General features: G+C 50.2%; 55 protein-coding genes, 5 tRNA genes and 4 pseudogenes (2 of these 64 only partly in view). 50 read left to right on the top strand and 14 right to left on the bottom strand.

The window, feature by feature from the left end; genetic code table 11:
- Both nagD and asnB read left to right on the top strand, forming a co-directional pair.
- A protein-coding gene (gene nagD / locus A1WG_RS06010; RefSeq protein WP_000153129.1) for a ribonucleotide monophosphatase NagD crosses the window boundary here: on the top strand, positions 1 to 432 show its 3' portion. The gene continues 321 nt to the left of window position 1, outside the view; the window shows 432 of its 753 coding nt (coding positions 322–753); the start codon falls outside the window, past its left edge; it ends in the stop codon at positions 430 to 432.
- Positions 433 to 837: 405 nt separating this feature from the next.
- Entirely contained in the window at positions 838 to 2,502 is a 1,665-nt protein-coding gene (asnB, locus tag A1WG_RS06015; RefSeq protein ID WP_000337102.1) for an asparagine synthase B, read from the top strand.
- Between the two features lie 41 nt (positions 2,503 to 2,543).
- On the opposite strand, the gene A1WG_RS06020 is transcribed toward asnB, so the two are convergent.
- The gene (locus A1WG_RS06020) at positions 2,544 to 2,981 is read right to left on the bottom strand and encodes a hypothetical protein (protein WP_000943492.1); all 438 of its coding nucleotides are present in this window, start codon (positions 2,979 to 2,981) and stop codon (positions 2,544 to 2,546) included.
- Positions 2,982 to 3,313: 332 nt separating this feature from the next.
- Between A1WG_RS06020 and A1WG_RS06025 the strand changes: the two genes are divergently transcribed.
- The 5 genes from A1WG_RS06025 (at position 3,314) to A1WG_RS06045 (ending at position 3,795) form a co-directional block, all read left to right on the top strand.
- Positions 3,314 to 3,390: transfer RNA gene (locus A1WG_RS06025), tRNA-Met, on the top strand.
- A gap of 9 nt (positions 3,391 to 3,399) precedes the next feature.
- Positions 3,400 to 3,484, top strand: a tRNA-Leu gene (locus A1WG_RS06030).
- Between the two features lie 23 nt (positions 3,485 to 3,507).
- Positions 3,508 to 3,582: transfer RNA gene (locus A1WG_RS06035), tRNA-Gln, on the top strand.
- A gap of 15 nt (positions 3,583 to 3,597) precedes the next feature.
- Positions 3,598 to 3,674 (top strand) — tRNA-Met (locus tag A1WG_RS06040).
- Between the two features lie 46 nt (positions 3,675 to 3,720).
- Positions 3,721 to 3,795: transfer RNA gene (locus tag A1WG_RS06045), tRNA-Gln, on the top strand.
- Between the two features lie 153 nt (positions 3,796 to 3,948).
- Here A1WG_RS06045 and ubiF read toward each other — a convergent pair.
- Positions 3,949 to 5,124 carry a 3-demethoxyubiquinol 3-hydroxylase gene (gene ubiF, locus A1WG_RS06050; protein ID WP_000184597.1) on the bottom strand — a complete coding sequence of 392 codons (1,176 nt, stop codon included), beginning with the start codon at positions 5,122 to 5,124 and terminating at the stop codon, positions 3,949 to 3,951.
- A 145-nt stretch (positions 5,125 to 5,269) separates the two neighbouring features.
- Here ubiF and miaB point away from each other — a divergent pair, with 145 nt between their 5' ends.
- The 11 genes from miaB to hscC all read left to right on the top strand — a co-directional run bounded on the left by miaB (position 5,270) and on the right by hscC (position 17,303).
- Positions 5,270 to 6,694: a tRNA (N6-isopentenyl adenosine(37)-C2)-methylthiotransferase MiaB gene (miaB, locus tag A1WG_RS06055; protein ID WP_001515972.1), complete on the top strand. Its 1,425-nt coding sequence runs from the start codon at positions 5,270 to 5,272 to the stop codon at positions 6,692 to 6,694.
- A gap of 152 nt (positions 6,695 to 6,846) precedes the next feature.
- Positions 6,847 to 7,887: a PhoH family protein gene (locus A1WG_RS06060; RefSeq protein WP_024191850.1), complete on the top strand. Its 1,041-nt coding sequence runs from the start codon at positions 6,847 to 6,849 to the stop codon at positions 7,885 to 7,887.
- Positions 7,884 to 8,351, top strand: coding sequence for an rRNA maturation RNase YbeY (gene ybeY, locus A1WG_RS06065; RefSeq protein ID WP_000084457.1), 468 nt, complete (start codon positions 7,884 to 7,886; stop codon positions 8,349 to 8,351). The genes A1WG_RS06060 and ybeY overlap by 4 nt, the downstream gene beginning before the upstream one ends.
- An 89-nt stretch (positions 8,352 to 8,440) precedes the next feature.
- Positions 8,441 to 9,319, top strand: a complete 879-nt coding sequence (gene corC / locus A1WG_RS06070) for a CNNM family magnesium/cobalt transport protein CorC (protein WP_001278605.1) — start codon at positions 8,441 to 8,443, stop codon at positions 9,317 to 9,319.
- A gap of 24 nt (positions 9,320 to 9,343) precedes the next feature.
- Positions 9,344 to 10,882: an apolipoprotein N-acyltransferase gene (lnt, locus tag A1WG_RS06075; RefSeq protein ID WP_001515971.1), complete on the top strand. Its 1,539-nt coding sequence runs from the start codon at positions 9,344 to 9,346 to the stop codon at positions 10,880 to 10,882.
- Positions 10,883 to 11,278: 396 nt separating this feature from the next.
- Positions 11,279 to 12,187: a glutamate/aspartate ABC transporter substrate-binding protein GltI gene (gltI, locus tag A1WG_RS06080; RefSeq protein WP_001515970.1), complete on the top strand. Its 909-nt coding sequence runs from the start codon at positions 11,279 to 11,281 to the stop codon at positions 12,185 to 12,187.
- Between the two features lie 169 nt (positions 12,188 to 12,356).
- The gene (gene gltJ, locus A1WG_RS06085) at positions 12,357 to 13,097 is read left to right on the top strand and encodes a glutamate/aspartate ABC transporter permease GltJ (RefSeq protein ID WP_000020950.1); all 741 of its coding nucleotides are present in this window, start codon (positions 12,357 to 12,359) and stop codon (positions 13,095 to 13,097) included.
- Positions 13,097 to 13,771, top strand: coding sequence for a glutamate/aspartate ABC transporter permease GltK (gltK, locus tag A1WG_RS06090; RefSeq protein WP_000272808.1), 675 nt, complete (start codon positions 13,097 to 13,099; stop codon positions 13,769 to 13,771). Before gltJ ends, gltK begins: the two co-directional genes overlap by 1 nt.
- Positions 13,771 to 14,496, top strand: a complete 726-nt coding sequence (gene gltL / locus A1WG_RS06095) for a glutamate/aspartate ABC transporter ATP-binding protein GltL (protein ID WP_000631384.1) — start codon at positions 13,771 to 13,773, stop codon at positions 14,494 to 14,496. Before gltK ends, gltL begins: the two co-directional genes overlap by 1 nt.
- A gap of 117 nt (positions 14,497 to 14,613) precedes the next feature.
- Positions 14,614 to 15,549: a pyrimidine-specific ribonucleoside hydrolase RihA gene (gene rihA, locus A1WG_RS06100; protein WP_001515969.1), complete on the top strand. Its 936-nt coding sequence runs from the start codon at positions 14,614 to 14,616 to the stop codon at positions 15,547 to 15,549.
- A gap of 83 nt (positions 15,550 to 15,632) precedes the next feature.
- The gene (gene hscC, locus A1WG_RS06105; protein WP_016242606.1) at positions 15,633 to 17,303 is read left to right on the top strand and encodes a molecular chaperone HscC; all 1,671 of its coding nucleotides are present in this window, start codon (positions 15,633 to 15,635) and stop codon (positions 17,301 to 17,303) included.
- Between the two features lie 110 nt (positions 17,304 to 17,413).
- Here hscC and A1WG_RS06110 read toward each other — a convergent pair whose 3' ends face one another.
- Positions 17,414 to 18,865 (bottom strand): hypothetical protein, encoded by a 1,452-nt coding sequence (locus A1WG_RS06110; protein ID WP_001515968.1) that lies wholly within the window; start codon positions 18,863 to 18,865, stop codon positions 17,414 to 17,416.
- On the bottom strand, positions 18,862 to 19,569 hold the full coding sequence (locus tag A1WG_RS06115) for a DUF1266 domain-containing protein (protein WP_001515967.1): 708 nt from the start codon (positions 19,567 to 19,569) through the stop codon (positions 18,862 to 18,864). The genes A1WG_RS06110 and A1WG_RS06115 overlap by 4 nt, the downstream gene beginning before the upstream one ends.
- Before the next feature lie 101 nt (positions 19,570 to 19,670).
- On the opposite strand from A1WG_RS06115, the gene A1WG_RS06120 reads away from it, so the two are divergent.
- Positions 19,671 to 20,225 carry a tetratricopeptide repeat protein gene (locus A1WG_RS06120; protein ID WP_001035173.1) on the top strand — a complete coding sequence of 185 codons (555 nt, stop codon included), beginning with the start codon at positions 19,671 to 19,673 and terminating at the stop codon, positions 20,223 to 20,225.
- Positions 20,226 to 20,253: 28 nt separating this feature from the next.
- Here the strand turns inward: A1WG_RS06120 and A1WG_RS24890 are convergent.
- A pseudogene (locus tag A1WG_RS24890) lies at positions 20,254 to 20,586 on the bottom strand (J domain-containing protein); the annotation flags it as partial.
- A 91-nt stretch (positions 20,587 to 20,677) separates the two neighbouring features.
- Between A1WG_RS24890 and A1WG_RS25150 the strand changes: the two are divergent.
- A pseudogene (locus A1WG_RS25150) lies at positions 20,678 to 20,782 on the top strand (hypothetical protein); the annotation flags it as partial.
- A 74-nt stretch (positions 20,783 to 20,856) separates the two neighbouring features.
- On the opposite strand, the gene A1WG_RS06130 reads toward A1WG_RS25150, so the two are convergent.
- The gene (locus A1WG_RS06130; RefSeq protein WP_001044880.1) at positions 20,857 to 21,339 is read right to left on the bottom strand and encodes a zinc ribbon-containing protein; all 483 of its coding nucleotides are present in this window, start codon (positions 21,337 to 21,339) and stop codon (positions 20,857 to 20,859) included.
- 234 nt (positions 21,340 to 21,573) lie between these two features.
- Between A1WG_RS06130 and leuS the strand changes: the two genes are divergently transcribed.
- From leuS to lipA, 15 genes and pseudogenes are all read left to right on the top strand, one after another.
- Positions 21,574 to 24,156: a leucine--tRNA ligase gene (leuS, locus tag A1WG_RS06135; protein WP_001366479.1), complete on the top strand. Its 2,583-nt coding sequence runs from the start codon at positions 21,574 to 21,576 to the stop codon at positions 24,154 to 24,156.
- Between the two features lie 14 nt (positions 24,157 to 24,170).
- Positions 24,171 to 24,749, top strand: coding sequence for an LPS assembly lipoprotein LptE (gene lptE, locus A1WG_RS06140; protein ID WP_001269683.1), 579 nt, complete (start codon positions 24,171 to 24,173; stop codon positions 24,747 to 24,749).
- The gene (holA, locus tag A1WG_RS06145; RefSeq protein ID WP_000620521.1) at positions 24,749 to 25,780 is read left to right on the top strand and encodes a DNA polymerase III subunit delta; all 1,032 of its coding nucleotides are present in this window, start codon (positions 24,749 to 24,751) and stop codon (positions 25,778 to 25,780) included. Before lptE ends, holA begins: the two co-directional genes overlap by 1 nt.
- A 1-nt stretch (position 25,781) precedes the next feature.
- Positions 25,782 to 26,423 (top strand): nicotinate-nucleotide adenylyltransferase, encoded by a 642-nt coding sequence (gene nadD, locus A1WG_RS06150; protein ID WP_024191849.1) that lies wholly within the window; start codon positions 25,782 to 25,784, stop codon positions 26,421 to 26,423.
- Between the two features lie 23 nt (positions 26,424 to 26,446).
- A complete protein-coding gene (locus A1WG_RS06155) occupies positions 26,447 to 27,058 on the top strand; it encodes an adenosylcobalamin/alpha-ribazole phosphatase (protein WP_001515965.1) in 612 nt (203 codons plus the stop codon).
- Positions 27,059 to 27,317: 259 nt separating this feature from the next.
- On the top strand, positions 27,318 to 27,635 hold the full coding sequence (gene rsfS, locus A1WG_RS06160; protein ID WP_001161664.1) for a ribosome silencing factor: 318 nt from the start codon (positions 27,318 to 27,320) through the stop codon (positions 27,633 to 27,635).
- A 3-nt stretch (positions 27,636 to 27,638) separates the two neighbouring features.
- A complete protein-coding gene (gene rlmH / locus A1WG_RS06165; protein ID WP_000776104.1) occupies positions 27,639 to 28,106 on the top strand; it encodes a 23S rRNA (pseudouridine(1915)-N(3))-methyltransferase RlmH in 468 nt (155 codons plus the stop codon).
- A 30-nt stretch (positions 28,107 to 28,136) separates the two neighbouring features.
- Positions 28,137 to 30,038, top strand: coding sequence for a peptidoglycan DD-transpeptidase MrdA (mrdA, locus tag A1WG_RS06170; protein ID WP_001515964.1), 1,902 nt, complete (start codon positions 28,137 to 28,139; stop codon positions 30,036 to 30,038).
- Between the two features lie 2 nt (positions 30,039 to 30,040).
- Entirely contained in the window at positions 30,041 to 31,153 is a 1,113-nt protein-coding gene (gene mrdB, locus A1WG_RS06175) for a peptidoglycan glycosyltransferase MrdB (RefSeq protein WP_000131717.1), read from the top strand.
- A 10-nt stretch (positions 31,154 to 31,163) separates the two neighbouring features.
- On the top strand, positions 31,164 to 32,240 hold the full coding sequence (rlpA, locus tag A1WG_RS06180) for an endolytic peptidoglycan transglycosylase RlpA (protein ID WP_001231396.1): 1,077 nt from the start codon (positions 31,164 to 31,166) through the stop codon (positions 32,238 to 32,240).
- A gap of 138 nt (positions 32,241 to 32,378) precedes the next feature.
- Positions 32,379 to 33,590, top strand: coding sequence for a D-alanyl-D-alanine carboxypeptidase DacA (gene dacA, locus A1WG_RS06185; protein WP_010380725.1), 1,212 nt, complete (start codon positions 32,379 to 32,381; stop codon positions 33,588 to 33,590).
- 108 nt (positions 33,591 to 33,698) lie between these two features.
- Complete coding sequence (gene ybeD, locus A1WG_RS06190; RefSeq protein ID WP_000850550.1) at positions 33,699 to 33,962, top strand: DUF493 family protein YbeD; 264 nt, start codon at positions 33,699 to 33,701, stop codon at positions 33,960 to 33,962.
- 99 nt (positions 33,963 to 34,061) lie between these two features.
- Positions 34,062 to 34,703: a lipoyl(octanoyl) transferase LipB gene (gene lipB, locus A1WG_RS06195; protein ID WP_000284037.1), complete on the top strand. Its 642-nt coding sequence runs from the start codon at positions 34,062 to 34,064 to the stop codon at positions 34,701 to 34,703.
- A gap of 42 nt (positions 34,704 to 34,745) precedes the next feature.
- Positions 34,746 to 34,910 (top strand): annotated as a pseudogene (locus A1WG_RS25145) (LysR family transcriptional regulator); the annotation flags it as partial.
- Positions 34,911 to 35,119: 209 nt separating this feature from the next.
- Positions 35,120 to 36,085, top strand: coding sequence for a lipoyl synthase (lipA, locus tag A1WG_RS06200; RefSeq protein ID WP_000042625.1), 966 nt, complete (start codon positions 35,120 to 35,122; stop codon positions 36,083 to 36,085).
- Between the two features lie 99 nt (positions 36,086 to 36,184).
- On the opposite strand, the gene tatE is transcribed toward lipA, so the two are convergent.
- Positions 36,185 to 36,388: a twin-arginine translocase subunit TatE gene (tatE, locus tag A1WG_RS06205; protein ID WP_000503933.1), complete on the bottom strand. Its 204-nt coding sequence runs from the start codon at positions 36,386 to 36,388 to the stop codon at positions 36,185 to 36,187.
- A 128-nt stretch (positions 36,389 to 36,516) separates the two neighbouring features.
- Positions 36,517 to 37,305, bottom strand: a complete 789-nt coding sequence (locus A1WG_RS06210; RefSeq protein WP_000959110.1) for a deaminated glutathione amidase — start codon at positions 37,303 to 37,305, stop codon at positions 36,517 to 36,519.
- Positions 37,306 to 37,397: 92 nt separating this feature from the next.
- Between A1WG_RS06210 and crcB the strand changes: the two genes are divergently transcribed.
- Complete coding sequence (crcB, locus tag A1WG_RS06215; protein WP_000939738.1) at positions 37,398 to 37,781, top strand: fluoride efflux transporter CrcB; 384 nt, start codon at positions 37,398 to 37,400, stop codon at positions 37,779 to 37,781.
- 52 nt (positions 37,782 to 37,833) lie between these two features.
- Here crcB and cspE read toward each other — a convergent pair whose 3' ends face one another.
- On the bottom strand, positions 37,834 to 38,043 hold the full coding sequence (gene cspE, locus A1WG_RS06220) for a transcription antiterminator/RNA stability regulator CspE (protein WP_000034825.1): 210 nt from the start codon (positions 38,041 to 38,043) through the stop codon (positions 37,834 to 37,836).
- A gap of 174 nt (positions 38,044 to 38,217) precedes the next feature.
- A pseudogene (gene pagP, locus A1WG_RS24640) lies at positions 38,218 to 38,648 on the bottom strand (lipid IV(A) palmitoyltransferase PagP).
- Between the two features lie 573 nt (positions 38,649 to 39,221).
- Between pagP and dcuC the strand changes: the two are divergent.
- Positions 39,222 to 40,607, top strand: coding sequence for an anaerobic C4-dicarboxylate transporter DcuC (dcuC, locus tag A1WG_RS06225; protein ID WP_000958609.1), 1,386 nt, complete (start codon positions 39,222 to 39,224; stop codon positions 40,605 to 40,607).
- Positions 40,608 to 40,644: 37 nt separating this feature from the next.
- On the opposite strand, the gene dpiA is transcribed toward dcuC, so the two are convergent.
- The gene (dpiA, locus tag A1WG_RS06230; RefSeq protein WP_000126491.1) at positions 40,645 to 41,325 is read right to left on the bottom strand and encodes a two-component response regulator DpiA; all 681 of its coding nucleotides are present in this window, start codon (positions 41,323 to 41,325) and stop codon (positions 40,645 to 40,647) included.
- Positions 41,294 to 42,952, bottom strand: coding sequence for a sensor histidine kinase DpiB (dpiB, locus tag A1WG_RS06235; RefSeq protein WP_000938914.1), 1,659 nt, complete (start codon positions 42,950 to 42,952; stop codon positions 41,294 to 41,296). Before dpiB ends, dpiA begins: the two co-directional genes overlap by 32 nt.
- 367 nt (positions 42,953 to 43,319) lie before the next feature.
- Here dpiB and citC point away from each other — a divergent pair, with 367 nt between their 5' ends.
- From citC to uspG, 11 genes are all read left to right on the top strand, one after another.
- Positions 43,320 to 44,378: a [citrate (pro-3S)-lyase] ligase gene (gene citC, locus A1WG_RS06240; RefSeq protein ID WP_001515963.1), complete on the top strand. Its 1,059-nt coding sequence runs from the start codon at positions 43,320 to 43,322 to the stop codon at positions 44,376 to 44,378.
- 14 nt (positions 44,379 to 44,392) lie between these two features.
- Positions 44,393 to 44,689 (top strand): citrate lyase acyl carrier protein, encoded by a 297-nt coding sequence (citD, locus tag A1WG_RS06245; RefSeq protein WP_000700699.1) that lies wholly within the window; start codon positions 44,393 to 44,395, stop codon positions 44,687 to 44,689.
- The gene (citE, locus tag A1WG_RS06250) at positions 44,686 to 45,594 is read left to right on the top strand and encodes a citrate (pro-3S)-lyase subunit beta (RefSeq protein WP_000622357.1); all 909 of its coding nucleotides are present in this window, start codon (positions 44,686 to 44,688) and stop codon (positions 45,592 to 45,594) included. Before citD ends, citE begins: the two co-directional genes overlap by 4 nt.
- A 10-nt stretch (positions 45,595 to 45,604) precedes the next feature.
- Positions 45,605 to 47,137, top strand: a complete 1,533-nt coding sequence (gene citF, locus A1WG_RS06255) for a citrate lyase subunit alpha (protein ID WP_000149038.1) — start codon at positions 45,605 to 45,607, stop codon at positions 47,135 to 47,137.
- 3 nt (positions 47,138 to 47,140) lie between these two features.
- Positions 47,141 to 47,692, top strand: coding sequence for a citrate lyase holo-[acyl-carrier protein] synthase (gene citX / locus A1WG_RS06260; RefSeq protein ID WP_001515962.1), 552 nt, complete (start codon positions 47,141 to 47,143; stop codon positions 47,690 to 47,692).
- Positions 47,667 to 48,545, top strand: coding sequence for a triphosphoribosyl-dephospho-CoA synthase CitG (gene citG, locus A1WG_RS06265; protein ID WP_000062439.1), 879 nt, complete (start codon positions 47,667 to 47,669; stop codon positions 48,543 to 48,545). Before citX ends, citG begins: the two co-directional genes overlap by 26 nt.
- A 50-nt stretch (positions 48,546 to 48,595) precedes the next feature.
- The gene (gene citT, locus A1WG_RS06270) at positions 48,596 to 50,059 is read left to right on the top strand and encodes a citrate/succinate antiporter CitT (RefSeq protein ID WP_001515961.1); all 1,464 of its coding nucleotides are present in this window, start codon (positions 48,596 to 48,598) and stop codon (positions 50,057 to 50,059) included.
- A 113-nt stretch (positions 50,060 to 50,172) separates the two neighbouring features.
- Entirely contained in the window at positions 50,173 to 50,982 is an 810-nt protein-coding gene (rna, locus tag A1WG_RS06275) for a ribonuclease I (RefSeq protein WP_001515960.1), read from the top strand.
- Between the two features lie 227 nt (positions 50,983 to 51,209).
- Positions 51,210 to 51,620, top strand: coding sequence for a nucleoside diphosphate kinase regulator (gene rnk / locus A1WG_RS06280; RefSeq protein ID WP_000089740.1), 411 nt, complete (start codon positions 51,210 to 51,212; stop codon positions 51,618 to 51,620).
- Positions 51,621 to 51,762: 142 nt separating this feature from the next.
- Positions 51,763 to 51,852: a small membrane protein YldA gene (yldA, locus tag A1WG_RS25375; protein WP_353889723.1), complete on the top strand. Its 90-nt coding sequence runs from the start codon at positions 51,763 to 51,765 to the stop codon at positions 51,850 to 51,852.
- A gap of 123 nt (positions 51,853 to 51,975) precedes the next feature.
- Positions 51,976 to 52,404: a universal stress protein UspG gene (gene uspG / locus A1WG_RS06285; RefSeq protein ID WP_001515959.1), complete on the top strand. Its 429-nt coding sequence runs from the start codon at positions 51,976 to 51,978 to the stop codon at positions 52,402 to 52,404.
- Between the two features lie 120 nt (positions 52,405 to 52,524).
- Here the strand turns inward: uspG and ahpF are convergent, their stop codons facing one another.
- Together ahpF and ahpC are read right to left on the bottom strand one after the other, a co-directional pair.
- Complete coding sequence (gene ahpF / locus A1WG_RS06290; protein ID WP_032159383.1) at positions 52,525 to 54,090, bottom strand: alkyl hydroperoxide reductase subunit F; 1,566 nt, start codon at positions 54,088 to 54,090, stop codon at positions 52,525 to 52,527.
- A 243-nt stretch (positions 54,091 to 54,333) separates the two neighbouring features.
- On the bottom strand, positions 54,334 to 54,897 hold the full coding sequence (ahpC, locus tag A1WG_RS06295; RefSeq protein ID WP_000052796.1) for an alkyl hydroperoxide reductase subunit C: 564 nt from the start codon (positions 54,895 to 54,897) through the stop codon (positions 54,334 to 54,336).
- 373 nt (positions 54,898 to 55,270) lie between these two features.
- Between ahpC and dsbG the strand changes: the two genes are divergently transcribed.
- Both dsbG and citR read left to right on the top strand, forming a co-directional pair.
- The gene (gene dsbG, locus A1WG_RS06300; protein ID WP_000913734.1) at positions 55,271 to 56,017 is read left to right on the top strand and encodes a thiol:disulfide interchange protein DsbG; all 747 of its coding nucleotides are present in this window, start codon (positions 55,271 to 55,273) and stop codon (positions 56,015 to 56,017) included.
- A gap of 208 nt (positions 56,018 to 56,225) precedes the next feature.
- A protein-coding gene (gene citR, locus A1WG_RS06305; protein WP_000002459.1) for a DNA-binding transcriptional repressor CitR crosses the window boundary here: on the top strand, positions 56,226 to 56,892 show its 5' portion. It continues 239 nt past the right edge of the window; only the first 667 of its 906 coding nucleotides appear in the window; the start codon lies at positions 56,226 to 56,228; the stop codon falls past the right edge of the window.

Genomic DNA, 56,892 nt, shown 5'->3' with positions numbered 1-56,892 from the left:
GATGTTAATCCTGACTTTGTGATTGTTGGCGAAACGCGCTCATACAACTGGGACATGATGCATAAAGCGGCATATTTCGTCGCCAACGGCGCACGTTTTATCGCCACCAACCCGGATACTCACGGACGTGGTTTCTATCCGGCCTGTGGCGCATTGTGCGCGGGGATCGAGAAAATCTCCGGACGTAAACCGTTCTATGTTGGTAAACCCAGCCCGTGGATCATCCGTGCAGCATTAAACAAAATGCAGGCGCACTCGGAAGAAACGGTGATTGTTGGCGATAACCTGCGTACCGACATTCTGGCTGGCTTCCAGGCGGGTCTGGAGACGATTCTGGTGCTCTCTGGTGTTTCGTCGCTCGACGATATCGACAGTATGCCGTTCCGCCCTAGCTGGATTTACCCATCAGTCGCTGAAATCGACGTTATCTGAAAATCAACCACGTCTCAGGACGTGGTTGATTTTGATGACAAACGCCAAACTGCCTGAGGCGCTACGCTTATCAGGCCTACGCAGCTCCTGCAATATATTGAATTTTCATAATTTTGTAGGCCGGATAAGGCGTTTACGCCGCATCCGGCATGAACAAATCTCACTTTGTAAGCGATTTGGTTTCTGATCCCCCTGCAAAATATATCCATTCAATAAAATCTGCCAAAAATTATCGATCCATCAATAAACAGGTCACTGCACCCCACTCTTTTTCACTATTCATCAATCACCATTACGTTTTTTATTTTTTCACCGCCAAATCTCTTGCGCACATTGCTGCTTTGCGGCATTTTTTTAAACAAGCAAACACAACAAGCAGCAAACACCAGGTTAACGGAGAAGGTTATGTGTTCAATTTTTGGCGTATTCGATATCAAAACAGACGCAGTTGAGCTGCGGAAGAAAGCACTCGAGCTGTCACGCCTGATGCGTCATCGTGGCCCGGACTGGTCCGGTATTTATGCCAGCGATAATGCAATTCTCGCCCACGAACGTCTGTCAATTGTTGATGTTAACGCGGGTGCGCAGCCTCTCTACAATCAATCAAAAACCCACGTACTGGCAGTGAACGGGGAAATCTACAACCACCAGGCGCTGCGTGCTGAGTATGGCGATCGTTACCAGTTCCAGACTGGATCTGACTGCGAAGTGATCCTCGCGTTGTATCAGGAAAAAGGGGCGGAATTTCTCGACGATTTGCAGGGCATGTTTGCCTTTGCCCTGTACGACAGCGAAAAAGATGCATATCTGATTGGTCGCGACCATCTGGGGATCATCCCTCTGTATATGGGTTATGACGAACACGGCCAGCTATATGTGGCCTCAGAAATGAAAGCCCTGGTGCCGGTTTGCCGCACCATTAAAGAGTTCCCGGCAGGGAGCTATCTGTGGAGTCAGGACGGCGAAATCCGTTCTTATTATCACCGCGACTGGTTCGACTACGATGCGGTGAAAGATAACGTGACCGACAAAAACGAGCTGCGTCAGGCACTGGAAGATTCCGTTAAAAGCCACCTGATGTCTGACGTGCCTTACGGCGTGCTGCTCTCCGGTGGTCTGGATTCCTCAATTATTTCGGCTATCACCAAAAAATACGCCGCCCGCCGCGTGGAAGATCAGGAACGTTCAGAAGCCTGGTGGCCGCAATTGCACTCTTTTGCCGTGGGTCTGCCTGGTTCACCGGATCTGAAAGCGGCCCAGGAAGTGGCAAATCATCTGGGCACTGTGCATCACGAAATTCACTTCACCGTACAGGAAGGTCTCGATGCCATCCGCGACGTGATTTATCACATTGAAACGTATGATGTGACCACGATTCGCGCTTCAACGCCGATGTATTTAATGTCGCGTAAGATCAAGGCGATGGGCATTAAGATGGTACTGTCCGGTGAAGGTTCTGACGAAGTGTTTGGCGGTTATCTCTATTTCCACAAAGCGCCGAACGCCAAAGAGTTGCATGAAGAGACGGTGCGTAAGCTGCTGGCCCTGCATATGTATGACTGCGCACGCGCCAACAAAGCGATGTCGGCCTGGGGCGTGGAAGCACGCGTGCCGTTCCTTGACAAGAAATTCCTTGATGTAGCGATGCGCATTAATCCGCAGGACAAAATGTGCGGCAACGGCAAGATGGAAAAACACATCCTGCGTGAATGTTTTGAAGCGTATCTGCCCGCAAGTGTGGCCTGGCGGCAGAAAGAGCAGTTCTCAGATGGCGTCGGTTATAGCTGGATCGACACTCTGAAAGAAGTGGCGGCGCAGCAGGTTTCTGATCAACAGTTGGAAACGGCCCGCTTCCGCTTCCCATACAATACGCCGACCTCAAAAGAAGCGTATCTGTATCGCGAAATCTTTGAAGAACTGTTCCCGCTCCCAAGTGCCGCAGAGTGCGTACCAGGGGGGCCGTCCGTTGCCTGTTCTTCTGCCAAAGCGATTGAGTGGGATGAAGCGTTCAAGAAAATGGACGATCCATCGGGTCGTGCAGTCGGTGTTCACCAGTCGGCGTATAAATAAGACGTGTAATAATGCCCCGGAGAAATCCGGGGCAATTTCAGTTACTGGGGAACTTGTTGATTCTGATAGGCTGTGAGGAAATGTTCCGGATTTGCTACATCGCTGTCAGATAACTCATTACTGTAGGCGACTGACCAGGCTGCCGATTCATCCGGGATATGCAGGCTTCCATTTCCCTCTTTCAGGCGTAATAACTCAAAAGATTCGCCCTTGATTACAGCGGTATACGATTTCTCACCTTCCTGTAATGCTTTTACTTTACAGCGAAAAATCTGACCATCGATGTCATTATCAACATGAGATACCTGAACAAGGGCTTCATTTTCCGCTTTCGGCCCAATTCGCATCATCCAGACCACTGCTCCTTCCTGACCACGATAACCAAAGACATACTTACCAATTTCCGGTCGGGCTGTATCGGCAAACGCCGATTGCATAAGTAATAAAGCACTGACCAGCACCGTCATAAAACGCAACATATTATTCCCTCAATAAATCGCCTGAAGTGGTAGCAGAGATGCAGGCGTAGCGATCCCTGTTCTGTCCTGTTGCAACGGGTCAGTATTTCATAGATTAATTTCCCGCCGCTATTGTTGAATTCTGAATTTCACCCCGTATGACAAAAGAATGGCTGCAGGCTGTAGAAAAAACACAAAGTAAACAATAATTGACGAATATAGCGCCACGCTGTTCGCAACCTAACCAAACAGTCAATTTCAAGCAATTTTCCTTGAAAAAGAGGTTGACGCTGCATGGCTCTATACGCATAATGCGCCCCGCAACGCCGATAAGGTATCGCGAAAAAAAAGATGGCTACGTAGCTCAGTTGGTTAGAGCACATCACTCATAATGATGGGGTCACAGGTTCGAATCCCGTCGTAGCCACCATCTTTTTTTGCGGGAGTGGCGAAATTGGTAGACGCACCAGATTTAGGTTCTGGCGCCGCAAGGTGTGCGAGTTCAAGTCTCGCCTCCCGCACCATTCACCAGAAAGCGTTGTACGGATGGGGTATCGCCAAGCGGTAAGGCACCGGTTTTTGATACCGGCATTCCCTGGTTCGAATCCAGGTACCCCAGCCATCGAAGAAATAATCTGGCTACGTAGCTCAGTTGGTTAGAGCACATCACTCATAATGATGGGGTCACAGGTTCGAATCCCGTCGTAGCCACCAAATTCTGAATGTGTCGAACAGGTTCGGCAAGTTCAAAAAAATTTGTTGGGGTATCGCCAAGCGGTAAGGCACCGGATTCTGATTCCGGCATTCCGAGGTTCGAATCCTCGTACCCCAGCCACATTAAAAAAGCTCGCTTCGGCGGGCTTTTTGCTTTTCTGCGTTTATTCAATATCGAATGCGATGTTGGCACGCCTTACCCTACGAAGTCGGATGCGACGCTGCCGCGTCTTATCCGACCTACGGTTAGCATGCATCCGGCAATGTTGTGAGGCTACAACCCTAACGCATATTTCAGCGCCTGACGTTTCAAGACGCCAGCACGTTCCGCCGCCATCAAACCAAGATTACGTACAAAACGCAGTGGCGGCAGATTATTGCTGAATCCGGCATAAAACAGATCCATACCGCTTTGCATAATGAAGTTATCCGCCATGCGACGCATCTGGTAACGCTTGAGGATTGGATAACTGGCCCACGCTTCGCCATGACTGCGCGCGCTCACCAGAACGTCAATCAGAGCATCAACATCGCGATAACCAAGATTCACGCCCTGCCCCGCCAGCGGATGAATGGTGTGCGCCGCATCGCCCACCAGTGCCAGACCTGGCTGAACATATTGCAATGCATGACGACGCGTCAGTGGAAACGCCCCCGCAGCAAGCGGCGTCACATAACCGAGACGCGACGGGAAATGTTTCGCGATTTCCGCCTGTAACTGCGCCATATTCATATTCTGTAACTGGCGAATGCGCGCCGGAGAGTCATACCACACCAGCGACGCCCAGTGATCAAACAACGGCAGGAAAGCACGCGGCCCGTCAGGTGTAAACTGCTGCCAGGTGCTGTCGCCAGGATCATTCTCGCACCGCACGCTAATCAACATACACGACTGCGCATACTGCCAGGCATGAACGCCAATTCCCGCCATCTGCCGCACCTGTGAATTTGCCCCATCGGCACCAATCACCAGCTTCGCGCGGATCACTTCTCCGCCCTTCAGCTCCAGCTCCTGAAGATCATTATCACGATGCAACGCAATCAGCGAGGCCGGTACACGTAGCGTCACGTTCGGATGCGTCTCCAGTGCCTGCCACAACGCCTGTTGCAGAACGGTGTTTTCCACCATATAGCCAAGCAACGGTAGCTTAAGTTCAGCGGCGTCAAACACCACATGCGCCGTTTCCCACTCCCACGTTTCCAGTCTGCGATAAGGATGGCAACGCATAGCCTGTACCGCATCCCAGACACCTGAACCTTTAAGCAATGATACCGACGCAGCGCTAATCGCTGAAATACGCACGTCAGGCTGGCTGTCCTCTACAAACGGCGCAGGTTCAGCGTGTTCAATAACCGTTACCGAAAATCCGTGCTGCGCCAGTCCCAGCGCCAGTGCGCCGCCGACCATTCCTCCGCCGACAATGGCAATTTCCGTTGGTTGATTTGTCATGGTCAATCATCCTGTTAGCAATATGCTTTAAGTTTACAGGATTTTTACCCCCAAGGGCTGATAACGCTCATACTGGTCACAACGGCAGCAAAGCATTACACTATGCGCCCTGCATTCCTGGCTACTATTTCGCAAGAGCAAGTCGATGACCAAAAAACTCCATATTAAAACCTGGGGCTGTCAGATGAACGAATACGATTCATCGAAGATGGCCGATCTGCTGGATGCCACCCACGGCTATCAACTGACCGACGTGGCGGAAGAAGCGGATGTGCTGCTGCTGAACACCTGCTCAATCCGCGAGAAGGCTCAGGAAAAAGTCTTCCATCAGTTGGGTCGCTGGAAACTGTTAAAAGAGAAGAATCCGGACCTGATTATCGGTGTTGGCGGCTGCGTGGCTTCGCAGGAAGGCGACCACATTCGTCAACGCGCCCACTACGTCGATATTATTTTTGGGCCGCAAACGCTGCACCGTCTGCCGGAGATGATCAACTCCGTGCGCGGAAACCGCAGCCCGGTCGTAGATATCAGCTTCCCGGAAATCGAGAAGTTTGACCGTCTGCCAGAACCGCGCGCCGAAGGACCAACCGCGTTTGTCTCCATCATGGAAGGTTGCAATAAATATTGCACCTACTGCGTGGTGCCTTACACCCGTGGTGAAGAGGTAAGCCGTCCATCCGACGATATTCTGTTTGAGATTGCCCAGCTTGCCGCTCAGGGCGTGCGTGAAGTCAATCTGCTCGGTCAGAACGTGAACGCCTGGCGCGGTGAGAACTACGACGGCACCACCGGCTCGTTTGCCGATCTGCTGCGTCTGGTTGCCGCTATCGACGGGATCGATCGTATTCGCTTTACCACCAGCCATCCGATCGAATTTACCGACGATATCATCGAGGTTTATCGCGATACGCCAGAACTGGTGAGCTTCCTGCACCTGCCGGTACAGAGCGGTTCCGATCGCATCCTCAACCTGATGGGCCGTACCCACACGGCGCTGGAATACAAGGCGATCATCCGTAAATTGCGTGCGGCGCGTCCGGATATTCAGATCAGTTCTGACTTCATCGTTGGCTTCCCTGGCGAAACCACCGAAGACTTTGAGAAAACCATGAAGCTGATTGCCGACGTCAATTTCGACATGAGCTATAGCTTCATCTTCTCCGCACGTCCGGGTACGCCAGCCGCCGATATGGTTGATGATGTTCCGGAAGAAGAGAAGAAGCAGCGTCTGTATATTCTGCAAGAACGTATCAATCAGCAAGCGATGGCATGGAGCCGCCGGATGCTCGGCACCACCCAGCGTATTCTGGTGGAAGGTACTTCGCGTAAGAACATCATGGAACTTTCCGGGCGTACCGAAAATAACCGCGTGGTCAATTTCGAAGGCACGCCGGATATGATCGGTAAATTCGTCGATGTGGAAATTACCGACGTTTACCCGAACTCCCTGCGCGGTAAAGTGGTACGTACCGAAGAGGAAATGGGTCTGCGCGTGGCAGAGGCTCCGGAATCAGTGATTGCCCGTACCCGCAAAGAAAACGACCTTGGCGTGGGTTATTATCAGCCGTAATTCTCAGGCCCGCCGTTCCGGTGGGCCTTGTTTTTTCTCTCTTTATCCCCATTTTTATCGCAATGCTTGCGCCTTTTTCCTGTGGCGTGAATAATTTCCTTATAGGCCGGTGAATGTTCAGCTTCCGGCGGCATACAAATAAGAGGAACGGTTTGAACATAGACACTCGCGAAATCACCCTGGAGCCAGCAGACAACGCGCGTCTGTTGAGCCTGTGCGGCCCGTTTGATGACAACATCAAGCAACTCGAACGCCGTCTCGGCATCGAAATCAATCGCCGCGATAACCACTTTAAACTGACCGGTCGTCCGATTTGCGTCACTGCCGCGGCAGACATTCTGCGCAGCCTGTATGTCGATACTGCCCCAATGCGCGGTCAGATCCAGGATATCGAACCGGAGCAGATCCACCTTGCGATTAAAGAAGCGCGAGTGCTGGAACAAAGTGCGGAGAGCGTGCCGGAGTACGGCAAAGCGGTCAATATCAAGACCAAACGCGGGGTCATTAAACCACGCACACCGAACCAGGCGCAGTACATCGCCCATATTCTTGACCATGACATCACCTTCGGCGTGGGTCCGGCGGGTACGGGTAAAACCTACCTGGCAGTGGCTGCGGCGGTTGATGCGCTGGAACGTCAGGAAATCCGTCGTATTCTGCTGACCCGTCCGGCAGTAGAAGCTGGTGAAAAATTAGGTTTTCTGCCCGGCGATTTAAGCCAGAAAGTAGACCCGTATCTGCGCCCGCTATACGACGCGCTGTTCGAAATGCTTGGCTTTGAAAAAGTCGAGAAACTGATTGAGCGCAACGTTATTGAAGTCGCGCCGCTGGCCTATATGCGTGGTCGAACACTGAACGACGCATTTATCATTCTTGATGAGAGCCAGAACACCACCATCGAACAGATGAAGATGTTCCTGACCCGTATCGGTTTTAACTCAAAAGCGGTTATCACCGGCGACGTCACGCAGATCGACCTGCCGCGTAATACCAAATCGGGTCTGCGCCACGCCATCGAAGTGCTGGCCGATGTCGAAGAGATCAGCTTTAACTTCTTCCACAGCGAAGACGTTGTTCGTCACCCGGTAGTGGCGCGTATCGTTAACGCCTATGAAGCCTGGGAAGAAGCCGAACAAAAACGTAAAGCGGCGCTGGCGGCAGAGCGCAAGCGTGAAGAACAGGAACAAAAATGAGTCAGGTGATCCTCGATTTACAACTGGCCTGTGAAGATAATTCCGGGCTACCGGAAGAGAGCCAGTTTCAGACATGGCTGAATGCGGTGATCCCGCAGTTTCAGGAAGAATCAGAAGTGACTATTCGCCTGGTCGATACCGCCGAAAGCCACAGTCTGAATCTGACCTATCGCGGTAAAGATAAGCCGACCAACGTGCTTTCCTTCCCATTTGAAGTGCCGCCTGGCATGGAGATGTCGCTGCTGGGCGATCTGGTTATCTGCCGTCAGGTGGTTGAGAAAGAAGCGCAGGAACAAGGTAAACCACTGGAGGCGCACTGGGCGCATATGGTGGTGCACGGCAGTCTGCATTTGTTAGGTTACGATCACATCGAAGATGACGAAGCAGAAGAGATGGAAGCCCTCGAAACAGAGATTATGCTTGCTCTGGGCTATGAGGATCCGTACATTGCCGAGAAAGAATAATTTGCCGGGCATTTGACTGGCAGACGTCCCCGCCGTTGGTAAGTAACGACGGTGTTTTGATTAACTAACATGAGAACCCATACGACGCCATGAGCGACGACAATTCACACAGTAGTGACACGATAAGCAACAAGAAGGGATTTTTCTCCCTGTTACTCAGCCAACTTTTCCACGGTGAACCGAAAAACCGTGACGAACTGCTGGCGCTGATCCGTGATTCCGGGCAGAACGACCTTATCGACGAAGATACGCGCGATATGCTCGAAGGGGTAATGGACATCGCAGACCAACGCGTTCGCGACATCATGATCCCGCGCTCCCAGATGATTACTCTGAAACGCAACCAGACGCTGGATGAATGCCTTGATGTCATCATCGAGTCTGCCCACTCGCGTTTCCCGGTGATCAGCGAGGATAAAGATCACATTGAAGGGATTCTGATGGCGAAAGACTTGCTGCCGTTTATGCGCAGCGATGCTGAAGCCTTCAGCATGGACAAAGTGTTACGTCAGGCGGTTGTCGTTCCTGAAAGTAAGCGCGTAGACCGGATGCTGAAAGAGTTTCGCTCTCAGCGATACCACATGGCGATCGTCATTGACGAATTCGGCGGTGTTTCCGGTCTGGTGACCATTGAAGACATCCTGGAACTGATTGTTGGTGAGATTGAAGACGAGTATGACGAAGAAGATGATATCGACTTCCGTCAACTTAGCCGTCACACCTGGACCGTGCGTGCGCTGGCTTCCATCGAAGATTTCAACGAAGCGTTCGGCACCCACTTTAGCGATGAAGAGGTCGATACCATCGGTGGTCTGGTGATGCAGGCGTTTGGGCATCTTCCGGCGCGTGGCGAAACCATCGACATCGACGGTTACCAGTTCAAAGTGGCGATGGCCGACAGTCGGCGTATTATTCAGGTTCATGTCAAAATCCCGGATGACTCACCCCAGCCGAAGCTGGATGAATAAAACCGAAACTGGATAGATAACTACATGGCTTTTGCCTCATTACTTGAACGCCAGCGCATTCGCCTGCTGCTGGCGTTATTATTCGGTGCCTGCGGAACGCTGGCCTTCTCCCCTTATAACGTCTGGCCTGCGGCGATTGTTTCGCTGATGGGGCTTCAGGCTCTGACCTTTAACCGCCGCCCACTTCAGTCTGCCGCTATCGGCTTCTGCTGGGGATTTGGCCTGTTTGGCACCGGTATTAACTGGGTATATGTCAGCATCGCGACCTTTGGCGGGATGCCAGGCCCGGTAAACATCTTCCTGGTGCTGCTGCTGGCGGCGTATCTTTCGCTGTATACCGGGCTGTTTGCTGGTGTTCTGGCGCGGCTGTGGCCGAAAACCACCTGGCTGCGCGTGACGATTGCCGCCCCTGCCCTCTGGCAAGTCACCGAGTTTCTGCGCGGTTGGGTGCTAACTGGCTTTCCGTGGTTGCAGTTCGGCTATAGCCAGATTGACGGGCCGTTAAAAGGGCTGGCACCGATAATGGGCGTGGAAGCCATTAACTTCCTGCTGATGATGGTTAGTGGCCTGCTGGCGCTGGCGCTGGTCAAACGCAACTGGCGTCCGCTGGTGGTGGCCGTTGTGCTGTTTGCACTCCCCTTCCCTCTGCGTTACATCCAGTGGTTTACCCCGCAACCGGAGAAAACCATTCAGATTTCAATGGTTCAGGGTGATATTCCACAATCACTGAAGTGGGATGAAAGCCAGCTTCTTAATACGCTGAAGATTTACTACAACGCGACAGCACCGCTGATGGGTAAATCGTCGTTGATTATCTGGCCAGAGTCAGCAATTACCGATCTGGAAATGAATCAGCAACCATTCCTCAAAGAGCTGGATGGCGTGCTGCGTGAAAAAGGTAGCTCGCTGATCACCGGGATTGTCGACGCGCGCCTCAATAAGCAGAACCGCTACGATACCTACAACACCATCATCACGCTGGGTAAAGGTGCACCTTACAGCTATGAATCGACCAATCGCTATAACAAAAACCATCTGGTGCCGTTTGGCGAGTTTGTCCCGCTGGAGTCGATTCTGCGTCCGTTAGCGCCGTTCTTTGATCTGCCGATGTCGTCATTCAGCCGCGGGCCTTATATCCAGCCGCCGCTGTCCGTGAATGGTATTCAGCTTACCGCAGCCATTTGCTACGAGATCATCCTTGGCGAGCAAGTGCGCGATAACTTCCGTCCGGATACCGACTATCTGCTGACTATCTCCAACGATGCATGGTTTGGTAAGTCTATTGGCCCGTGGCAGCACTTCCAGATGGCGCGAATGCGTGCGCTGGAACTGGCGCGCCCGCTGCTGCGTAGCACCAACAACGGCATTACGGCGGTGATTGGCCCACAGGGTGAGGTTCAGGCGATGATCCCGCAATTCACCCGCGAAGTATTAACCACTAACGTGACGCCGACTACCGGACTCACACCGTACGCACGTACCGGCAACTGGCCGCTGTGGGTGCTGACGGCACTGTTTGGTTTTGCCTCTGTGTTGATGAGTCTCCGTCAGCGACGTAAATAATCCCTTCTAATTGTGCCGGAATACATTACGTATTTCGGCACGCTCACCGGATGCGGCGTCAATGCGTTATCCGGATGACAAAATTCCCCTATCCAACTTTGGCACATCTATTGCTTTGTTATACAAGGCAAACCTTGAACCGGTGTCGGTACAACCAGGTTGCACCATAGCAATCCACCGATAGCACCAAAAGAGTGCATTTTGAGAATTTTGCTTCGGAATGGTGCGGTGTATCTCGCAAAAACAAACAATAAAACATCAATATCTTTACATTTACACAAACTAAATGTTACCTAACAAACACAACACTGCACAATAAAGTTGCAGATGATAACAACACAAACACTCACAACGGGTATCCATGCGTTCTTAACGCAGAAGATAAAGGAGTTGGATATGCAATTACGTAAATCTGCCACAGCAATCCTGGCCCTGGCGCTTTCCGCAGGTCTGGCACAGGCAGAAGACACTGCCCCGACTGCAGGCAGTACGCTGGACAAAATCGCCAAAAACGGCGTGATTGTCGTCGGTCACCGCGAATCTTCGGTGCCTTTCTCTTATTACGACAACCAGCAAAAAGTGGTGGGTTACTCTCAGGATTATTCCAACGCCATTGTCGAGGCAGTGAAAAAGAAACTCAACAAACCGGATCTGCAGGTGAAACTGATCCCGATCACCTCACAAAACCGTATTCCGCTGCTGCAAAACGGCACTTTCGATTTTGAATGTGGTTCTACCACCAACAACCTCGAACGCCAGAAACAGGCGGCTTTCTCCGACACCATTTTCGTGGTCGGTACGCGCCTGCTGACCAAAAAAGACGGCGATGTTAAAGATTTTGCTGATCTGAAAGACAAAGCCGTAGTAGTCACTTCCGGCACCACTTCTGAAGTTCTGCTCAACAAACTGAATGAAGATCAGAAGATGAATATGCGCATCATCAGCGCCAAAGACCATGGTGACTCTTTCCGCACGCTGGAAAGCGGTCGTGCCGTTGCCTTTATGATGGATGACGCCCTGCTGGCCGGTGAACGTGCGAAAGCGAAGAAGCCTGATAACTGGGAAATCGTCGGCAAACCGCAGTCTCAGGAAGCTTACGGCTGCATGCTGCGCAAAGATGATCCGCAATTCAAAAAGCTGATGGATGACACCATCGCCCAGGTGCAGACCTCCGGTGAAGCGGAAAAATGGTTTGATAAGTGGTTCAAAAACCCCATTCCACCGAAAAACCTGAACATGAATTTCGAGTTGTCGGACGAAATGAAAGCACTGTTCAAAGAACCTAATGACAAAGCACTGAACTAATTACAAGAACCAGGGGCGGAAAGTTCAGCCCTCTCGATTGTTACGTAGCACGGACAGACTATACGCCTGATGGTCGTTCCCCATCGGGCCTGAAAACCGCAATACGCTGGGTAACAATCTTCGAGGGTAGCAGTTAACGCTGCTACCCTTTTTTTTCTGGAGTAGATTTATGTCTATAGACTGGAACTGGGGTATTTTTTTACAACAAGCCCCGTTCGGCAACACCACCTATCTCGGCTGGATCTGGAGCGGCTTTCAGGTCACTATCGCTCTGTCGATCTGCGCCTGGATTATCGCTTTCCTCGTCGGCTCGTTATTCGGCATTTTACGTACCGTTCCAAACCGTTTTCTCTCCGGTCTGGGCACGTTGTATGTCGAACTGTTCCGCAACGTGCCACTGATTGTGCAATTCTTTACCTGGTATCTGGTGATCCCAGAACTACTGCCGGAAAAAATCGGCATGTGGTTTAAGGCGGAGCTGGATCCCAATATTCAGTTTTTCCTTTCTTCCATGCTCTGCCTGGGGCTGTTTACTGCCGCTCGTGTTTGCGAACAGGTACGCGCCGCGATCCAGTCGCTGCCACGAGGGCAGAAGAATGCCGCACTGGCGATGGGGCTGACGCTGCCGCAAGCCTACCGCTATGTTCTGTTACCTAACGCCTATCGTGTTATCGTCCCACCGATGACCTCTGAGATGATGAACCTGGTGAAAAACTCCGCCATCGCCTCAACCATTGGTCTGGTAGATATGGCAGCACAGGCCGGAAAATTGCTCGATTACTCCGCCCACGCCTGGGAATCGTTTACCGCCATCACGCTGGCGTATGTGCTGATTAACGCCGTTATTATGCTGGTGATGACGCTGGTCGAACGTAAAGTTCGCCTGCCCGGCAACATGGGAGGCAAATAATGTACGAGTTTGACTGGAGTTCAATCGTTCCTTCCCTGCCGTATCTGCTGGATGGGCTGGTGATCACCCTGAAAATCACCATCACGGCAGTCGTGATTGGTATTTTGTGGGGCACGATGCTGGCGGTAATGCGCCTGTCCAGCTTTGCACCCGTGGCGTGGTTTGCCAAAGCCTACGTCAACGTGTTCCGTTCAATACCGTTAGTGATGGTTCTGTTGTGGTTTTACCTGATCGTGCCGGGTTTTCTGCAAAACGTGCTGGGATTATCACCCAAAACCGATATCCGCTTAATTTCTGCAATGGTGGCATTTTCGATGTTTGAAGCGGCCTACTATTCCGAGATTATCCGCGCCGGTATTCAAAGTATTTCTCGTGGTCAGTCGAGCGCTGCGCTGGCGTTAGGAATGACCCACTGGCAGTCGATGAAACTGATTATTCTGCCGCAGGCGTTCCGTGCGATGGTGCCGCTGCTGCTCACTCAGGGCATCGTCCTGTTTCAGGATACCTCGCTGGTGTATGTGTTATCTCTGGCCGATTTCTTCCGTACCGCCTCAACCATTGGTGAACGTGATGGTACGCAGGTGGAGATGATCCTGTTTGCCGGATTTGTTTATTTCATCATTAGCCTTAGCGCATCGTTGTTGGTCAGCTACTTGAAAAGAAGGACAGCATAATGATTACCCTGAAAAATGTTTCAAAATGGTATGGTCACTTTCAGGTGCTGACCGACTGCTCAACCGAAGTAAAAAAAGGCGAAGTGGTGGTGGTTTGCGGCCCGTCCGGCTCCGGTAAATCGACACTGATTAAAACCGTCAACGGCCTCGAACCGGTGCAGCAAGGTGAAATCACCGTTGATGGCATCGTGGTTAACGATAAGAAAACCGATCTGGCAAAACTGCGTTCCCGCGTCGGAATGGTGTTCCAGCATTTTGAGTTGTTTCCCCATCTGTCGATTATCGAAAACCTGACCCTGGCGCAGGTAAAAGTGCTTAAACGCGATAAAGCGCCCGCCCGCGAAAAGGCCCTGAAACTGCTGGAACGCGTGGGACTTTCTGCGCATGCCAATAAGTTTCCGGCGCAGCTTTCCGGTGGTCAGCAGCAGCGTGTAGCGATTGCCCGCGCATTATGTATGGATCCTATTGCGATGCTGTTCGACGAACCGACATCGGCACTGGATCCGGAGATGATCAACGAAGTGCTGGATGTGATGGTGGAGCTGGCGAATGAAGGAATGACTATGATGGTGGTCACCCACGAAATGGGCTTTGCCCGTAAAGTAGCAAATCGGGTGATCTTTATGGATGAAGGTAAAATTGTCGAAGACTCGCCAAAAGACGCGTTCTTTGATGATCCGAAATCAGACCGCGCAAAAGACTTCCTCGCGAAAATACTGCACTAATAAGTCAGGCGCGCATACTCAAGTGCGCGCCATCTCACGCTTTATCGTTTCGCCTCTCGTATCTGTTACATCCCGGCGTTACCCTTGTCGCAAAGAAGCACACAACAAGGAGCAACAATGGCACTGCCAATTCTGTTAGATTGCGACCCAGGTCATGATGACGCTATCGCAATAGTTCTCGCCCTCGCCTCACCAGAGCTTGATGTCAAAGCCATCACATCCTCCGCCGGAAACCAGACGCCCGATAAAACATTACGTAATGTTCTGCGTATGCTGACCCTACTTAATCGCACCGATATTCCGGTGGCTGGTGGCGCAGTAAAACCGTTAATGCGTGACTTGATTATCGCGGACAATGTGCACGGCGAAAGCGGCCTGGACGGCCCGGCATTGCCGGAACCGGCGTTTGCGCCGCAAAATTGCACGGCGGTGGAGCTGATGGCGAAAACGCTGCGCGAAAGTGCTGAACCCGTCACGATAGTTTCCACCGGACCACAAACTAACGTTGCGTTGTTGCTCAACAGCCACCCGGAGCTGCATAACAAAATCGCTCAAATTGTGATTATGGGCGGCGCGATGGGACTCGGTAACTGGACGCCAGCGGCAGAATTTAATATTTACGTTGACCCGGAAGCGGCGGAAATTGTCTTCCAGTCAGGGATTCCGGTGGTGATGGCTGGTCTGGATGTCACCCACAAAGCGCAAATTCACGTTGAGGATACCGAGCGTTTCCGCGCTATTGGTAACCCTGTTTCAACCATCGTTGCCGAACTGCTGGATTTCTTCCTCGAATATCACAAAGACGAAAAATGGGGCTTTGTCGGCGCACCGTTGCATGATCCATGCACCATCGCCTGGCTGCTAAAACCTGAACTGTTTACCACCGTTGAACGCTGGGTTGGTGTCGAAACACAAGGGAAATATACTCAGGGTATGACGGTTGTTGATTATTACTATCTCACTGGTAATAAACCAAATACCACCATAATGGTCGATGTGGATCGTCAGGGCTTTGTTGATTTACTGGCCGATCGTCTGAAATTTTACGCTTAATACACGTCATTGATTAAGATCACCACGTGAAAATGGGGTGATCTTACTCTGACTCTCTCTTTTTCCTTCAAGATATAAATGCAATGGATAATGCAGAACTCGCCATTGGTATCGATCTCGGTACTACCAATAGTTTAATTGCCGTCTGGAAAGGCGGTACCGCACAATTAATTCCAAATAAATTCGGTGAATATTTAACACCATCCATAATTAGCATGGATGAAAATAATCATATTCTGGTCGGAAAACCGGCTGTATCACGGCGCACTTCGCATCCGGATAAAACCGCAGCGTTATTTAAACGCGCAATGGGCAGTAATACCAACTGGCGGTTAGGCAGCGACACATTTAACGCGCCAGAACTATCCTCTTTGGTATTACGCTCATTAAAAGAAGATGCCGAAGAATTTCTGCAACGTCCGATTAAAGATGTGGTGATCTCCGTTCCGGCTTATTTCAGCGATGAACAACGCAAGCATACCCGTTTAGCAGCGGAGTTAGCCGGGTTAAATGCAGTACGCTTAATTAATGAACCCACAGCAGCCGCGATGGCGTATGGCCTGCATACGCAACAAAACACCCGCTCGCTGGTTTTTAATCTCGGAGGCGGCACGTTTGACGTCACGGTGCTCGAATACGCCACGCCGGTGATTGAAGTTCACGCCTCCGCTGGCGACAACTTCCTTGGTGGCGAAGATTTTACTCATATGCTGGTGGATGAAGTGTTAAAACGCGCCGCAGTGGCTAAAAACACGCTCAACGAAAGTGAACTGGCGGCGCTGTATGTCTGTGTAGAAGCGGCAAAATGTGGCAATCAATTACCGCTGCACATTCACTGGCAGTACCAGGAAGAAACGCGGGAGTGCGAATTTTACGAGAACGAACTGGAAGATTTGTGGTTACCGCTACTCAACCGCTTGCGTGTGCCTATCGAACAGGCATTGCGCGATGCACGTTTGAAACCGAGTCAAATCGACAGTCTGGTGCTGGTTGGTGGCGCTTCGCAAATGCCATTAGTACAGCGAATTGCGGTACGTCTGTTTGGCAAGTTGCCGTATCAAAGCTACGATCCGAGCACCATTGTCGCATTGGGCGCAGCAATCCAGGCCGCCTGCCGCTTACGCAGTGAAGATATTGAAGAAGTGATCCTCACCGATATCTGCCCTTACTCTTTGGGCGTAGAAGTAAACCGTCAGGGGGTTTCCGGCATTTTCTCACCGATTATTGAACGAAACACGACTGTACCTGTATCGCGTGTAGAAACTTACTCGACCATGCACCCGGAGCAGGATTCAATTACGGTTAATGTCTACCAGGGGGAAAACCACAAAGTTAAGAACAATATTCTGGTGGAGTCCTTCGATGTGCCGCTGAAAAAAACCGGCGCTTACCAGTCTATCGATATTCGTTTTAGCTATGATATCAACGGATTGCTTGAAGTTGACGTGCTTCTGGAAGATGGTAACGTTAAGTCCAGAGTGATTAATCACAGCCCGGTGACGTTAAATGCGCAGCAAATAGAAGAGAGTCGGGCGCGGTTATCGGCATTAAAAATTTATCCGCGCGATATGCTTATTAACCGAACTTTTAAAGCCAAACTGGAAGAGTTATGGGCACGAGCGCTGGGCGATGAAAGAGAAGAGATTGGCCGGGTGATTGCCGATTTTGATGCGGCATTGCAGTCAAACGACATAGCGCGCGTCGATGAAGTTCGTCGGCGGGCGAGCGATTATCTGGCCATTGAGATCCCTTAAGCACGGCTGCCGGATGCGGCGTAAACGCCTTATCCGGCCTACCCGTAGGTCGAATAAGATGCGTTAGCATCGCATCCGACATTGAAGGATAGGATGCGTTAGCCTCACATCTAACTGAACAACATCGCAATTTTGCCGAGTGCATAACCTATCACCAGCACCGTTAAGCTGATTTTGATAATGCTGATAATGCTCTGTGGTTTTTCAATCTCATCATTCTTCTCTTCATGTTTTTCAGGTATTGGCTCATCGACATCTTCATCCACCGGCTCCAGCTTCACTTTCGTCAACAGCATACGAGTGATAATCGCTTCTAACGGATGTGCTTCTCCGCATTCCAGCCGCGCCTTCAGGCGGGCCAGCTTCTCTTGTTTCGGAAACGCTTCCAGCACAACCTGTTCCGCTACCTGATACAGATTCAGTAACGGTGAATCTTGCTCTGTCTCGCTACCGACTTTTGATTTCCACCACGCCCATGCTTTGCGCTTATAAAACAGCGATTCAATAAATGATTGCCCTAAAGAGGATAATTTACCGCTATGTAATATTTGCGCCCACAAAAGCCGTGTTCGGGCGCTCTCGCCTGGAACATATTTCAGCGGCTTACCTTGTGCATCAACCATGCTCTGCGCTTCGATAACCATCACTAACAGCGCGAAATAATCCGGGCAATGTTGCGCACTCCACTGCAACAACAAATTATCCGCTTGCGTCGATGAATGACTCTCCCAGTATGCACAGAGATCGGCAAGCAGGCTTTCCCCCTCGCCGCAGTACAACCGTTGTGCACACTGGTAATAACGGGCATCTTCGCTTTCTGGTTCTTCCGCTTGCCACTGTTGGGCTACAGGAATGAGTTCCGCCATACCTGTTTGCACCGAGCTGTACCAGCGCAACAGTTTGCGATGTAACTTCGCATCATCAGGAATGAACCACGGACCCTCCATCGCTAAAAACGCAGTAACATAGTCAGGATGGTAACGACAGCAGCGTTCCAGCGTGAAGTAATACTCAATAGTCTGGTTTTGTAACGCGACGGGGTATTCCAGAAGGCTAAGAAAATCGAAACAATCCCCAGCCTGAATAGCTTCAAGAAAAGCCTCCCGCTCTTCTTCATCCATTCCTTCGCTGTCACTAAATGAATGCCAGTTCAAACGCCCGGCCAGCAAAGAAGCGCAATTTAATGAAAGGTATCGCGCTTCTATGGCGATTGCACACAGCGACCAGCGTAATTGATCCACCTCTTCCATATTGTAGTTATTTAATTGCTGAATAAATTTCTGCCAGGCGGAGGGCTGAAAACGTTCACTTTCTGAATTCAGTAATGCTCTGAATGCACTCAGTGCTTCATGTTCAACTGCGGCGTTGCTCTTTTCATCAACTGATTCTTCTACAGGATTTACCGCCAGTCGCAGCGCCTCTTCATAGGCCTGACGTAATGCTTTAAACCCTTGCGGATCGGTTTCGGGATGACACAACGGTAAGCGAGCAAGATAAGCCTGACGGATAATATCAATTTGCGTTGTGCTTTCGATTTCGAGAATTTGCCAACATGTTTTCATAGGTCGCTCACATCCTTAAGCGTTGCCGGGCATTCAGGCTGAACAGTTAATGGCCGCCAGGGAAGCGTGGCATAGAAACGATCGCTTCCTGCCACCAGTTCTTCAAACATTCGGCTTCCGGCACTATCGTATTTGTACAGGGTTAGCGCCTCGTGTAGCGAAGCGTTGTCTTCACACTGGGAGGATTGCCAGTAGAGACGCCCTAACGAATAGGCGGAAAAATAGTGCATCCAACTGTGATAGTAATTGTGTGCCCGAACATAAACGCGCGATTGCAGCCATAAACTTTCGTCTTCTGTCAGCCAATTATTGAGTACACCGACGCGCGACAAAAAACCCATCCGAACATAATCCCAGGCTTTGATTCCCCCTTCCCCACAGCACATAGCGGTTTGGGCAACGAATTGGGTATAAATCAACCCGCGTTCGGAGCCACCAGCAATTAATGCTTTCCACTCATCAGGGGAAGAGCGATGCCATGCCAGATATAAACCAGCTAAATTATTCGCGTGGCCATCATCAGTCATTTGGTAAATAGTCTGAATTAAATCATCACGATTATTTATTCCCCAGGATGATGAGAGATCAAATTCTTTTATTCCGGTATACATTTTTGGCGAGTCGTGTGCAGGCTTGCATCCCTGATTAAGAATTTCCATTGGAGTAGAAAGCGCAAATAGAAGGTGTTGTTCATCCTTATCCATTTATTAACAATCCTTTAAGTACATTAACTGACTACTTTTTTATTGATGATGAGTATAAACTTGACGCTTTCAAAATAAAAAGAAAATCGAAGCATTGATAAATGAACAAAAAAATATATTTTATATTCGCAATATTTATAGTTGCGGCAATCACTTGTATTAGCCAACCTAAGAAAACGACCTTGCGCGATAAAGCTATGGCGAATTATGTCTTTGATTATTTAAGCGCACCGGGCAGCCTTCCGTTTACCACGGCAGCAACGGAACTTTCCGCCATTCATGGTCACTCAACATCGCAATATCGCCTTGGCGAATTTTATCTTCATGGTAGTAATGGTAAACCGCTGGATTATGCAATGGCGAGGTACTGGTATGAGCAATCGGCGGAACAGGAAAATCCGCGCGCGCAGAGCAAACTAGGGTGGATCTACCTGAAAGGGCTGGGAGTCAAACCCGATACCCGTAAAGCAATTCTCTGGTATAAAGAAGCCGCTAAACAAGGGTATGTTCATGCACAATACACATTGGGTTTGATCTACAGAAACGGCACAGGCATAAACGTCAATAATTATGAAGCCCGCAAATGGTTGAAACTGGCAGCGGAACAACATTATAAAAATGCGGAAGAATTACTTGCAGAGCTTCCCGCACATTAAGATTTTTATCAGCCAACTAAATGGAGAATGCAACGGGTAAATACAGGATGGTCTGGAAGTTAAAAACATTACCCCTGGCAATGGCATATAAAAAGGATTCCAGTTCTTTTTCGTCTATTATCCCGGCATTTTCCTCCTGCAACCACCGCACTCTTTCTGCTAATAACACTACATACTCGAAAGATAAATAGGCAGCATTCATGGTTATCCTGCACAGCAACCAGCGTAACTTATCAATCTATTCCATTGAGCAATGATTTAATTGATGAATGAATCGCTGCCAGGTGGACTGCTTAAATCGTTCCTCATCCGAGGATAATAATGCGCGAAATGCCAGCAAAATTTCATGTTCTGCAATTTCAGTGTATTAAGAACATGCATTAGCAGCCAATTTGCCGGGGCGCATTCTCGACGATACAGCCCCCTAAATATGAAGAAGCGGTTGACTGGTAAAGGCTGTCGATCTCCGACAGGCTCTCAACTTGTACCGTAAAGTTCAGTCATCCGCTACAAGAGATGTCAGTAAAGAAATCCGTGAGATTGAAAATTTACTGTAGAGATAAAAACAGATAAGGGTCGGACGATTTTCATTCGACCCAAATTATCTTTATTACTGTGCGAAATCAGACTATTACGGCTCGAACGGGCGTCTCTGGAACTGGTCGTGACCGCATTTCGGGCATAGCGTCAGCACTTCCGGCGTGTAGATTGGGAGATGAAAATGACATTTCTCGCAGACCAGATTCCCCAGCCCTACCACTTCTCCGCTGTGGTAAACCCCGTGATGGTTGAGATCCTGGAAAACTTCGCGCCACTCAAGCTGCGTTTTATCGGTGATATCCGCCAGCTCCTGCCACAAGCTTTCTTTAATCACCCGCATAAAAACACTGTCAGATTCTTCTTTCAGACTCTCTTCATAGCTCATAGCGAACTCTTCCAGGTCACGTCTGACGGCGCGTGTCAGTTCATCGACCTCGGTTCGCGTTAACTCCCCTGTTTTTATTACGCGCTCGCGCGCCTGTTCTACCAGCGCGTCGATATCACGCTCGCCATTGCGCAGGCGTTCGCTCAGTGACGCGACCAGTTCACGGTAATATTGAGCAACCTTGTTCATCGTTTCATCTCCCGGGTCGTTAACTGACTATAATAATAGACGTTCTTTGTTCCTTACTTTGCTAATACGCCCACAAACTCTGTAAATTAATGTATGAATAATCCGGGCATCATTTCAACGTCGAGTGCGCGAAAGGCTGTTTTGACGCGGACGTTTGGGCTATGCTATGCGGATCTGAAAAACCACCTCAACGCTACATTTGTAGCCGTATTGAAAACAGGACCACTGGCTGCCATGCAAGAGCAATACCGCCCGGAAGAGATAGAATCCAAAGTACAGCTTCACTGGGATGAGAAGCGCACATTTGAAGTAACCGAAGACGAGAGCAAAGAGAAGTATTACTGCCTGTCTATGCTTCCCTATCCTTCTGGTCGACTACACATGGGCCACGTTCGTAACTACACCATTGGTGACGTGATCGCCCGCTACCAGCGTATGCTGGGCAAAAACGTTCTTCAGCCGATCGGCTGGGATGCGTTTGGTCTGCCTGCGGAAGGCGCAGCGGTGAAAAACAACACCGCGCCAGCACCGTGGACGTATGACAACATCGCGTACATGAAAAACCAGCTCAAAATGCTGGGCTTTGGTTATGACTGGAGCCGCGAGCTGGCGACCTGTACGCCAGAATACTACCGTTGGGAACAGAAATTCTTCACCGAGCTGTATAAAAAAGGCCTGGTGTATAAGAAGACTTCTGCGGTCAACTGGTGCCCGAACGACCAGACCGTACTGGCGAACGAGCAGGTTATCGACGGCTGCTGCTGGCGTTGTGATACCAAAGTTGAACGTAAAGAGATCCCGCAGTGGTTTATCAAAATCACCGCTTACGCTGACGAGCTGCTTAACGATCTGGATAAACTGGATCACTGGCCAGACACTGTTAAAACCATGCAGCGTAACTGGATCGGTCGTTCCGAAGGCGTGGAAATCACCTTCAACGTTAACGACTATGACAACACACTGACCGTTTACACTACCCGCCCTGACACCTTTATGGGTTGTACCTACCTGGCGGTAGCGGCAGGTCACCCGCTGGCACAGAAGGCAGCGGAAAATAATCCTGAACTGGCGGCCTTTATTGATGAATGCCGTAACACCAAAGTTGCCGAAGCTGAAATGGCGACGATGGAGAAAAAAGGCGTCGATACCGGCTTTAAAGCTGTTCATCCATTAACTGGCGAAGAAATTCCGGTTTGGGCGGCAAACTTCGTATTGATGGAGTACGGCACTGGCGCAGTCATGGCCGTTCCGGGTCACGACCAGCGCGATTACGAATTTGCCTCTAAATATGGTCTGAACATCAAGCCGGTTATCCTGGCGGCTGACGGTTCTGAACCGGATCTCTCCCAGCAGGCGCTGACGGAAAAAGGCGTGCTGTTCAACTCTGGCGAGTTCAACGGTCTTGACCATGAAGCGGCCTTTAACGCCATTGCCGACAAACTGACGGCAATGGGCGTTGGCGAGCGTAAAGTTAACTATCGCCTGCGTGACTGGGGTGTTTCCCGTCAACGTTACTGGGGTGCGCCAATCCCAATGGTTACGCTGGAAGACGGTACTGTAATGCCAACTCCGGATGACCAACTGCCGGTGATCCTACCGGAAGATGTGGTGATGGACGGCATTACCAGCCCAATCAAAGCAGATCCTGAGTGGGCGAAAACCACTGTTAACGGTATGCCAGCACTGCGTGAAACCGACACCTTCGACACCTTTATGGAGTCCTCCTGGTACTATGCGCGCTACACTTGCCCGGAGTACAAAGAAGGTATGCTGGATTCCAAAGCGGCTAACTACTGGCTGCCGGTAGATATCTACATTGGTGGTATCGAACACGCCATCATGCACCTGCTCTACTTCCGCTTCTTCCATAAACTGATGCGTGATGCAGGTATGGTGAACTCTGACGAACCAGCGAAACAGTTGTTGTGTCAGGGCATGGTGCTGGCAGATGCTTTCTACTACGTTGGCGAAAACGGCGAGCGTAACTGGGTTTCTCCGGTTGATGCCATCGTTGAGCGTGACGAGAAAGGCCGTATCGTGAAAGCGAAAGACGCGGCAGGTCATGAGCTGGTGTATACCGGCATGAGCAAAATGTCCAAATCGAAGAATAACGGTATCGACCCGCAGGTAATGGTTGAACGTTATGGTGCGGACACCGTTCGTCTGTTTATGATGTTCGCATCTCCGGCAGATATGACGCTCGAATGGCAGGAGTCCGGCGTTGAAGGGGCTAACCGCTTCCTGAAACGTGTCTGGAAACTGGTTTACGAGCACACTGCAAAAGGTGATGTTGCGGCACTGAACGTCGATGCACTGACTGAAGATCAGAAAGCTCTGCGTCGCGATGTTCATAAAACTATCGCTAAAGTAACCGATGATATCGGCCGTCGTCAGACCTTCAACACCGCAATTGCGGCGATTATGGAGCTGATGAACAAGCTGGCGAAAGCGCCGACCGATAGCGAGCAGGATCGCGCGCTGATGCAGGAAGCTCTGCTGGCCGTTGTGCGTATGCTTAACCCGTTCACGCCGCACATCTGCTTCACCTTGTGGCAGGAGCTGAAAGGCGAAGGCGATATCGACAACGCGCCGTGGCCGGTTGCTGACGAAAAAGCGATGGTGGAAGATTCCACGCTGGTGGTTGTGCAGGTTAACGGTAAAGTCCGTGCCAAAATCACCGTTCCGGTGGATGCAACGGAAGAGCAGGTTCGCGAACGTGCTGGCCAGGAACATCTGGTGGCAAAATATCTTGATGGCGTTACCGTACGTAAAGTGATTTACGTACCGGGTAAACTCCTCAATCTGGTCGTTGGCTAAGCGCGGGAGGAAGCGTGCGATATCTGGCAACATTGTTGTTATCTCTGGCGGTGTTAATCACCGCCGGGTGTGGCTGGCATCTGCGTAACACCACGCAGATTCCTTCCACCATGAAAGTCATGATCCTGGACTCTGGCGACCCGAACGGGCCGTTAAGCCGTGCGGTGCGTAATCAGTTGCGTCTGAACGGTGTTGAGCTACTTGATAAAGAAACTACACGCAAGGATGTCCCATCTCTGCGTCTGGGCAAAGTGAGCATCGCGAAAGATACCGCCTCTGTATTCCGTAACGGTCAAACAGCAGAGTATCAGATGATCATGACGGTGAATGCGACCGTATTGATCCCTGGCCGTGACATCTACCCGATTAGCGCCAAAGTCTTCCGTTCGTTCTTCGATAACCCGCAAATGGCGTTAGCGAAAGATAATGAGCAGAGCATGATCATTCAAGAGATGTACGACCGTGCCGCCGAACAGCTTATTCGTAAGCTGCCAAGCATTCGCGCTGCGGATATCCGTTCCGACGAAGATACGTCGACAACAACGGATACTACAGCAACGCCTGCACGCGTCTCCACCACACTGGGTAACTGATGATTCGGTTGTACCCAGAACAACTCCGCGCGCAGCTCAATGAAGGGCTGCGCGCGGCGTATCTTTTACTTGGTAACGATCCCCTGTTGTTGCAGGAAAGCCAGGACGCTGTTCGTCAGGTGGCCGCAGCACAAGGATTCGAAGAACACCACACTTTCTCCATTGATCCCAACACGGACTGGAATGCGATTTTTTCGTTATGCCAGGCCATGAGCCTGTTCGCCAGTCGACAAACGCTGTTGCTGTTATTACCAGAAAATGGGCCAAATGCAGCGATCAATGAACAACTATTCACGCTCACCGGACTTCTGCATGACGATCTGCTGTTGATCATACGCGGCAATAAGTTAAGTAAAGCGCAGGAAAATGCCGCCTGGTTTACCGCACTTGCCAATCGAAGTGTGCAGGTAACCTGTCAGACGCCGGAACAGGCCCAGCTCCCTCGCTGGGTTGCCACGCGAGCCAAACAGCTCAACCTGGAACTGGATGACGCCGCAAATCAGGTACTCTGCTATTGTTATGAAGGTAACCTGTTGGCGCTGGCACAGGCACTGGAGCGATTATCGTTACTCTGGCCTGACGGCAAACTGACGCTGCCACGCGTTGAGCAAGCGGTGAATGATGCCGCGCATTTCACCCCTTTTCATTGGGTTGATGCTTTGTTAATGGGCAAAAGCAAGCGCGCGTTGCATATTCTTCAGCAACTGCGTCTGGAAGGCAGCGAGCCGGTTATTTTGTTGCGCACGTTACAACGTGAACTGTTGTTACTGGTTAACCTGAAACGCCAGTCTGCCCATACGCCATTACGCGTGTTGTTTGATAAGCATCGCGTTTGGCAGAACCGCCGGGGCATGATGGGTGAGGCGTTAAATCGCCTAAGCCAGCCGCAGTTACGTCAGGCCGTGCAACTTCTGGCACGAACGGAACTCACCCTCAAACAAGATTACGGTCAGTCGGTGTGGGCAGAGCTGGAGGGGTTATCTCTTCTGTTAAGCCATAAACCACTGGCGGACGTATTTATCGATGGTTGATATGAAATCTTTACAGGCTCTGTTTGGCGGCACCTTTGATCCGGTGCACTATGGTCATCTTAAACCCGTGGAAACACTGGCGAATTTGATTGGTCTGACGCGGGTTACTATCATCCCTAACAATGTTCCTCCGCATCGTCCGCAGCCGGAAGCGAACAGCGCACAGCGAAAACACATGCTTGAACTGGCGATTGCCGACAAGCCTCTGTTTACCCTGGATGAACGCGAGTTAAAGCGCAATGCCCCCTCTTACACTGCACAAACACTAAAAGAGTGGCGGCAAGAGCAAGGACCAGATGTGCCGCTGGCGTTTATTATCGGTCAGGATTCATTGCTGACCTTTCCGACCTGGTACGAATACGAAACTATTCTCGACAATGCACACTTGATTGTCTGTCGGCGTCCCGGTTATCCGCTTGAAATGGCGCAACCACAGTATCAACAGTGGTTGGAAGATCATTTGACGCATAACCCGGAAGATCTGCATCTTCAGTCTGCCGGTAAAATTTATCTTGCTGAAACGCCGTGGTTTAACATTTCTGCGACCATTATCCGCGAACGTTTGCAAAACGGTGAATCGTGTGAGGATTTGTTGCCGGAATCAGTATTGACCTACATTAACCAACAAAGCTTGTATCGCTGATACCTGTCATCACGGAGGGAATGATGCGACTATGGTTAATTCGTCATGGAGAAACGCAAGCGAATGTCGATGGTTTATATAGTGGTCATGCGCCAACGCCACTGACCGCGCGCGGTGTCGAGCAAGCGCAAAGCCTGCATACCCTGCTGCGTGATGTTCCCTTCGATATAGTTTTATGCAGTGAACTGGAACGTGCGCAGCATACCGCGCGGCTGGTTCTCAGCGATCGTCAGCTCTCCCTACACACCGTCCCTGAACTCAACGAAATGTTTTTTGGTGACTGGGAGATGCGGCACCATCGCGATTTGATGCAAGAAGATGCTGAAAATTACAGCGCGTGGTGCGATGACTGGCAGCATACCATCCCGACTAACGGTGAAGGGTTTCAGGCGTTTTCGCAACGCGTAGAGCGCTTTATCGCCGGGCTTACGGAATATCAGCAATATAAAAATATATTAGTCGTCAGCCATCAGGGCGTGTTGAGCCTGTTAATTGCCCGTTTAATTGGCATGCCCGCCGGGGCAATGTGGCATTTTCGCATCGACCAGGGATGCTGGAGCGCCATTGATATCAACGAAACATTTGTAACCTTGCGTGTCCTCAATAGCCGTGCTATCGGGTTCGAGAGCGCATGACTTTTCTGTTTTTTTACGGGTAAGCCGCAACGACCATTGACAGCCCCGGGCAGGCTGATATTCTCCGCAGCCAGACTTTTTCCGCTAAACACGACTTTGTAGAAATTGTTTTACAAAAATGGCGATGCAATCTGCGGCGCGGGGTGGGATGATAGCCCACTTTCGAAGCCGATTCGGAGACAATTGTCCCGAAATCGCCTCTGGTTCAGGTATACTGACAGACCATTTTTATCTTTTTTGATTCACCCAGGGGGAAAACTTGCAGGGTAAAGCACTCCAGGATTTTGTTATCGACAAAATTGATGACCTCAAAGGTCAGGACATCATCGCCTTAGACGTTCAGGGCAAATCCAGCATCACCGACTGCATGATCATCTGTACGGGTACATCCAGCCGTCATGTCATGTCTATTGCCGACCATGTGGTGCAGGAGTCCCGTGCAGCGGGTCTGTTGCCGCTCGGCGTTGAAGGTGAAAACAGCGCTGACTGGATCGTCGTCGATCTGGGCGATGTGATTGTCCATGTTATGCAGGAAGAGAGCCGTCGCCTGTATGAGCTGGAAAAACTCTGGAGTTAATGTGTGAAGCTGCAACTTGTCGCCGTAGGAACGAAAATGCCGGACTGGGTACAAACCGGTTTTACCGAGTACCTGCGTCGTTTTCCAAAAGATATGCCTTTTGAGCTGATTGAAATACCGGCCGGAAAACGCGGCAAGAACGCGGACATCAAGCGCATACTCGACAAAGAGGGTGAGCAAATGCTGGCAGCCGCAGGTAAAAACCGCATTGTCACCCTCGATATTCCAGGCAAGCCCTGGGACACGCCGCAGTTAGCCGCTGAACTGGAACGCTGGAAACTCGATGGCCGCGACGTCAGCCTGCTTATTGGCGGGCCGGAAGGGTTATCGCCTGCCTGTAAAGCAGCAGCAGAACAAAGCTGGTCGCTTTCCGCGCTGACACTCCCCCATCCGCTGGTTCGCGTACTGGTCGCAGAAAGTCTGTACCGGGCGTGGAGCATCACCACCAACCATCCTTATCATCGTGAGTGATAAGAAAGCTTTGAGTAGAAAACGCAGCGGATGAAACTACAGAACTCTTTTCGCGACTATACGGCAGAGTCCGCGCTGTTTGTGCGCCGGGCGCTGGTCGCCTTTTTGGGGATTTTGCTGCTGACCGGCGTGCTTATCGCCAACCTGTATAATCTGCAAATTGTTCGTTTTACCGATTATCAGACCCGTTCTAATGAAAACCGCATCAAGCTGGTGCCTATCGCCCCCAGCCGCGGCATTATATACGACCGTAACGGCATCCCTCTGGCACTCAATCGCACTATCTATCAGATAGAGATGATGCCAGAGAAAGTCGATAACGTGCAGCAAACGCTGGATGCCCTGCGCAACGTGGTCGATCTGACCGATGACGATATTGTAGCCTTCAGAAAAGAGCGCGCACGTTCACACCGTTTTACCTCCATTCCGGTGAAAACTAATCTGACCGAAGTACAAGTTGCACGCTTTGCCGTCAATCAGTACCGTTTCCCGGGGGTGGAAGTGAAAGGCTATAAACGCCGTTACTATCCCTACGGCTCAGCACTGACGCATGTCATCGGTTACGTCTCGAAAATCAACGATAAAGATGTCGAACGCCTGAATAATGACGGCAAACTGGCCAACTATGCCGCGACGCATGACATTGGTAAGTTGGGAATTGAGCGTTATTACGAAGACGTGCTGCACGGTCAGACGGGTTATGAAGAAGTTGAAGTTAACAACCGTGGTCGCGTTATCCGCCAGTTAAAAGAAGTCCCACCGCAAGCCGGGCACGATATTTACCTGACGATTGATCTCAAACTCCAGCAGTATATTGAGACACTGCTGGCAGGCAGTCGTGCGGCTGTCGTGGTCACCGATCCGCGTACAGGTGGCGTTCTGGCGCTGGTTTCCACGCCAAGCTATGACCCGAACCTGTTTGTTGACGGCATCTCCAGCAAAGATTATTCCGCGTTGCTGAACGACCCGAACACACCGCTGGTGAACCGCGCCACGCAGGGGGTTTATCCGCCAGCCTCGACTGTTAAGCCGTATGTAGCTGTTTCTGCGCTTAGCGCGGGCGTCATTACCCGCAATACCAGCTTGTTCGACCCCGGCTGGTGGCAACTACCGGGTTCGGAAAAACGTTACCGTGACTGGAAAAAATGGGGGCATGGCCGCCTGAATGTCACGAGATCGCTGGAAGAATCTGCGGATACCTTCTTCTATCAGGTTGCCTACGATATGGGGATCGATCGCCTTTCCGAATGGATGGGTAAATTCGGTTACGGTCATTACACCGGTATCGATCTTGCTGAAGAACGTTCCGGTAACATGCCTACCCGCGAATGGAAACAGAAACGCTTTAAAAAACCGTGGTATCAGGGTGACACCATTCCGGTCGGTATCGGTCAGGGTTATTGGACTGCAACCCCTATCCAGATGAGTAAAGCACTGATGATCCTGATTAACGACGGTATCGTGAAGGTTCCACATTTGCTGATGAGCACCGCCGAAGATGGCAAACAGGTGCCGTGGGTGCCGCCACATGAACCACCAGTTGGCGATATTCATTCAGGTTACTGGGAGCTGGCAAAAGATGGCATGTTCGGGGTTGCCAACCGCCCTAATGGCACGGCGCATAAATACTTTGCCAGCGCACCGTACAAAATTGCGGCGAAATCTGGTACGGCGCAGGTCTTCGGTCTGAAAGCGAACGAAACTTATAATGCGCACAAAATTGCCGAACGTCTGCGTGACCACAAACTGATGACCGCATTTGCACCGTATAACAATCCGCAAGTGGCTGTCGCTATGATTCTGGAAAACGGCGGCGCGGGCCCGGCGGTCGGTACGCTAATGCGCCAGATCCTCGACCACATTATGCTTGGCGATAACAACACCGATCTGCCTGCGGAAAATCCAGCGGTTACCGCAGCGGAGGACCATTAATCATGACGGATAATCCGAATAAAAAAACATTCTGGGATAAAGTCCATCTTGATCCCACAATGCTGCTGATCTTACTGGCATTGCTGGTCTACAGTGCTCTGGTAATCTGGAGCGCCAGCGGCCAGGATATCGGCATGATGGAGCGTAAAATTGGCCAAATCGCAATGGGTCTGGTCATTATGGTGGTCATGGCGCAAATCCCTCCGCGCGTCTATGAAGGCTGGGCACCCTATCTCTATATCATCTGTATTATTTTACTGGTGGCAGTAGATGCCTTTGGTGCCATATCCAAAGGCGCTCAACGCTGGCTGGATCTCGGTATCGTCCGTTTCCAGCCATCGGAAATCGCCAAAATAGCCGTACCGTTGATGGTAGCTCGTTTTATCAACCGTGACGTTTGTCCGCCATCGTTAAAAAATACCGCCATCGCGCTGGTGCTGATTTTTATGCCAACACTGCTGGTGGCAGCGCAGCCAGACCTGGGGACATCAATCCTCGTTGCGCTTTCCGGGTTGTTTGTGCTTTTCCTCTCTGGCCTTAGCTGGCGCTTGATTGGCGTTGCGGTGGTGCTGGTAGCAGCATTCATTCCAATTCTGTGGTTCTTCCTGATGCATGATTACCAGCGCCAGCGCGTAATGATGCTCCTTGACCCGGAATCAGACCCACTCGGCGCGGGCTATCACATTATTCAGTCTAAAATTGCTATTGGCTCCGGTGGATTACGCGGCAAAGGCTGGCTGCACGGCACTCAGTCACAGCTTGAATTTCTGCCCGAACGCCATACCGACTTTATCTTCGCGGTACTGGCGGAAGAACTGGGGTTAGTAGGCATTTTGATTCTGCTCGCCCTCTACATTCTGTTGATCATGCGCGGACTGTGGATAGCCGCCAGAGCGCAAACCACCTTTGGTCGCGTCATGGCTGGCGGTTTAATGCTGATATTATTCGTTTATGTCTTCGTAAATATTGGTATGGTAAGCGGTATTCTGCCGGTTGTAGGGGTTCCGCTCCCACTGGTCAGTTATGGAGGATCGGCGCTCATAGTGCTGATGGCTGGGTTTGGGATTGTTATGTCAATCCACACCCACAGGAAAATGTTGTCGAAAAGCGTGTAAGAGGTGTGCAATGCGTAAGCAGTGGCTCGGGATCTGCATCGCGGCAGGAATGCTCGCGGCATGTACAAGCGATGATGGTCAGCAACAGACGGTAAGTGTGCCGCAGCCTGCGGTATGTAACGGCCCAATAGTTGAGATTGGCGGGGCAGAACCGCGTTTCGAACCACTGAACGCGACGGCGAATCAGGATTACCAGCGCGATGGCAAAAGCTACAAAATCGTGCAGGATCCTTCTCGCTTTAGTCAGGCGGGCCTGGCTGCTATTTATGATGCCGAACCTGGCAGCAATCTGACGGCCTCAGGTGAAGCATTCGATCCGATGCAGCTAACAGCGGCGCACCCGACGTTGCCGATCCCCAGCTATGCGCGAATCACTAACCTGGCTAACGGTCGGATGATTGTGGTGCGCATTAACGATCGTGGTCCTTATGGCAATGATCGCGTAATTTCGCTTTCTCGCGCAGCAGCCGACCGTCTTAACACGTCGAACAACACCAAAGTTCGCATCGATCCCATTATTGTGGCGCAAGATGGTTCGCTGTCTGGTCCCGGTATGGCCTGCACCACCGTCGCCAAGCAAACTTACGCCCTGCCCGCACCACCTGATTTAAGCGGCGGAGCGGGAACAAGTTCAGTATCTGGCCCGCAGGGCGATATTCTTCCCGTCAGCAATTCGACGCTGAAAAGCGAAGATCCAACCGGAGCCCCGGTAACCAGCAGCGGCTTCCTCGGCGCGCCAACCACCCTGGCACCTGGCGTGCTGGAAGGCAGTGAACCGACGCCTGCACCACAGCCCGTGGTCACAGCACCGGCTACAACGTCAGCAATGGTGACACCACAAGCCGCGTCGCCAGCCTCCAGCGGTAACTTTATGGTGCAAGTTGGCGCCGTTAGCGATCAGGCGCGCGCGCAACAGTATCAGCAGCAGTTAGGACAGAAGTTCGGAGTACCCGGGCGTGTGACGCAAAACGGCGCAGTCTGGCGTATTCAACTTGGCCCATTTGCCAGCAAAGCCGAAGCCAGTGCTTTGCAGCAACGTTTACAAACCGAAGCCCAATTACAGTCATTTATTACCACCGCGCAGTAGCGTAAAGCAGGCATCTGAAATGTCAATTTCTGTAAATGACATTAACAAAGTCACGCGGAAAGTCAGATGCCTGGCGGTAGTGCATTTGCTATAGTAGGGCACTTTTTTAATTCCATCACGGATGTCGTAGTTCAGACCATGAATACCATTTTTTCCGCTCGTTTCATGCAGCGCCTGGCGCTCACCACGGCTCTTTGCACAGCCTTTATCTCTGCTGCACATGCCGATGACCTGAATATCAAAACTATGATCCCGGGTGTACCGCAGATCGACGCGGAGTCCTACATCCTGATCGACTATAACTCTGGCAAAGTGCTCGCTGAGCAAAATGCAGATGTCCGCCGCGACCCTGCCAGCCTGACAAAAATGATGACCAGCTACGTTATCGGTCAGGCGATGAAAGCAGGTAAATTTAAAGAAACGGATTTAGTGACCATCGGTAACGACGCCTGGGCTACCGGTAACCCGGTGTTCAAAGGTTCTTCACTGATGTTCCTCAAACCTGGTATGCAGGTGCCGGTTTCACAGCTGATCCGCGGTATCAACCTGCAATCCGGTAACGATGCTTGTGTGGCGATGGCAGACTTTGCCGCCGGTAGTCAGGATGCTTTTGTTGGCCTGATGAACAGCTACGTTAACGCGCTGGGTCTGAAAAATACCCACTTCCAGACTGTACATGGTCTGGACGCTGACGGTCAGTACAGCTCCGCACGTGATATGGCGCTGATCGGACAGGCGTTGATTCGTGATGTGCCAAATGAATACTCTATCTATAAAGAGAAAGAGTTCACCTTTAACGGTATTCGTCAGCTCAACCGTAACGGCCTGCTGTGGGATAACAGCCTGAATGTTGACGGTATCAAAACCGGTCACACTGACAAAGCAGGTTACAATCTTGTCGCTTCCGCGACAGAAGGTCAGATGCGTCTGATCTCCGCAGTCATGGGCGGGCGCACTTTCAAAGGCCGTGAAGCCGAAAGTAAAAAACTGCTGACCTGGGGATTCCGTTTCTTCGAAACCGTTAACCCGCTGAAAGTCGGCAAAGAATTTGCCTCTGAACCGGTATGGTTTGGTAATACTGACCGCGCTTCGTTAGGTGTCGATAAAGATGTTTACCTGACTATTCCGCGTGGCCGCATGAAAGATCTGAAAGCCAGTTACGTGCTGAACAACAGCGAACTGCATGCGCCGCTGCAGAAGAATCAGGTGGTCGGCACAATTAACTTCCAGCTTGACGGCAAAACCATTGAACAGCGTCCGCTGGTAGTGTTACAGGAAATTCCGGAAGGTAACTTCTTCGGTAAAATCATTGATTACATTAAATTAATGTTCCATCACTGGTTTGGCTAAAAATTGAACACTTGAAAGTGTAATTTCCGCCCCCATATACTAAACATCAGTAAAAACTCCCGCCTTCTGGCGGGAGTTGCTATTTAATTACGTTACGCCGGAGCTGACATGAAAACCAAACTTAACGAACTGCTTGAATTCCCTACTCCGTTTACCTACAAAGTAATGGGGCAGGCGTTACCTGAGCTGGTTGATCAGGTGGTTGAAGTGGTACAGCGCCATGCGCCAGGTGACTACACCCCAACGGTAAAACCAAGCAGCAAAGGCAACTACCACTCGGTATCTATCACTATCAACGCCACTCATATCGAGCAGGTTGAAACTCTGTATGAAGAGCTGGGCAAAATCGATATTGTCCGCATGGTACTGTAATTCGTTTCTCCGTTACCCGGCCCTGGTCGGGTAACTCCCCTCCCCCCGCTGTGATATACTTTTTCTCCTCTTTTACTCATTCTCCACGGAGATGCCGTTTTGTATCAGGATAAAATTCTTGTCCGCCAGCTCGGCCTTCAGCCCTATGAGCCTATTTCACAGGCTATGCATGAATTCACCGATACCCGCGATGAAAACACCCTGGATGAGATCTGGTTGGTAGAACATCCCCCTGTATTTACTCAGGGGCAGGCGGGGAAAGCAGAACATATCTTAATGCCGGGCGATATTCCGGTGATCCAAAGCGACCGTGGCGGTCAGGTGACTTATCACGGCCCAGGTCAGCAGGTGATGTACGTTCTGTTCAATCTTAAACGCCGCAAACTGGGCGTGCGTGAGCTGGTGACCTTACTCGAACAAACGGTCGTTAATACCCTGGCTGAACTGGATATTGAAGCGCATCCTCGTGCTGATGCCCCTGGGGTCTATGTCGGGGAAAAGAAAATTTGCTCACTCGGCTTACGTATTCGTCGCGGTTGTTCATTTCACGGTCTGGCATTAAACGTCAATATGGATCTTTCTCCATTTTTACGCATTAACCCTTGTGGCTATGCGGGAATGGAAATGGCTAAAATATCGCAATGGAAACCTGATGCGACAACCGATAATGTAGCACCGCGTTTGCTGGCAAATATTTTAATGCTGCTAAACAACCCTGTCGTAGAATACATCCCTGTTTAATGGCTCTCATAAATGGCCCAACTTACACTGGGTCATTGCTTTCCCGCCCACGTTTATGTCCTCTTTAGCCGTTGCTGGCCTCTGGAGAGATAGCCCTTTCCAACATTAAATGAAGAGCAAATTGATTTTGCTGTTCATTACAAACGATTCATCCGCCCCCCCCCTACTTCACGGTGAATGATTGATGTTACCGATAACGCATTTTGAAAAAAGTATTGTTACAGCCAGTTCACATCGTAGAACGATAAAATGGCACAATCCAACAACAATTTTACATTTTCGCGACCGCTTTGGCTGCTTTCAGGTTCGTTTCAATGATATACTGCCAGTCGTTAATTCAAAAATAGTTGATAATTACAACAATCTATTGAATTGAAACGCTTTCCTTCGTAATTCGCAACTGGAACACGCACGCTATGAGTAAACCCATTGTGATGGAACGCGGTGTTAAATACCGCGATGCCGATAAGATGGCCCTTATCCCGGTTAAAAACGTGGCAACAGAGCGCGAAGCCCTGCTGCGCAAGCCGGAATGGATGAAAATCAAGCTTCCAGCGGACTCTACACGTATCCAGGGCATCAAAGCCGCAATGCGCAAAAATGGCCTGCATTCTGTCTGCGAGGAAGCCTCCTGCCCTAACCTGGCGGAATGCTTCAACCACGGTACAGCAACGTTTATGATCCTCGGCGCTATTTGTACCCGCCGTTGCCCTTTCTGTGACGTTGCCCACGGTCGCCCGGTAGCTCCGGATGCCAATGAGCCGGTGAAACTGGCGCAGACCATTGCCGATATGGCACTGCGCTATGTGGTTATCACTTCCGTTGACCGCGATGACCTGCGCGATGGCGGTGCTCAGCATTTTGCAGATTGCATTACTGCCATCCGGGAAAAAAGCCCGGAAATCAAAATTGAAACTCTGGTGCCGGATTTCCGTGGTCGTATGGATCGCGCGCTGGATATTCTGACCGCCACACCGCCAGACGTGTTCAACCATAACCTGGAAAACGTACCACGTATTTACCGTCAGGTACGCCCGGGTGCAGATTACAACTGGTCGCTGAAACTGCTGGAACGCTTTAAAGAAGCGCATCCGGAAATCCCGACCAAATCTGGTCTGATGGTAGGTCTGGGTGAAACCAATGAAGAAATTATTGAAGTAATGCGCGATCTGCGTCGTCATGGCGTGACCATGTTAACGCTGGGGCAATATTTGCAGCCAAGCCGCCATCACCTGCCGGTTCAACGTTACGTTAGCCCGGATGAGTTCGACGAAATGAAAGCCGAAGCGCTGGCGATGGGCTTTACCCATGCTGCATGCGGTCCGTTTGTCCGCTCTTCTTACCACGCCGACTTGCAGGCGAAAGGGATGGAAGTTAAGTAATTCTGTAATAATTACTTACATCTGTCTGATAAAAAACCCGCTATCTGAAGCGGGTTTTTTTATCGAACAAGATATTGAGGGAGCGTCCTGCTCGCCACGTCACTCTTTATGAGAGAGCTTTTCAGCCTGAAGATCAACATCTGCGCTTTTCTTCGCCGCAGCATCGTCGTCATTCATCGCTTTCTTGAATCCCTTAATGGCCGCTCCAAGGTCTCCGCCCAGCGTACGTAACTTCTTAGTCCCAAACAGCAGAACGACCAGTGCCGCAACTACCAGCAGTTTGGTAATACTAATCTCACCCATAGATACCTTCTTGACATAAAACAGGCAGCAGAACGCGCCTTAAAAACCAGAGAATATTAACGGTCATTCGACGCGCGCACACAATAGCAATCTGTAACAAGGTGAATCAAGCACCGAGTAAAAAAACATCATAATAATTGCGGCGGCGCAAACCGTCGGTTGTTTAAGACGGGGAGTTGCGCGCGCACCTGACGCACACGTTCGGGCGTCACTTCCGCCATAATGAGTGCAGGCATTTCAGCCGCTGCGGCAATAGTGACACCAAAAGGATCAATGATACGGCTTTGCCCGATGTTTTTGTTACCACACTCCCCCGCCGCCACCATATAACAGGTGGTATCCAGAGCACGAGCGGTGAGTAAGGTTGACCAGTGATGCTCTTTCAGCGGTCCGCGAACCCAGGCAGCGGGAAGTACAAGGATTTCTGCTCCCTGTAAAGCCTGTGCCAACGCCAGCTCCGGGAAACGCAAATCATAGCAAGTCATCAGACCGACTTTCATCCCTTCCACGTCCAGCAGTGGAGCAACCATATCCCCGGCATCCACGTGACGCGATTCCTGAATGGAGAACGCATCATAAAGATGCAGTTTGGCATAACGTGCGATGATTTTTCCCGCCTGGAGGGCCACCAGCATATTCCACGCGCGCCCCGGCGTTGAAGGAACATGAATCGTCAGAATCGTCGTCATCATGTTACGTTTACTTTCTCGCAGTAAACGTCCGAGAAATTCACCTTCCAGCAACTGTGCTGATTTAACAGACAGATCGGGATCATGATCGTCTCGTGCCAGCAGGGCTTCCGGCAGGACAAACAAAGAGACATCGCTTTCCGCCGCCTGCGCCATCAACGAGGCGCAAATTTCAGCGTTCTTTTCCCATACAGATGTAACAGCAAACTGTCCTGCGGCAACCAGCATTACTACCTCCTGTCAGAGTCGTAAAATTCGCCAACGACGATTATTCGGCGTTACACTTATCACTCATACAAATCAAATAGCAGGATTTTGCAGTGTTACAACTCCTTTTAGCAGTTTTTATTGGCGGTGGTACGGGAAGCGTGGCGAGATGGCTGTTAAGTATGCGGTTTAACCCGCTGCATCAGGCTATTCCGTTGGGGACGCTGGCAGCAAACCTGATTGGGGCATTCATCATTGGAATGGGATTTGCCTGGTTTAGCCGGATGACGAACATTGATCCCGTGTGGAAAGTGCTAATCACTACCGGGTTTTGTGGCGGGCTGACGACTTTCTCTACATTTTCAGCAGAAGTGGTGTTTTTGTTGCAAGAAGGACGCTTTGGCTGGGCGTTACTGAACGTCTTCGTTAACCTGTTAGGTTCATTTGCCATGACCGCGCTGGCTTTCTGGCTTTTTTCGGCGTCAACAGCACATTAAAGGCAAAAAAAACCCGCTGATTAAGCGGGTTTTGAATTCTTGCTGACGTATCTTACAGAGCGATTACGTTTGCAGCAGAAGGGCCTTTGGCACCGTTAGTGATTTCGAACTCTACGCGCTGACCTTCAGCAAGAGTTTTAAAACCATTAGTCTGGATTGCAGAGAAGTGTACAAACACGTCTTTGCTGCCGTCTTCCGGAGTAATGAAACCGAATCCTTTGGACTCATTAAACCACTTAACGTTACCTTTAATCTTAGACATCAAAATTACCTTTACATGAAAAATAGACACAAATGCTGTGTCGGTTACCAGTACACCAATTGTGGTACGCTTTGTCCAGTGCAACTTTGCTAAAAAGTGATAAAAGTCGCGTTATTTTTGATGCTCCTTGCCTTACATTATGTTTTTTAAGGCTTTTATAAAACCGCAACTTGTCTAAAACTGAAACCGCATCCAGGCAAAGTAAACATTGCCATTGTTGTAGATACCAGGGATGTAAGTCATCTGAAAGATAGCCAGCGGCTTTCACGGCCCTATCCAGCAACAGGCTCCCATTTATTCCACGAATCCTCAAATGTCATCACGTACAAACCGTGCCAGTTGCCTTTCTCATCCCAACGCGACTAACCGAAACCGCCGCCCCACGTTTTTAGTTATAGCGATCAGCTTTTTCTTTATCGTAAGCGAAACGTGCATGCCTGGTGATGGCAGGAATATACAAATCATATGTTCTGGCTGCCGTCAGGTTGCTGCGACATTCTCTCTAAATGCCGTAATCCATTGTTCTGTACAGGCAGAAATTTCATCACGCTGATTAACTTAATAAAAACAAAGGGAATTACGGTAATACATTCACTTATATCCATTAGTGACTATAAAATATTTATCAAAAATTCACTTCCAGCATAGCTGGACTAAAATGAACATAACCGTATTAACACCTACATAAAGAATACTATTAATATTTTATAGGCTTACACAAATAAATATCACCAAATTATTCTGGAGACTTAAGCAATATTTCCTTCCAAATGACAACTTAAGCAAAAAAAATCTTCCCCGACATAGACAGCAATAAACAAAAGAAAAAATCTCTTGCTTTTTAATCAGATGCAATGACAAGCTAACAAATAAATATCACTAACACTACCAGCGCGCACACATGAGCGCATATTTTTTAAACAAGTAAAGAAACCACTATCGCGCAATTTAACAAAATCACATCATTAACTTATCAATTAATACACATTATCACACTGGTAATTACCAACTATAAAAATTCATTTTGTTATTCATGTATAAAAAACAACAACATCAATGTATTAATGGTCGCTTTTCTTGATTTTAATCAGCATTCACCACCCATTTGTTCGGCATATTTTTCACTAGTTTTAGGAATTTGTTATTATTTATCTTGGAGTCTGGAAATAGGAAAAATTATGCTGACAGTTATTGAGCTCCTTATTGGAGTTGTAGTTATTGTGGGTGTAGCTCGCTACATCATTAAAGGGTATTCCGCCACCGGGGTGTTATTTGCAGGCGGTCTGTTATTACTGATAATCAGTGCCATTATGGGGCACAAAGTTTTACCATCCAGCCAGACTTCAACGGGCTACAGCGCCACGGATATCGTTGAATACATTAAAATATTACTGATGAGTCGCGGTGGCGACCTCGGCATGATGATCATGATGCTGTGTGGCTTTGCCGCTTACATGACCCATATCGGCGCAAACGATATGGTCGTCAAACTGGCGTCAAAACCATTGCAGTACATTAACTCCCCTTACCTGCTGATGATTGCCGCCTATTTTGTTGCCTGTCTGATGTCACTGGCAGTTTCCTCCGCAACCGGCCTGGGCGTTTTACTGATGGCAACGCTGTTCCCGGTCATGGTGAACGTTGGTATCAGTCGCGGCGCGGCGGCTGCCATTTGTGCCTCACCTGCGGCGATTATTCTCGCGCCGACTTCAGGTGATGTGGTACTGGCGGCGCAGGCTTCCGAAATGCCGTTAATTGACTTCGCCTTCAAAACGACACTGCCAATCTCAATTGCTGCAATTATCGGCATGGCGATTGCCCACTTTTTCTGGCAGCGCTATCTGGACAACAAAGAGCATATTTCCCATGAAATGTTAGATGTCAGCGAAATCACGACCACCGCTCCTGCGTTTTACGCCATTCTGCCGTTCACCCCAATCATTGGCGTGCTGTTTTTTGACGGCAAATGGGGGCCGCAATTGCACATCATCACCATTCTGGTGATATGTATGCTAATTGCCTCCATTCTGGAATTTATTCGCAGCTTTAATACGCAAAAAGTCTTTTCTGGCCTGGAAGTGGCTTATCGTGGCATGGCTGATGCCTTCGCTAACGTGGTAATGCTATTAGTTGCCGCCGGTGTTTTTGCCCAGGGCCTTAGCACCATTGGCTTTATCCAGAGCCTGATCTCAATCGCTACCTCATTCGGTTCAGCGAGCATTATCCTCATGCTGGTGCTGGTTATCCTGACGATGCTGGCGGCGGTGACTACTGGTTCCGGCAATGCGCCGTTCTATGCATTCGTTGAGATGATCCCGAAACTGGCGCACTCTTCCGGAATTAACCCGGCATACCTTACAATTCCGATGCTACAAGCATCAAACCTGGGTCGTACACTTTCGCCAGTCTCTGGCGTGGTGGTTGCGGTTGCCGGAATGGCGAAAATTTCACCTTTTGAAGTGGTAAAACGCACCTCGGTGCCGGTGCTTGTTGGGCTGGTAATTGTCATCGTGGCCACGGAGTTGATGGTCCCCGGTACAACCGCCGCCGTTACTGGTAAGTAATTCTCTGGCCGGAGGCGTGCTTCCTCCGGCACTCTCTTCACCCACTGTGGTAAATACGCTGCGGTCTGCCGACTTTGCCGTGAACAATCTCGGCAATAACTAGATGGCGGCTGGCACAATATTCGAGATAACGTCTGGCGGTAGTGCGGCTGATGGTCAATGCCTGTGCTACCGTCTCCGCCGTATGTTGCACATCCGGCTCTTTGAAAAGTTTCCGCACTGCATTCAGTGTCAACGCATCAATACCGGTCGGAAGATCGTCCTTCGGTTCCCCGCGAGCATAAGCATTAAACATCTCATCAATTTGCTTTTGACTGGCACTATCAATACTTTCCAGCATATGTTTACGCTGGCGAAAGCGGGTCAATGTCTGCCCCAGACGCTCATAAGCAATTGGCTTGATCAGATAATCAAACACACCGCAGCGTACTGCTTCAGACACCGTTTCCATATCGCTGGCAGCAGTAGTAAACACCACATCGCCGGGATAATGCGCCTGCACCAGCTCATGCAGTAAATTAATACCTCTACCGTCAGGGAGATAGTTATCCAGCAAGATAAGCCCCGGCTTAAAACGCTCGATCATCATTCGGGCCTGCGCCAGGTTTCCCGCCAGCAATATCTGACTGAATCCAGGGATGTGACGAATATATTCCGCATGCATCTCTGCCAGCGGCGTCTCGTCCTCAACGATCAATAGAGTTAATGGAGCTGTCATTAGGTTTCACTTTCGGAATATAGATTGAAAATAAAGTACCGCAGGGATCATTATCTTCGAGAGTGATAACTCCCCCGCAGCGCGTTACATAGCTGGCAATAAGATACAACCCAATGCCATGCTCACCGGGTTCATCAGCACGCGTACTGACGCCCTGCTCAAATATTTTGTCGCGCAGAGACTCTGGGACGCCGCAACCCTGATCGGCCACTTCAATCACCACATCATCGCCTTCGTCGCTCAGATATAATTCGACGATCTTATTCCCTTTATCGTTGCGCAGACTGGCTTCGAAGGCATTGTCGAGTAAGTTGCCCACAATCGCCGCAAACTCAGTGCTGTCCAGCCCTGGCGGCAGTTGGGAAAGCTGGCTGCCGGGGACGATTGTCATTTTTAGCCCCAGTTCACGAGCGCGCTGCACTTTACCAAACAGCAACCCCGCCACCTGGCGATCGACAAATGCCTCGCGCAGGCTGTCAATAAGCTGTTGCTGGGCCTGAGACTCTCCCTGAACCATCGCCAGCACGCGATCATACTCTTTCATTTGCAACAGACCATTGAGCGTAGACATCCAATTGAGATGTTCATGACGCAATGTGCGCAGGCTTTCGACGTATTGTTTAATTTGCGTCAGTTGCGCATTAAGGGTGGATATTTCGTCTTTACTACGAAAGCTGATTATTGCCCCCAGCAAATCATCACCAGAACGAATAGCTTCCCGATTAGCAATGACGCTCAGGCCGTTAAAATTTGTCACCACATCCTGGCGTTTTTCATCAATCTGCTCGATGAAGAAATCGGCGGGCCTGACCACTTCAGCAATGGGTCTGCCCAGCCACTGCCGTCCGGGAGAACTCAGCCCTAGCATCTTTCTTGCATTACGGTTGATGGCGGTAATGTAACCGTGTGGATCCACCGCAATCAGTCCTTCATAAACAGAACTAAATAGCGCCTCTTGCTGACGAACCACGCGCGCAATTTGCTTCGGTTCCATCCCCATCATCTGGCGGCGAATATGCGCGGCTAAGAACCACGACAACAGCATCAGAATGCCCAACAGCACGACAAACACGCCTGCCATCGGTAATAAAAATTCGGCGCGCCAGCTATCGATTTTACTGACCAGATAACCCACCGACACCACGCCGATGACGTTGTCATCATCATCAAAGATCGGTGTTTTGGCGCGCATCGCCATACCTATCGACCCTTTACCCGTAATGAAGTAACTCTCTCCTTTCTCCAGTGCGCCGGGTTTGGTGAATTGCATAGGATGACCAATTTTCTCCGGATTAGGATGGTAAAGGCGGATCGAGTCGCGGTCGCCAATCACCACATAATCGAAATCAGTATCTCTTTGTAATTTGTTGGCAATGGTCGCCAGTCGTTTGTAGTCACGCGTTTTAACCGCCGTGATGATGCTGTCATTGGAGGCAATAATTTTTGCCTGATTCATTGCCATGTCACGCACATGGAGCGTTAAATAGTCCTCGAAACTGGCCGTAAAATATTGCGCCAGTGCTGCGATGACAAATATTGAGAACACCAGAATCAGCAGGAAGATACGCAGCGGAAATGCCAGTCGTTGGAAAAAAGCAAACTGTTTATTCTCATTAAACTGCAACATTGTTTTCCTTGCGGGGTAAACCCTGTTTTTGGTGAATGTAATTAAAATGTTGAATCTTGACAGATAAAAATAAAATATAATCGTGGCAAAATTCATTCATTAAATCAATTAAACAACTTAAAACCACGCGCCAATTCGCAATTACATTAATTAAAAAACTTAAAACCATTAAATAAATAAAAAACCACTAACTCTATGTGAAATAAATCAAAATTTCTCACTGCAATACTCCTTAGGATGTATAGCAAAAGGAGAAACAGATATACCTCACTCGCAGCCCTTTCTCCCAACTGAAAATAAATGATTACCAACTTGCAACATTCATTGCAAATTGATAACAACACATACCTTCAGGATACGACTTATTATGTTCGGCAATGATATTTTCACCCGGGTAAAACGTTCAGAAAATAAAAAAATGGCGGAAATCGCGCAATTTCTACATGAAAATGATTTGAGCGTTGACACAATAGTCGAAGTATTTATTACCGTAACCCGCAATGAAAAACTTATCGCTTGCGGTGGAATTGCCGGAAATATTATTAAGTGCGTGGCTATCAGTGAATCTGTTCGCGGTGAAGGACTGGCGCTGACATTAGCCACCGAACTAATAAACCTCGCCTATGAACGGCACTGCACACATCTGTTTATTTATACCAAAACCGAATACGAAGCGCTGTTCCGCCAGTGCGGTTTCTCCACGCTGACCAGCGTACCAGGCGTGATGGTACTGATGGAAAACAGTGCCACGCGGCTGAAACGCTATGCTGAATCGCTGAAAAAATTTCGTCATGAAGGGAAGAAGATTGGCTGCATAGTGATGAACGCCAATCCCTTTACTAACGGCCACCGTTATCTGATTCAACAAGCCGCAGCACAGTGCGACTGGCTGCATCTATTTTTAGTCAAAGAAGATTCTTCGCGCTTTCCCTATGAAGACCGGCTGGATTTGGTGTTGAAAGGCACCGCTGATATTCCGCGCCTGACAGTGCATCGCGGTTCCGAGTACATCATTTCCCGCGCCACGTTCCCTTGCTACTTCATTAAAGAACAGAGCGTCATTAACCATTGTTACACCGAAATTGATCTGAAGATTTTCCGTCAGTACCTCGCTCCTGCGCTTGGCGTAACCCACCGCTTTGTCGGTACTGAACCGTATTGTCGCGTGACCGCCCAGTACAACCAGGATATGCGCTACTGGCTGGAAACACCGACTATCTCAGCACCGCCCATCGAACTGGTTGAAATTGAGCGACTGCGTTACCAGGAGATGCCGATATCCGCTTCACGGGTGCGCCAACTACTGGTGAAAAACGATCTCACGGCTATCGCGCCGCTGGTCCCGGCAGCCACGCTGCATTACTTGCAGAATCTGCTTGAACACTCCCGCCACGACGCGGCAGTTCGTCAAAAGACCCCCGCATAAAAAACAGGTGAAAAATGAAAATAAACCAGCCCGCCGTTGCAGGCACCCTAGAGTCTGGGGATGTGATGATACGCATCGCCCCACTCGATACGCAGGATATCGACCTGCAAATCAACAGCAGCGTTGAGAAACAGTTTGGCGATGCAATTCGTAGCACCATTCTGGACGTTCTTGCCCGCTATAACGTGCGCGGCGTACAGCTAAATGTCGATGACAAAGGCGCACTGGACTGCATTTTACGTGCACGACTGGAAGCTCTGCTGGCGCGCGCCAGCGGTATCCCGGCTCTGCCATGGGAGGATTGCCAATGATTTCCGCTTCGTTGCAACAACGTAAAACCCGCACCCGCCGCAGCATGTTGTTCGTACCTGGCGCTAATGCCGCGATGGTCAGCAACTCTTTCATCTACCCGGCTGATGCCCTGATGTTCGATCTCGAAGACTCCGTGGCACTGCGCGAAAAAGACACCGCTCGCCGCATGGTCTACCACGCGCTGCAACACCCACTGTATCGCGATATCGAAACCATCGTGCGTGTTAACGCGCTGGATTCTGAATGGGGCGTTAACGACCTGGAAGCTGTCGTTCGCGGCGGCGCAGACGTTGTACGTCTGCCGAAAACCGATACCGCTCAGGACGTTCTGGATATCGAGAAAGAAATCCTGCGCATTGAAAAAGCCTGCGGTCGTGAACCGGGTAGTACCGGTCTGCTGGCAGCGATTGAATCTCCGCTGGGCATTACCCGCGCGGTAGAAATCGCTCACGCTTCCGAGCGCTTAATCGGTATCGCGCTGGGCGCAGAGGACTATGTGCGCAACCTGCGTACAGAACGCTCCCCGGAAGGAACTGAGCTGTTGTTTGCTCGCTGCTCCATTTTGCAGGCCGCGCGCTCTGCCGGTATTCAGGCGTTTGACACCGTCTATTCCGACGCCAACAACGAAGCCGGATTCCTGCAAGAAGCTGCCCACATCAAGCAACTGGGCTTTGATGGCAAATCGCTGATCAACCCGCGTCAGATTGATCTGCTGCACAACCTCTACGCACCAACCCAGAAAGAAGTGGATCACGCACGCCGCGTCGTAGAAGCCGCTGAAGCCGCTGCTCGCGAAGGCCTCGGTGTGGTTTCTCTGAACGGCAAGATGGTTGACGGTCCGGTTATCGATCGCGCCCGTCTGGTGCTCTCCCGCGCAGAACTTTCCGGCATCCGCGAAGAATAAGGCAATCAAAATGACGCATAAAATTGAACAATCTCAACGACAAGAACGGGTAGCGGCCTGGAATCGTCACGCTGAATGCGATCTTGCCGCTTTCCAGAACTCACCGAAACAAACTTATCAGGCAGAAAAAGCGCGCGATCGCAAACTGTGCGCCAACCTGGAAGAAGCGATTCGTCGTTCTGGTTTGCAAGATGGCATGACCGTCTCTTTCCACCACGCTTTCCGCGGTGGTGACCTGACCGTCAACATGGTGATGGACGTCATCGCGAAAATGGGCTTTAAAAACCTGACCCTGGCATCCAGTTCCCTGAGTGATTGCCACGCGCCACTGGTAGAACATATTCGTCAGGGCGTGGTAACCCGTATTTATACTTCCGGTCTGCGCGGCCCACTGGCAGAAGAAATCTCCCGTGGTCTGCTGGCTGAACCAGTGCAAATCCACTCCCACGGCGGTCGTGTGCATTTGGTGCAGAGCGGTGAACTGAACATCGATGTGGCCTTCCTCGGCGTCCCATCCTGTGATGAGTTCGGTAATGCCAACGGCTACACTGGCAAAGCCTGCTGCGGCTCCCTCGGCTATGCGATGGTCGATGCCGACAATGCAAAACAGGTCGTGATGCTCACCGAAGAGCTGCTGCCTTATCCGCATAACCCGGCAAGCATTGAACAGGATCAGGTTGATCTGATCGTCAAAGTTGATCGTGTTGGTGATGCCGCGAAAATCGGCGCTGGCGCGACCCGTATGACCACGAACCCGCGCGAACTGCTGATTGCCCGCAGCGCCGCGGACGTGATTGTCAACTCCGGCTACTTCAAAGAAGGTTTCTCCATGCAAACCGGCACCGGCGGCGCATCGCTGGCGGTAACGCGTTTCCTGGAAGACAAAATGCGTAGCCGTGACATTCGCGCCGATTTCGCCCTCGGCGGCATCACCGCCACGATGGTTGATCTGCATGAAAAAGGTCTGATCCGCAAACTGTTGGACGTACAGAGCTTTGACAGCCACGCCGCACAATCACTGGCCCGTAACCCGAATCACATCGAAATCAGCGCCAACCAGTATGCCAACTGGGGTTCTAAAGGTGCATCAGTTGATCGTCTCGATGTAGTGGTACTGAGCGCGCTGGAAATTGACACCCAGTTCAACGTTAACGTGCTGACTGGTTCTGACGGCGTACTGCGCGGTGCTTCCGGCGGTCACTGCGATACCGCAATTGCCTCTGCGCTTTCCATCATCGTCGCGCCACTGGTTCGCGGTCGTATTCCAACTCTGGTGGATAACGTGCTGACCTGCATTACCCCTGGCTCCAGCGTCGATATTCTGGTCACCGACCACGGTATCGCTGTTAACCCGGCACGTCCGGAACTGGCAGAACGTCTGCAGGAAGCGGGAATTAAAGTGGTTTCCATTGAGTGGCTGCGTGAACGTGCGCGTCTGCTGACCGGTGAACCACAGCCGATTGAATTCACCGACCGCGTCGTTGCCGTCGTGCGTTACCGCGATGGCTCGGTGATTGATGTTGTACATCAGGTGAAGGAATAAGCCATGCACCTGCTCCCTGAACTCGCCAGCCACCATGCGGTTTCGATTCCCGAGTTGCTCATCAGCCGGGATGAAAGGCAAGCACGGCAACACGCCTGGCTCAAGCGCCATCCTGTTCCACTGGTCTCCTTTACCGTGGTTGCGCCTGGGCCGATTAAAGACAGCGAGGTCACACGCCGTATTTTTAATCATGGCGTAACTGCCCTGCATGCCTTAGCCGCAAAACAGGGCTGGCAAATTCAGGAGCAGGCTGCACTGGTTTCTGCCAGCGGGCCGGAGGGCATGTTGAGCATTGCCGCCCCGGCTCGCGACCTCAAGCTCGTGACCATTGAGCTTGAGCATAGTCATCCTCTCGGGCGTTTGTGGGATATCGATGTGCTGACGCCCGAAGGCGAAATTCTCTCCCGCCGCAATTATTCACTACCGCCTCGCCGCTGCCTGTTGTGCGAACAAAGCGCGGCTGTTTGCGCGCGTGGGAAAACCCATCAACTGACCGATTTACTCAACCGCATGGAGGCGCTGCTGAACGATGTCGATGCCTGCAACGTCAACTAAAACCACAAAGCTTGCTGCGTCATTAATCGATGACTACGCCCTGCTGGGCTGGCGCGCCATGCTGACTGAAGTCAATCTGTCACCAAAACCTGGCCTGGTGGATCGCATTAACTGCGGTGCACACAAAGATATGGCGCTGGAAGATTTCCACCGTAGCGCACTGGCAATTCAGGGCTGGTTACCGCGTTTCATTGAATTTGGTGCCTGTAGCGCAGAAATGGCACCGGAAGCGGTACTCAACGGATTACGCCCAATTGGTATGGCCTGCGAAGGCGATATGTTCCGCGCCACTGCGGGCGTAAACACCCATAAAGGCAGCATTTTTTCTTTAGGGCTACTGTGTGCGGCGATTGGTCGTTTGCATCAGCTCAACCAGCCGGTAACGCCCAAAACCGTTTGTGCGACGGCGGCAAGTTTCTGCCGCGGTCTGACCGATCGCGAACTACGTACCAATAATCAACAACTGACGGCAGGTCAACGGTTGTATCAACAACTTGGCCTAACCGGCGCGCGCGGCGAAGCCGAAGCGGGTTATCCGCTGGTGATCAACCACGCCCTGCCGCACTACCTCACTCTGCTGGATCAGGGGTTAGATCCTGAACTGGCATTGCTCGATACCTTACTGCTGCTGATGGCGATGAACGGCGATACCAACGTTGCATCACGCGGTGGCGAAGGGGGGCTGCGCTGGCTACAACGCCAGGCGCAAACACTATTGCAAAAAGGGGGCATCCGAACCCCCGCCGATCTCGATTATCTCCGGCAGTTCGACAGGGAGTGTATCGAACGAAATCTCAGCCCAGGCGGCAGCGCCGACCTGCTGATTCTTACCTGGTTTTTAGCACAGATTTAAAAATTTAAACACTTGATAAATTTGGAAATATTAATTTTCGGAGAACCCGTATGTCTTTAGCAAAAGATAAGATATGGAAATTATTGGCCCCACTGGTGGTGATGGGCGTCATGTTTCTTATCCCTGTACCCGACGGTATGCCGCCGCAGGCATGGCATTACTTCGCCGTGTTTGTGGCAATGATTGTCGGTATGATCCTCGAGCCAATTCCGGCAACAGCAATCAGTTTTATTGCAGTAACTATTTGCGTTATTGGCAGTAATTATCTGCTCTTTGACGCCAAAGAATTAGCTAACCCCGCTTTTAATGCCCAAAAACAGGCGCTGAAATGGGGACTGGCTGGTTTTTCCAGTACCACTGTCTGGTTGGTATTTGGCGCATTTATCTTTGCATTAGGGTATGAAGTTTCCGGATTAGGTCGTCGTATCGCCCTTTTCCTGGTGAAATTCATGGGGAAACGCACGCTGACGTTGGGTTATGCGATTGTCATCATCGATATTCTGCTGGCACCATTTACACCGTCTAACACCGCACGTACAGGTGGGACCGTTTTCCCGGTCATTAAAAACCTGCCGCCACTGTTTAAATCATTCCCGAACGATCCGTCTGCACGTCGTATTGGCGGTTATTTAATGTGGATGATGGTCATCAGTACCAGTCTGAGTTCCTCCATGTTTGTCACCGGTGCTGCACCGAACGTGCTGGGTCTGGAGTTTGTCAGCAAAATTGCCGGTATCCAGATTAGCTGGTTGCAGTGGTTCCTCTGCTTCCTGCCAGTTGGCGTTATCTTACTTATCATTGCGCCGTGGCTTTCCTATGTACTGTACAAACCGGAAGTCACTCATAGTGAAGAAGTGGCAACCTGGGCGGGTGGCGAACTGAAAACAATGGGTCGCCTGACTCGCAGAGAGTGGACGCTGATTGGTCTTGTTCTGCTTAGTTTGGGTTTATGGGTATTTGGTAGTGAAGTCATTAACGCCACTGCTGTTGGCCTGCTGGCGGTTTCGCTGATGCTGGCGCTGCACGTTGTGCCGTGGAAAGACATTACCCGCTATAACAGCGCATGGAACACGCTGGTTAACCTGGCAACACTGGTTGTCATGGCTAATGGCCTGACCCGTTCTGGCTTTATCGACTGGTTTGCCAACACCATGAGTACGCACCTGGAAGGTTTCTCACCAAACGCGACAGTGATTGTACTGGTTCTGGTGTTCTACTTTGCGCACTACCTGTTTGCCAGCCTGTCTGCGCATACCGCAACCATGCTGCCGGTGATTCTGGCCGTCGGTAAAGGTATTCCGGGCGTACCGATGGAACAACTGTGTATCCTGCTGGTTCTGTCTATCGGTATCATGGGCTGCCTGACTCCATATGCAACTGGCCCAGGAGTTATTATTTACGGCTGCGGCTATGTGAAATCGAAAGATTACTGGCGTCTGGGTGCCATCTTCGGGGTCATTTACATCGCCATGTTGCTGTTGGTTGGCTGGCCAATTCTGGCAATGTGGAACTAATACGTTCGCCAAACGCTGAATAAATCATCACGCCCGCCAGGTAAGCCCACCCGGCGGGCTTTTTTATGATTTAATAGATAGTATTCAGTGTATGTATGAGTCCCACACCCATTATGAAAGCATTCTGGCGTAACGCCGCTTTACTGACGGCTTCTCTGCTCCCCTTATCTTCAGCTAACGCCGTGGCGTTACAGGCAAAGCAGTACGGCGATTTTGATCGCTATGTGCTGGCTCTTTCCTGGCAAACCGGATTTTGCCAAAGCCAGCACGATCGCAATCGTAACGAACGCGATGAATGTCGTCTGCAAACCGAAACGACCAACAAAGCTGATTTCTTGACCGTACACGGCCTGTGGCCTGGGTTGCCAAAGTCGGTTGCGGCACGCGGTGTTGATGAACGCCGCTGGATGCGCTTTGGCTGCGCCACCCGCCCAATCCCAAACTTGCCAGAGGCACGCGCCAGCCGAATGTGTTCGTCACCGGAAACGGGGTTGTCGCTGGAAACGGCAGCTAAACTAAGTGAAGTGATGCCCGGCGCGGGTGGGCGTTCCTGCCTGGAACGTTACGAATATGCGAAACACGGCGCCTGTTTTGGTTTTGATCCGGACGCTTACTTCGGCACGATGGTGCGTCTGAATCAAGAAATCAAAGAAAGCGACGCTGGAAAATTTCTCGCTGAAAACTATGGTAAAACCGTGAGTCGAAATGACTTTGACGCCGCCTTCGCTAAAAGCTGGGGGAAAGAGAACGTCAAAGCGGTCAAGTTAACGTGTCAGGGTAATCCGGCATATTTGACTGAAATCCAGATTTCACTCAAAGCTGACGCCATCAACGCACCGCTTTCCGCAAACTCATTCTTGCCACAACCACATCCCGGTAACTGTGGCAAAGCCTTTGTGATTGATAAAGCGGGCTATCAATAATCTGACAGGCAAAACGCTGTGGTGCGTTTTTCATGAAACATGGCGATTAAGATTTCTACAATAATGCGCTGCATTGAGGAATTCCCTGAATGTGACGTAAATCACTTCAAAGTGTGAGCAACAGCCAGTATCATCATATGAGTTAAACCCTCGCCGCCTGACGGTGAGGGTTTTCTTTTGGGTATGTTTATCTGCGACACTCGCAGTACCGACGACATGGAGTAAAAATGTCCAGACCAACTATCATCATTAACGACCTGGATGCCGAACGCATCGATATTCTGCTGGAGCAACCCGCCTACGCCGGTTTGCCAGTCGCTGACGCGTTAAACGCAGAGTTGGATCGCGCCCAAATGTGTTCGCCAGAAGATATGCCACACGATGTGGTGACGATGAACAGCCGGGTTAAATTCCGCAATCTTAGCGATGGCGAAGTGCGTGTGCGCACGCTGGTGTATCCGGCCAAAATGACCGACAGCAATACTCAGCTTTCCGTTATGGCTCCGGTTGGAGCCGCACTGCTGGGGCTGCGCGTTGGCGACACCATTCACTGGGAACTTCCGGGCGGCGTTACCACCCACCTTGAAGTGCTGGAACTCGAATACCAGCCAGAAGCCGCTGGCGAATACCTGCTTTAATCCCATCTGCACAAGCGTTAAATCGCTTTGCTCAGAGGATGCGTCCGCATCCTCTTTCCGCTCAAATATCAACCAGATTTATCATTTTGCTCTTCCCCGCTACGTTCTAATCTGAACAGGTTATCAACCTGCGGACTCCATTATGAGTGAAGCTCTTGGTATTACAGCGTTTTATATTTTCATCGCAGCAATAATTGTTGTAGCGGTGCTATACCTTGAGCAACACTGGTAGTACCAACACGAATACATTTTAAGCATCAATATTTAATAGATATAAAATCAACGTCGCAAATCACAGATCTAAAATCAATAATATGATGTTATGTATGCATGCAACAGCAAGGAGAGAATGCTTATGTACAAAACAATCATTATGCCAGTAGACGTATTTGAAATGGAATTAAGCGACAAAGCCGTTCGTCACGCTGAATTTCTCGCCCAGGATGATGGTGTAATTCATTTACTCCATGTATTACCAGGCGCTGCAAGCCTTAGTCTGCACCGTTTTGCTGCCGATGTGCGTCGTTTCGAAGAGCATTTGCAACATGAGGCGGAAGAGCGCCTGCAGACAATGGTGGGTCATTTCACTATTGATCCCTCCCGTATCAAACCACATGTCCGTTTTGGTAGCGTGAGAGATGAGGTGAATGAATTAGCCAAAGAACTGAATGCGGATGTTGTGGTTATCGGTTCGCGTAATCCATCAATTTCAACCCATCTGTTAGGTTCTAACGCTTCCAGCGTGATCCGCCACGCCCATCTGCCTGTATTAGTCGTTCGTTAACAAATTAACGTATTTATGGTGCCCTGCCCGGAGCCATCCTGGCAGGGTTTTCTATAACGAAAAAAAGCCGCCAGGTTTGACCCCGGCGGCTAAACAATTGCAGGTGAATCTTACTTCTTCTTATGCAGTTTTGGTGCGAATCAGGTAGTCAAAGGCACTCAGAGAGGCTTTGGCACCTTCGCCAGTGGCGATGATGATCTGTTTGTACGGAACCGTCGTACAGTCACCGGCTGCAAACACGCCTTTGACGTTAGTTTCGCATTTCGCATCGATGATGATTTCACCCATGCGGTTACGTTCTACTGCGCCTTCCAGCCAGTTGGTGTTCGGCAGCAGACCAATCTGAACGAAAATACCGGCCAGTTCGATATTGTGAATATCGCCGCTCACGCGATCACGGTATTCCAGACCAACAACTTTGCTACCGTCGCCTTTTACTTCAGTGGTTTGCGCATTCAGAATGATGTCGACGTTTTTCAGACTGCGCAGTTTGTCCTGCAGAACCTGGTCGGCTTTCATTTCTGGCGCAAACTCAAGCAGGGTAACGTGTTCAACAATACCCGCCAGATCAATCGCGGCTTCCACGCCGGAGTTGCCGCCGCCAATCACCGCTACACGTTTGCCTTTAAACAGCGGGCCGTCGCAGTGCGGGCAGTAGGTTACGCCTTTGGTGCGATACTGATCTTCACCCGGAACGTTCATGTTGCGCCATTTTGCGCCGGTCGCCACGATAATGCTGCGGGCTTTCAGTACCGCGCCGGAAGCTGTTTCAATCTGATGCAGACCGCCTTCAACCGCGGCCGGGATCAGCTTGCTCGCGCTCTGGCTGTCGATCACATCAACATCGTATTCATCAACGTGAACTTTCAGCGCACCAGCCAGTTTCTGGCCTTCGGTTTTCGGCACGGAGATGTAGTTTTCAATGTCAACGGTATCGAGGATCTGACCACCGAAACGTTCGCCCATCAGACCAGTACGGATACCCTTACGTGCGGAGTAAATTGCCGCCGCAGCACCCGCCGGGCCAGAACCAACGATCAGCACATCATAAGCGTCACGCTTGTTCAGCTCTTCTGCCGCACGTTTTTCAGCGCCAGTATCAATCTTCGCAACGATTTCAGTCAGCGTCATACGCCCCTGACCAAACTCTTTACCATTCACGAATACGGCCGGAACGCCCATCACGTTACGATCGGTGATTTCGTTCTGGAACGTACCACCGTCAATCGCCGTGTGTTTAATGCGCGGGTTCAGTACGCTCATCAGGTTCAGCGCCTGCACCACGTCCGGACAGTTATGGCAGGAAAGCGAATAATAAGTTTCAAATTCAAAATCACCGTCAATGTCGCGGATCTGCTCCAGCAGAGACTGCGCTTCTTTCGACGGATGACCACCGGTCCACAGCAGAGTCAGTACCAGCGAGGTAAATTCATGGCCCAGCGGAGAGCCTGCAAAACGCGGCCCCTGGTTAGAACCTGGGTTGGTGATCAGGAAAGACGGCTTACGCACCGGCAAGCTGTTATCTTCTTTAAAGGTGACTTTGTCTGACAGTTCTGCGATCTCAGCCAACAGTTCCTTGATTTCTGCCGATTTAGCGCTGTCATCCAGCGTGGCAATTAACTCAACAGGCTTGGTCAATTTCTCAAGGTAAGCCTTGAGTTGAGTTTTCATATTTGTGTCGAGCATGTTTATCTCCTGGGCTTTAAACATCATCATGCAAGCGGCCTCTGCGGCTACCTGGATGCAGCTTGCATCATGGTGCGGGGAAGAAAATCGGGTGCCGCAGCACCCGATTAATTAGGTGAATTTCCGAAGTATTTCGCGTCAGAGCAAGGCGGCTAGCCTGTGAACCCCCGGAGCTTACACAAGTAAGTGACCGGGGTGAGCGGGCGACGCCAACACTGCTATGGCGTGAAAGACGAAGAAAATTTAGATTTTACCAACCAGGTCCAGGGATGGAGCCAGAGTTGCTTCACCTTCTTTCCATTTAGCCGGGCAAACTTCACCTGGGTGAGAAGCCACGTACTGTGCTGCTTTGATTTTACGCAGCAGGTCAGATGCGTCACGGCCAATGCCTTCAGCGGTAACTTCGATAGCCTGGATGATACCCTGCGGGTCAACAACGAAGGTAGCACGGTCAGCCAGGCCTTCATCTTCACGCATGTTGTCGAAGTTACGGGTCAGGGCGCCAGTCGGGTCACCGATCATTGCATATTTAATTTTAGCGATGGTTTCAGAGCTGCTGTGCCATGCTTTGTGGGTGAAGTGAGTATCGGTAGATACTGCGTATACATCTACACCCAGTTTCTGCAGTTCTTCGTAGTGGTCAGCAACGTCGCCCAGTTCGGTCGGGCATACGAAAGTAAAGTCAGCCGGGTAGAAGAAGAAGACGCTCCAGCGGCCTTCGGTGTCTTTCTCGGTGATTTCGATGAATTCGCCGTTTTTGAATGCCTGGTTTTTAAAAGGTTTAATTTTGGTGTTAATCAAGGACATCTATACTTCCTCCGTGTTTTCGATGAGATGTAAGGTAACCAATTTTTGCCGATTCGGCTAATGCGTTTCCATTATCAAATCGATAAGTTTTACCTTACAACCTTCGTAAGACAACTTTGTGAACTTTGCATCGCCAGTGGCGATAAAAAGTAAAATGGGTCCCCTTTCCAGGTGACCGCATAACCTGAACTACCCTTTGGTATCTTCAGCGCCTGTTCAACAGGCTACGGTGTTGCGATGATAATCGCAACGACGAGAGGGATTACAACACCCTCATAAACAAAGGGCAATCACCTGAGATAAGGTCTTAACTATGACAGTGATAGGTTAAGCCTTTTATTGTGTATTTGCACTGAACGAAAAGGACAAGACAATGTTAAAAAAGATAATTTTTTTTACCCTGCTCCCAGGAATTGCTTACGCCGAAGAGCTTCCTGCGCCCGTTAAAGCGATTGAAAAACAGGGAATTACGATTATTAAATCGTTCGATGCGCCAGGCGGTATGAAAGGTTATCTGGGGAAATATCAGGATATGGGGGTCACTATCTACCTTACGCCAGACGGTAAGCATGCCATCTCTGGCTATATGTACAACGAAAAGGGAGAAAACCTCAGTAACGCTCTTATTGAAAAAGAGATTTACGCACCTGCCGGACGCGAAATGTGGCAGCGTATGGAACAATCAAACTGGTTACTTGACGGTAAAAAAGACGCGCCGGTCGTGGTTTATGTTTTTGCCGATCCTTTCTGCCCGTATTGCAAACAATTCTGGCAACAAGCACGCCCATGGGTTGATGCCGGTAAAGTTCAAATTCGTACTCTGCTGGTTGGCGTGATAAAACCAGAAAGCCCGGCCACCGCGGCGGCAATCCTCGCGTCTAAAGATCCGGCAAAAACGTGGCAAGAGTATGAGGCATCTGGCGGCAAGTTAAAGCTGAACCTCTCAGGGAGCATCACACCTGAACAGATGAAGATTCTCAGTGCCAACGAGACGTTGATGGACGAACTGGGCGCAAATGTTACCCCTGCTATTTATTACATGAGCCCAGAAAACACATTACAGCAGGCTGTCGGATTACCAGATCAAAAAACATTTAATATCATTATGGGAAATAAATAACCTTCATTCTATGGATAACTGGAATATTTATCTCTTTTTCAGTTATCCAAAAAATCGCAAGTATTGTTCACCCCTCTCATATCAGCTATGCTATTTTAGAAAAACTTAATCGTGAATTAAGTAAAATAACATAATATATAAAAATACATAAAGCCATATCATTGACTTGATGAATATTATGAGAACAAGCATATGAATGGAGTGCATCATGGCTAATCTTTACGACTTAAAAAAATTCGATTTAAACTTGCTTGTCATTTTTGAGTGCATCTACCAACATCTTAGTATTAGCAAGGCCGCAGAATCATTATATATAACGCCTTCTGCGGTAAGCCAGTCTTTACAACGTCTACGGGCGCAATTTAATGACCCCTTATTTATTCGCTCCGGTAAAGGAATTGCACCAACAACGACAGGATTAAATCTGCATCATCATCTTGAGAAAAATCTCAAAAACCTTGAGCAAACCATCAACATTGTCAATAAATCCGAGCTGAAGAAAAAATTTATTATTTATGGTCCGCAACTTATCTCGTCAACCAACAGTAGTCTTTTGATCGGATGCCTACGACAAGACACATCGGTAGAAATTGAACATCATGACATTATGATGTCAGCAGAAAGCGCCGAAAATTTATTGGCTTATCGCAAAGCAGATCTGGTTATTACATTAATACCAGTCATCAGTCGCTCGGTGAGCTGTGTACCTTTTCAATCGATACGCAACACGCTTATCTGTAGTGCATCTCATCCGAGAATAACGGAATACAGTAGCCGCGAAGACATTCTTGATGAAGAGTTTACTTTTCTGACATCAAAAGCATCTGGCCTTGAAGATTTTCAGATGGAAATAGAAGCGATTCTGGCAAACCGAA

The sequence above is a fragment of the Escherichia sp. KTE96 genome (genome assembly GCF_000408525.1).
GTDB lineage: Bacteria > Pseudomonadota > Gammaproteobacteria > Enterobacterales > Enterobacteriaceae > Escherichia > Escherichia marmotae.
Note: the sequence above shows the minus strand (reverse complement) of the source record. Positions and strands in the feature narration are given on the sequence as shown.

Excerpts from the sequence above, each read along its gene's own strand:
- ybeD (WP_000850550.1), top strand. The coding sequence starts at position 33,699 with ATGAAAACCAAACTTAACGAACTGCTTGAATTCCCTACTCCGTTTACC.
- asnB (WP_000337102.1), top strand. The coding sequence starts at position 838 with ATGTGTTCAATTTTTGGCGTATTCGATATCAAAACAGACGCAGTTGAG.
- corC (WP_001278605.1), top strand. The coding sequence starts at position 8,441 with ATGAGCGACGACAATTCACACAGTAGTGACACGATAAGCAACAAGAAG.
- A1WG_RS06110 (WP_001515968.1), bottom strand. The coding sequence starts at position 18,865 with ATGAAAACATGTTGGCAAATTCTCGAAATCGAAAGCACAACGCAAATT.
- holA (WP_000620521.1), top strand. The coding sequence starts at position 24,749 with ATGATTCGGTTGTACCCAGAACAACTCCGCGCGCAGCTCAATGAAGGG.
- rihA (WP_001515969.1), top strand. The coding sequence starts at position 14,614 with ATGGCACTGCCAATTCTGTTAGATTGCGACCCAGGTCATGATGACGCT.
- gltL (WP_000631384.1), top strand. The coding sequence starts at position 13,771 with ATGATTACCCTGAAAAATGTTTCAAAATGGTATGGTCACTTTCAGGTG.
- nadD (WP_024191849.1), top strand. The coding sequence starts at position 25,782 with ATGAAATCTTTACAGGCTCTGTTTGGCGGCACCTTTGATCCGGTGCAC.
- A1WG_RS06155 (WP_001515965.1), top strand. The coding sequence starts at position 26,447 with ATGCGACTATGGTTAATTCGTCATGGAGAAACGCAAGCGAATGTCGAT.
- citE (WP_000622357.1), top strand. The coding sequence starts at position 44,686 with ATGATTTCCGCTTCGTTGCAACAACGTAAAACCCGCACCCGCCGCAGC.
- miaB (WP_001515972.1), top strand. The coding sequence starts at position 5,270 with ATGACCAAAAAACTCCATATTAAAACCTGGGGCTGTCAGATGAACGAA.
- gltJ (WP_000020950.1), top strand. The coding sequence starts at position 12,357 with ATGTCTATAGACTGGAACTGGGGTATTTTTTTACAACAAGCCCCGTTC.
- rnk (WP_000089740.1), top strand. The coding sequence starts at position 51,210 with ATGTCCAGACCAACTATCATCATTAACGACCTGGATGCCGAACGCATC.
- hscC (WP_016242606.1), top strand. The coding sequence starts at position 15,633 with ATGGATAATGCAGAACTCGCCATTGGTATCGATCTCGGTACTACCAAT.
- A1WG_RS06115 (WP_001515967.1), bottom strand. The coding sequence starts at position 19,569 with ATGGATAAGGATGAACAACACCTTCTATTTGCGCTTTCTACTCCAATG.
- yldA (WP_353889723.1), top strand. The coding sequence starts at position 51,763 with ATGAGTGAAGCTCTTGGTATTACAGCGTTTTATATTTTCATCGCAGCA.
- leuS (WP_001366479.1), top strand. The coding sequence starts at position 21,574 with ATGCAAGAGCAATACCGCCCGGAAGAGATAGAATCCAAAGTACAGCTT.
- citD (WP_000700699.1), top strand. The coding sequence starts at position 44,393 with ATGAAAATAAACCAGCCCGCCGTTGCAGGCACCCTAGAGTCTGGGGAT.
- citG (WP_000062439.1), top strand. The coding sequence starts at position 47,667 with ATGTCGATGCCTGCAACGTCAACTAAAACCACAAAGCTTGCTGCGTCA.
- tatE (WP_000503933.1), bottom strand. The coding sequence starts at position 36,388 with ATGGGTGAGATTAGTATTACCAAACTGCTGGTAGTTGCGGCACTGGTC.
- lipA (WP_000042625.1), top strand. The coding sequence starts at position 35,120 with ATGAGTAAACCCATTGTGATGGAACGCGGTGTTAAATACCGCGATGCC.
- dpiA (WP_000126491.1), bottom strand. The coding sequence starts at position 41,325 with ATGACAGCTCCATTAACTCTATTGATCGTTGAGGACGAGACGCCGCTG.
- ubiF (WP_000184597.1), bottom strand. The coding sequence starts at position 5,124 with ATGACAAATCAACCAACGGAAATTGCCATTGTCGGCGGAGGAATGGTC.
- A1WG_RS06130 (WP_001044880.1), bottom strand. The coding sequence starts at position 21,339 with ATGAACAAGGTTGCTCAATATTACCGTGAACTGGTCGCGTCACTGAGC.
- rna (WP_001515960.1), top strand. The coding sequence starts at position 50,173 with ATGAAAGCATTCTGGCGTAACGCCGCTTTACTGACGGCTTCTCTGCTC.
- mrdA (WP_001515964.1), top strand. The coding sequence starts at position 28,137 with ATGAAACTACAGAACTCTTTTCGCGACTATACGGCAGAGTCCGCGCTG.
- ybeY (WP_000084457.1), top strand. The coding sequence starts at position 7,884 with ATGAGTCAGGTGATCCTCGATTTACAACTGGCCTGTGAAGATAATTCC.
- gltI (WP_001515970.1), top strand. The coding sequence starts at position 11,279 with ATGCAATTACGTAAATCTGCCACAGCAATCCTGGCCCTGGCGCTTTCC.
- A1WG_RS06020 (WP_000943492.1), bottom strand. The coding sequence starts at position 2,981 with ATGTTGCGTTTTATGACGGTGCTGGTCAGTGCTTTATTACTTATGCAA.
- citX (WP_001515962.1), top strand. The coding sequence starts at position 47,141 with ATGCACCTGCTCCCTGAACTCGCCAGCCACCATGCGGTTTCGATTCCC.
- dsbG (WP_000913734.1), top strand. The coding sequence starts at position 55,271 with ATGTTAAAAAAGATAATTTTTTTTACCCTGCTCCCAGGAATTGCTTAC.
- A1WG_RS06210 (WP_000959110.1), bottom strand. The coding sequence starts at position 37,305 with ATGCTGGTTGCCGCAGGACAGTTTGCTGTTACATCTGTATGGGAAAAG.
- rlpA (WP_001231396.1), top strand. The coding sequence starts at position 31,164 with ATGCGTAAGCAGTGGCTCGGGATCTGCATCGCGGCAGGAATGCTCGCG.
- mrdB (WP_000131717.1), top strand. The coding sequence starts at position 30,041 with ATGACGGATAATCCGAATAAAAAAACATTCTGGGATAAAGTCCATCTT.
- citC (WP_001515963.1), top strand. The coding sequence starts at position 43,320 with ATGTTCGGCAATGATATTTTCACCCGGGTAAAACGTTCAGAAAATAAA.
- uspG (WP_001515959.1), top strand. The coding sequence starts at position 51,976 with ATGTACAAAACAATCATTATGCCAGTAGACGTATTTGAAATGGAATTA.
- lnt (WP_001515971.1), top strand. The coding sequence starts at position 9,344 with ATGGCTTTTGCCTCATTACTTGAACGCCAGCGCATTCGCCTGCTGCTG.
- ahpC (WP_000052796.1), bottom strand. The coding sequence starts at position 54,897 with ATGTCCTTGATTAACACCAAAATTAAACCTTTTAAAAACCAGGCATTC.
- ahpF (WP_032159383.1), bottom strand. The coding sequence starts at position 54,090 with ATGCTCGACACAAATATGAAAACTCAACTCAAGGCTTACCTTGAGAAA.
- citT (WP_001515961.1), top strand. The coding sequence starts at position 48,596 with ATGTCTTTAGCAAAAGATAAGATATGGAAATTATTGGCCCCACTGGTG.
- A1WG_RS06120 (WP_001035173.1), top strand. The coding sequence starts at position 19,671 with ATGAACAAAAAAATATATTTTATATTCGCAATATTTATAGTTGCGGCA.
- dpiB (WP_000938914.1), bottom strand. The coding sequence starts at position 42,952 with ATGTTGCAGTTTAATGAGAATAAACAGTTTGCTTTTTTCCAACGACTG.
- dcuC (WP_000958609.1), top strand. The coding sequence starts at position 39,222 with ATGCTGACAGTTATTGAGCTCCTTATTGGAGTTGTAGTTATTGTGGGT.
- dacA (WP_010380725.1), top strand. The coding sequence starts at position 32,379 with ATGAATACCATTTTTTCCGCTCGTTTCATGCAGCGCCTGGCGCTCACC.
- citF (WP_000149038.1), top strand. The coding sequence starts at position 45,605 with ATGACGCATAAAATTGAACAATCTCAACGACAAGAACGGGTAGCGGCC.
- gltK (WP_000272808.1), top strand. The coding sequence starts at position 13,097 with ATGTACGAGTTTGACTGGAGTTCAATCGTTCCTTCCCTGCCGTATCTG.
- cspE (WP_000034825.1), bottom strand. The coding sequence starts at position 38,043 with ATGTCTAAGATTAAAGGTAACGTTAAGTGGTTTAATGAGTCCAAAGGA.